43 protein-coding genes and 1 riboswitch (1 of these 44 only partly in view) are annotated in these 57,671 nt (G+C 41.8%); of the genes, 29 read left to right on the top strand and 14 right to left on the bottom strand.

Features of this window, described 5'->3' with window-relative positions; all coding sequences use genetic code 11:
- Together BLU80_RS03080 and rfbD are read left to right on the top strand one after the other, a co-directional pair.
- On the top strand, positions 1-637 hold the 3' portion of the coding sequence (locus tag BLU80_RS03080) for a DegT/DnrJ/EryC1/StrS family aminotransferase (RefSeq protein ID WP_091393213.1). It extends 491 nt beyond the left edge of the window; only the last 637 of its 1,128 coding nucleotides appear in the window; its start codon lies beyond the left edge, outside the window; its stop codon occupies positions 635-637.
- A 12-nt stretch (positions 638-649) separates the two neighbouring features.
- Complete coding sequence (rfbD, locus tag BLU80_RS03085; RefSeq protein ID WP_244518699.1) at positions 650-1,522, top strand: dTDP-4-dehydrorhamnose reductase; 873 nt, start codon at positions 650-652, stop codon at positions 1,520-1,522.
- A 155-nt stretch (positions 1,523-1,677) separates the two neighbouring features.
- Here rfbD and BLU80_RS03090 read toward each other — a convergent pair whose 3' ends face one another.
- Together BLU80_RS03090 and BLU80_RS03095 are read right to left on the bottom strand one after the other, a co-directional pair.
- Entirely contained in the window at positions 1,678-3,936 is a 2,259-nt protein-coding gene (locus BLU80_RS03090) for a Tex family protein (RefSeq protein ID WP_170831125.1), read from the bottom strand.
- Between the two features lie 82 nt (positions 3,937-4,018).
- Entirely contained in the window at positions 4,019-4,573 is a 555-nt protein-coding gene (locus BLU80_RS03095) for a 3'-5' exonuclease (protein WP_091393217.1), read from the bottom strand.
- A gap of 141 nt (positions 4,574-4,714) precedes the next feature.
- On the opposite strand from BLU80_RS03095, the gene BLU80_RS03100 reads away from it, so the two are divergent.
- The 10 genes from BLU80_RS03100 (at position 4,715) to BLU80_RS03145 (ending at position 20,513) form a co-directional block, all read left to right on the top strand.
- Positions 4,715-4,942, top strand: coding sequence for a hypothetical protein (locus tag BLU80_RS03100; RefSeq protein WP_091393221.1), 228 nt, complete (start codon positions 4,715-4,717; stop codon positions 4,940-4,942).
- 110 nt (positions 4,943-5,052) lie between these two features.
- The gene (locus tag BLU80_RS03105; RefSeq protein WP_091393224.1) at positions 5,053-5,988 is read left to right on the top strand and encodes an aspartate carbamoyltransferase catalytic subunit; all 936 of its coding nucleotides are present in this window, start codon (positions 5,053-5,055) and stop codon (positions 5,986-5,988) included.
- Between the two features lie 32 nt (positions 5,989-6,020).
- Entirely contained in the window at positions 6,021-6,491 is a 471-nt protein-coding gene (gene coaD / locus BLU80_RS03110) for a pantetheine-phosphate adenylyltransferase (protein WP_091393229.1), read from the top strand.
- Positions 6,492-6,570: 79 nt separating this feature from the next.
- Positions 6,571-9,585, top strand: a complete 3,015-nt coding sequence (locus tag BLU80_RS03115; protein ID WP_170831126.1) for a sensor histidine kinase — start codon at positions 6,571-6,573, stop codon at positions 9,583-9,585.
- 94 nt (positions 9,586-9,679) lie between these two features.
- The gene (locus BLU80_RS03120) at positions 9,680-10,312 is read left to right on the top strand and encodes a response regulator transcription factor (RefSeq protein WP_091393235.1); all 633 of its coding nucleotides are present in this window, start codon (positions 9,680-9,682) and stop codon (positions 10,310-10,312) included.
- A gap of 132 nt (positions 10,313-10,444) precedes the next feature.
- Positions 10,445-14,230, top strand: coding sequence for a BspA family leucine-rich repeat surface protein (locus tag BLU80_RS03125; RefSeq protein WP_091393238.1), 3,786 nt, complete (start codon positions 10,445-10,447; stop codon positions 14,228-14,230).
- A gap of 543 nt (positions 14,231-14,773) precedes the next feature.
- Positions 14,774-14,972: riboswitch (cobalamin riboswitch) on the top strand.
- Between the two features lie 165 nt (positions 14,973-15,137).
- Positions 15,138-17,264 carry a TonB-dependent receptor plug domain-containing protein gene (locus BLU80_RS03130; protein WP_091393242.1) on the top strand — a complete coding sequence of 709 codons (2,127 nt, stop codon included), beginning with the start codon at positions 15,138-15,140 and terminating at the stop codon, positions 17,262-17,264.
- 1 nt (position 17,265) lies between these two features.
- Entirely contained in the window at positions 17,266-18,390 is a 1,125-nt protein-coding gene (locus BLU80_RS03135; protein ID WP_091393249.1) for a YncE family protein, read from the top strand.
- A gap of 62 nt (positions 18,391-18,452) precedes the next feature.
- Positions 18,453-19,352 carry a hypothetical protein gene (locus tag BLU80_RS03140; RefSeq protein WP_091393252.1) on the top strand — a complete coding sequence of 300 codons (900 nt, stop codon included), beginning with the start codon at positions 18,453-18,455 and terminating at the stop codon, positions 19,350-19,352.
- Positions 19,353-19,391: 39 nt separating this feature from the next.
- Positions 19,392-20,513, top strand: coding sequence for a DUF5074 domain-containing protein (locus tag BLU80_RS03145; RefSeq protein WP_091393257.1), 1,122 nt, complete (start codon positions 19,392-19,394; stop codon positions 20,511-20,513).
- A 155-nt stretch (positions 20,514-20,668) separates the two neighbouring features.
- Here the strand turns inward: BLU80_RS03145 and BLU80_RS03150 are convergent, their stop codons facing one another.
- The 3 genes from BLU80_RS03150 to BLU80_RS03160 form a co-directional block, all read right to left on the bottom strand.
- Positions 20,669-21,706: an NAD(P)-dependent alcohol dehydrogenase gene (locus tag BLU80_RS03150; protein ID WP_091393260.1), complete on the bottom strand. Its 1,038-nt coding sequence runs from the start codon at positions 21,704-21,706 to the stop codon at positions 20,669-20,671.
- A 22-nt stretch (positions 21,707-21,728) separates the two neighbouring features.
- Complete coding sequence (locus BLU80_RS03155) at positions 21,729-23,465, bottom strand: M3 family oligoendopeptidase (RefSeq protein ID WP_091393264.1); 1,737 nt, start codon at positions 23,463-23,465, stop codon at positions 21,729-21,731.
- A 190-nt stretch (positions 23,466-23,655) separates the two neighbouring features.
- On the bottom strand, positions 23,656-24,228 hold the full coding sequence (locus BLU80_RS03160; RefSeq protein ID WP_091393267.1) for a DUF5606 family protein: 573 nt from the start codon (positions 24,226-24,228) through the stop codon (positions 23,656-23,658).
- 296 nt (positions 24,229-24,524) lie between these two features.
- On the opposite strand from BLU80_RS03160, the gene ligA reads away from it, so the two are divergent.
- Positions 24,525-26,627: an NAD-dependent DNA ligase LigA gene (gene ligA / locus BLU80_RS03165; protein WP_091393271.1), complete on the top strand. Its 2,103-nt coding sequence runs from the start codon at positions 24,525-24,527 to the stop codon at positions 26,625-26,627.
- Between the two features lie 23 nt (positions 26,628-26,650).
- Complete coding sequence (locus tag BLU80_RS03170) at positions 26,651-27,355, top strand: Rossmann-fold NAD(P)-binding domain-containing protein (protein WP_091393622.1); 705 nt, start codon at positions 26,651-26,653, stop codon at positions 27,353-27,355.
- Positions 27,356-27,420: 65 nt separating this feature from the next.
- On the opposite strand, the gene BLU80_RS03175 is transcribed toward BLU80_RS03170, so the two are convergent.
- Complete coding sequence (locus BLU80_RS03175) at positions 27,421-28,542, bottom strand: AI-2E family transporter (protein WP_091393276.1); 1,122 nt, start codon at positions 28,540-28,542, stop codon at positions 27,421-27,423.
- 382 nt (positions 28,543-28,924) lie between these two features.
- Here BLU80_RS03175 and eno point away from each other — a divergent pair, with 382 nt between their 5' ends.
- Together eno and BLU80_RS03190 are read left to right on the top strand one after the other, a co-directional pair.
- The gene (eno, locus tag BLU80_RS03185) at positions 28,925-30,199 is read left to right on the top strand and encodes a phosphopyruvate hydratase (RefSeq protein ID WP_091393285.1); all 1,275 of its coding nucleotides are present in this window, start codon (positions 28,925-28,927) and stop codon (positions 30,197-30,199) included.
- Positions 30,200-30,342: 143 nt separating this feature from the next.
- Positions 30,343-33,558 (top strand): hypothetical protein, encoded by a 3,216-nt coding sequence (locus BLU80_RS03190; protein ID WP_091393288.1) that lies wholly within the window; start codon positions 30,343-30,345, stop codon positions 33,556-33,558.
- A 103-nt stretch (positions 33,559-33,661) separates the two neighbouring features.
- On the opposite strand, the gene BLU80_RS03195 is transcribed toward BLU80_RS03190, so the two are convergent.
- Together BLU80_RS03195 and BLU80_RS03200 are read right to left on the bottom strand one after the other, a co-directional pair.
- On the bottom strand, positions 33,662-34,792 hold the full coding sequence (locus BLU80_RS03195) for a S1C family serine protease (protein WP_091393292.1): 1,131 nt from the start codon (positions 34,790-34,792) through the stop codon (positions 33,662-33,664).
- Positions 34,773-35,339 carry an RNA polymerase sigma factor gene (locus BLU80_RS03200; protein ID WP_091393295.1) on the bottom strand — a complete coding sequence of 189 codons (567 nt, stop codon included), beginning with the start codon at positions 35,337-35,339 and terminating at the stop codon, positions 34,773-34,775. The genes BLU80_RS03195 and BLU80_RS03200 overlap by 20 nt, the downstream gene beginning before the upstream one ends.
- 154 nt (positions 35,340-35,493) lie before the next feature.
- Between BLU80_RS03200 and BLU80_RS03205 the strand changes: the two genes are divergently transcribed.
- The 13 genes from BLU80_RS03205 (at position 35,494) to BLU80_RS03265 (ending at position 51,706) form a co-directional block, all read left to right on the top strand.
- Positions 35,494-35,733 (top strand): hypothetical protein, encoded by a 240-nt coding sequence (locus tag BLU80_RS03205; RefSeq protein ID WP_091393299.1) that lies wholly within the window; start codon positions 35,494-35,496, stop codon positions 35,731-35,733.
- A 782-nt stretch (positions 35,734-36,515) separates the two neighbouring features.
- Positions 36,516-37,370, top strand: coding sequence for a prephenate dehydratase (locus tag BLU80_RS03210; protein WP_091393302.1), 855 nt, complete (start codon positions 36,516-36,518; stop codon positions 37,368-37,370).
- Between the two features lie 25 nt (positions 37,371-37,395).
- Entirely contained in the window at positions 37,396-38,565 is a 1,170-nt protein-coding gene (locus BLU80_RS03215; RefSeq protein WP_091393303.1) for a pyridoxal phosphate-dependent aminotransferase, read from the top strand.
- 39 nt (positions 38,566-38,604) lie between these two features.
- Entirely contained in the window at positions 38,605-39,507 is a 903-nt protein-coding gene (locus tag BLU80_RS03220; protein WP_211481733.1) for a prephenate dehydrogenase, read from the top strand.
- 74 nt (positions 39,508-39,581) lie between these two features.
- Positions 39,582-41,276 carry a DEAD/DEAH box helicase gene (locus tag BLU80_RS03225; RefSeq protein WP_091393306.1) on the top strand — a complete coding sequence of 565 codons (1,695 nt, stop codon included), beginning with the start codon at positions 39,582-39,584 and terminating at the stop codon, positions 41,274-41,276.
- A gap of 69 nt (positions 41,277-41,345) precedes the next feature.
- Positions 41,346-42,434, top strand: a complete 1,089-nt coding sequence (locus BLU80_RS03230) for a chorismate mutase (protein WP_091393308.1) — start codon at positions 41,346-41,348, stop codon at positions 42,432-42,434.
- A 30-nt stretch (positions 42,435-42,464) separates the two neighbouring features.
- Positions 42,465-43,589, top strand: coding sequence for a 3-dehydroquinate synthase (gene aroB, locus BLU80_RS03235; RefSeq protein WP_091393310.1), 1,125 nt, complete (start codon positions 42,465-42,467; stop codon positions 43,587-43,589).
- Between the two features lie 13 nt (positions 43,590-43,602).
- Entirely contained in the window at positions 43,603-44,922 is a 1,320-nt protein-coding gene (gene aroA / locus BLU80_RS03240) for a 3-phosphoshikimate 1-carboxyvinyltransferase (RefSeq protein ID WP_091393312.1), read from the top strand.
- Between the two features lie 32 nt (positions 44,923-44,954).
- Entirely contained in the window at positions 44,955-45,581 is a 627-nt protein-coding gene (locus tag BLU80_RS03245; protein ID WP_091393315.1) for an HAD family hydrolase, read from the top strand.
- A 123-nt stretch (positions 45,582-45,704) separates the two neighbouring features.
- Positions 45,705-46,709 (top strand): chorismate synthase, encoded by a 1,005-nt coding sequence (locus BLU80_RS03250; protein WP_091393318.1) that lies wholly within the window; start codon positions 45,705-45,707, stop codon positions 46,707-46,709.
- Between the two features lie 102 nt (positions 46,710-46,811).
- Positions 46,812-48,869: a M13 family metallopeptidase gene (locus BLU80_RS03255; protein ID WP_091393321.1), complete on the top strand. Its 2,058-nt coding sequence runs from the start codon at positions 46,812-46,814 to the stop codon at positions 48,867-48,869.
- 76 nt (positions 48,870-48,945) lie between these two features.
- Positions 48,946-49,929, top strand: coding sequence for a polyprenyl synthetase family protein (locus BLU80_RS03260; RefSeq protein WP_091393324.1), 984 nt, complete (start codon positions 48,946-48,948; stop codon positions 49,927-49,929).
- Between the two features lie 97 nt (positions 49,930-50,026).
- Positions 50,027-51,706, top strand: a complete 1,680-nt coding sequence (locus tag BLU80_RS03265) for an APC family permease (protein ID WP_091393327.1) — start codon at positions 50,027-50,029, stop codon at positions 51,704-51,706.
- A 27-nt stretch (positions 51,707-51,733) separates the two neighbouring features.
- Here BLU80_RS03265 and BLU80_RS03270 read toward each other — a convergent pair whose 3' ends face one another.
- The 6 genes from BLU80_RS03270 to BLU80_RS03295 all read right to left on the bottom strand — a co-directional run bounded on the left by BLU80_RS03270 (position 51,734) and on the right by BLU80_RS03295 (position 57,610).
- The gene (locus BLU80_RS03270; RefSeq protein ID WP_091393329.1) at positions 51,734-51,982 is read right to left on the bottom strand and encodes a PLDc N-terminal domain-containing protein; all 249 of its coding nucleotides are present in this window, start codon (positions 51,980-51,982) and stop codon (positions 51,734-51,736) included.
- Positions 51,983-52,012: 30 nt separating this feature from the next.
- A complete protein-coding gene (gene murB, locus BLU80_RS03275; RefSeq protein ID WP_091393331.1) occupies positions 52,013-53,053 on the bottom strand; it encodes a UDP-N-acetylmuramate dehydrogenase in 1,041 nt (346 codons plus the stop codon).
- Positions 53,054-53,094: 41 nt separating this feature from the next.
- Positions 53,095-55,230 (bottom strand): putative porin, encoded by a 2,136-nt coding sequence (locus BLU80_RS03280; RefSeq protein ID WP_091393334.1) that lies wholly within the window; start codon positions 55,228-55,230, stop codon positions 53,095-53,097.
- 78 nt (positions 55,231-55,308) lie between these two features.
- Positions 55,309-56,598, bottom strand: coding sequence for an NAD(P)/FAD-dependent oxidoreductase (locus BLU80_RS03285; protein ID WP_091393336.1), 1,290 nt, complete (start codon positions 56,596-56,598; stop codon positions 55,309-55,311).
- Between the two features lie 87 nt (positions 56,599-56,685).
- Positions 56,686-57,048 carry a hypothetical protein gene (locus BLU80_RS03290; RefSeq protein ID WP_091393339.1) on the bottom strand — a complete coding sequence of 121 codons (363 nt, stop codon included), beginning with the start codon at positions 57,046-57,048 and terminating at the stop codon, positions 56,686-56,688.
- Positions 57,041-57,610, bottom strand: coding sequence for an RNA polymerase sigma factor (locus tag BLU80_RS03295; RefSeq protein WP_139188071.1), 570 nt, complete (start codon positions 57,608-57,610; stop codon positions 57,041-57,043). The genes BLU80_RS03290 and BLU80_RS03295 overlap by 8 nt, the downstream gene beginning before the upstream one ends.
- Positions 57,611-57,671 lie beyond the last annotated feature (61 nt).

Genomic DNA, 57,671 nt, shown 5'->3' on the forward strand with positions numbered 1-57,671 from the left:
ATGTGACTATACCTTCAGTGATGGGACTGTTAAAAAGACGGGGACAATCGGCGATATTGGTACCACCTCTTTTTTTCCGTCCAAAAATCTGGGTGGTTATGGAGACGGAGGCGCTATTTTTACAGATAATGACGAGCTGGCTAGTAAGATGAGGATTATTGCTTCTCACGGCTCAGCCAAAAGGTACTACCATGAAGTTGTAGGTGTTAATTCAAGATTAGATACTATACAGGCCGCTATTCTAGGTATTAAATTGCCGCTATTAGATGAATATATTGCAGCACGCAATAAAGCCGCTGCTTATTATGACACGGCTTTTGAAGGTCATCCCAATATTAAAATTCCGGCCAGAAGCCATTACTCAAACCATGTCTTTCATCAATATACCCTGATATTGGAAAATGTAGACCGTGACGCCTTGCAATCCTATTTAGCAGAACAGCAGATTCCGGCCATGATTTATTATCCTGTTCCGGGCCATCGTCAGCAAATGTTTGCAGCATTTGATACCAATTATGATTTGCCGGTGACTGATTACCTTACGACAAGGGTGATTTCCTTGCCCATTCATACTGAGCTTGATGAAGAACAACTGGCTCATATCACAAAGCATGTTTTAGCATTCTGTAACCGTTAAACCCGAATTATTTTGAATACAAATGCACCAACAATCCTGGTGACAGGGAAAAACGGACAGCTTGGAAGTGAGCTGATGGGAATTCAGATGTCTTATCCAGGTTATAGGTTTGTTTTTTTAGACAGAAAGGATTTGGATCTTTCAACCTTGGAGGGATTATCCGGATTATTTGAACAATATCAACCTGCATTTTTTGTGAATGCAGGAGCTTATACTGCTGTGGATAAGGCGGAGTCAGATAAAGAACTGGCGATGTCCGTGAATGGTATTGCACCTGGAAAAATTGCCGCCATTTGTAAACAGTTTGGAACGAAGTTGATTCATGTGTCAACAGATTATGTGTTTGACGGAAATGGGGAATATCCTTATCTGCCCGATCATCCAACTAGTCCGGTAAATTATTATGGCCAAAGTAAACTACAGGGGGAGCAAGCAGCGATGGAAGCAAATAATGCTTCCATTATTATCCGCACTGCCTGGGTATATAGTGCCTATGGTAATAATTTTGTAAAAACCATGCTGCGATTAATGAATGAAAGGCCATCGATTGGCGTTGTCAGCGACCAGTTTGGGGCGCCTACTTATGCCAGAGATTTGGCAATTGCCATAATGGATATTATTGAAAAAGGAGCCGGCCATTATGGTATTTATCATTTTAGCAATGAAGGCAAAATTACCTGGTGGGATTTTGCGGTAGCCATTAAGGAGATTGCCGGCTTAAATTGTCAGGTAAATCCAATTTCCACGGCAGATTTTCCTACCCCTGCCAAAAGACCAGCTTATTCTGTATTGGATAAGGATAAACTCAAAAAGGATTATGACGTTCAGCCAAGAGACTGGAAAGCTGCCCTAAAAGAGTGTATGGGTTATCTCGAGCGAATTTAATGATAACAAGTACTGCACCGGACTGGCGCCAGAACTTTGTCTTTATAGACTGGAAAAAAGAAAGGGCCATGAGCCAGTTAAGATTTGAACATTTCAATTTAACTGCCTCATGGCCTTATTTTTATTGGGTCTGACTTTTATAATGCAGCCTGCTGTTATTTACCAAACTTCTTTTTAAGCAGGGATAACGCGTCGCCCATAGCGAGATTAGACAAGTCCTGTTCCGGTTTTTTATTAACCGTACGAGCCTTTTCTCTTGGTTTATTGCCCGAAGCGGGTGCTGAGGAGCTGTTTTCTTCCGCCTGTCTGATGGATAGCCCTATTCTGGAGCGGGCAATATCCACTTCCATTACTTTTACTTTTACCTTGTCGTTTAATTTAACCACCTCGTTAGGGTCTGTAATATACCGGTTGGCCAGTTCGGAAACATGGACCAGGCCATCCTGTTTTACACCGATATCCACAAATACCCCAAAGCGGGTGATATTGGTTACAATACCTGGAACAACCATGCCTACCATGACGTCTTCGATTTTATAAATGCTGGCATATTCAAATTGCTCGATTTCACTACGTGGATCCAATCCCGGTTTTTTTAATTCGCTGAGTACATCTTTTATGGTATGTTCTCCAAAGGACTCAGATATGTATTTTTTGACATCAATTGATGCAATCAGTTTTTCATTGCCCACCAAATCTCCAACAGAAATTTGCAGATCCTTGGCCATGGTCTCTACTAAAGGATAAGACTCAGGATGCACCGCACTCGCATCCAGCGGATTTGTTCCTTTTTTAATTCGCATAAAACCTGCACATTGTTCAAAGGCTTTGCCGCCAAGTCTGGGAACCTCTAAAAGTTGTTTTCTGGTAGAAAATCCGCCAATTTCCGTACGGTGACGGATGATATTTTCTGCAAGAGAGGGGCCGATACCACTCACGTAGCTTAATAAATGTTTGCTGGCTGTATTGAGGTTCACTCCAACGGCATTTACACAACTGACCACCGTTTGGTCCAGTCTTTCTTTAAGCCTGAACTGATTGACGTCATGCTGATACTGACCGACACCAATGCTTTTCGGGTCGATTTTTACTAGTTCGGCCAGAGGGTCCATCAGGCGTCTGCCGATACTAACGGCTCCTCTAATGGTAAGATCCTGTTCAGGAAATTCTTCTCTGGCAATTTCTGAGGCTGAATAAATAGACGCTCCATCCTCATTGACCAGAAATACAGGTAATCCTAAATTAAGGGAACGAATGAATTGGTCCGTTTCTCTGCCCGCTGTTCCATCTCCAATAGCAAAAACCTGGATATCAAATTGCCTGACAAGGGAGCGAATGGTGTTTTCAGCTTCAATTATTCGGTGATTTTTTTCATGCACGTAAATCAAATCTGTTTTGAGCAGATCTCCTTTATCATCTAAAATAACCACTTTGCAACCCGTCCGGTATCCCGGATCAATTGCCAGCATTCTTTTACTGCCTAAAGGAGAAGACAACAACAGTTGCCTTAAGTTTTCGGCAAATACATTGATGGCTTCTTCGTCTGCCTGTTGCTTTAATTGAGTGCGGAACTCCGTTTCCAGGCTGGGCTGCAATAATCTACGATAGGTATCCCGGACGGCCTTTTTGACCTGAAGGCTGGCAGCCGTGCCATTAGGTTTGTAATATTTATCCTCTAATTGCAGCAGTGCAATTTCTTCTGATGGGCTAATGGACATTCTTAAGAAGCCTTCCAGAAAACCACGCAGCACCGCTAGAATTCTATGGGAGGGAATCTTGGATATTAATTCAGAAAACTCAAAATAATCTTTGAACTTGGCACCTTCTGTTTCTTTACCGGAAATAACAGAGCTTTCCAAAACGGCCTCGTTTTCAAATAATCTGCGTACTTCGGCGCGGGTCTCGGCGTCTTCATTAATCATTTCCGAGATAATATCTCGCGCTCCTTGTAAAGCCTGATCGGTTGTTAATATCGTATCATTAAGGTATTTGGAAGCCTCTGCCTCTATATCGAAGTCAGCCTGCTCCAATACACGCAGTCCTAAAGGCTCCAGACCGGCTTCTCTGGCTGCCTGCGCCTTGGTTTTTCGTTTTGGCTTATAAGGGAGGTATATATCCTCAATCTCTGCCAGGGTAGTGGCTTTCGATAATTTATCCTGCAGGGTGTCGGTCATTTTTCCCTGTTCGGTAATGGCGTTTTCAACAAAGGCCTTGCGCTCCGTAAATTCTTTCAAAAATTTGGCCTCATCCTGAATGGACTGGATTTGGACTTCATCGAGTGCACCAGTCTTGTCTTTTCGGTAACGGGCTATAAATGGGATCGTACTGCCTTCTTGCAGCAGTGTCAGGACTGCTTCGACTTGAACGGCGCGTAGATTTAATTTAGACGCTATAGGTTGTGCGAATTCCAGCATATATAATGTGTTTTTTAGCTAATAGGGGAGCGAAAGTAAAAATTTTCTGGTGAAATCCAGTTTTTAAATGGCTTAGACAAAGTTATCCTTGATATTCTTTTTTGATCATAGCTTCTGTTAGTCGCTCTCCGCCATTTTTAAGAATGAGTTCCAGTACCTTAGTAGTAGCCAGGGCGTCACCTCCGGCGCGGTGCCTGTTGTCTAAACAGATATTTAAATCCTCGCAAAGGCTTTCAAGGCCGTGTTTGACTAAATTAGGGAATGCTTTTCTGCTAAGCTCCAGTGTGCATAATACAGGCGCTGCTAAGCTATACCCTGCCTTTTCCAGAAAATATTTTAAATAAGGATAATCAAAGGAGGCATTATGGGCCACAAAAGTGGTTTTTTCCAAAAATTTCAAAATGGTCGGCGCCACCTCTTCAAAAAAAGGTGCGTCAGATACCATTTTATCACTGATCCCAGTCAATTTTGCAACATATTTAGGTATGGGAATCGTGGGGTTGACTAATGTAGAATATTGGTCCACAATATTTTTGCCATCAAATAAGACTATAGCAATTTCTGTTATACCATTCTTACTTGCGGGACTGCCTGTACCTTCTATATCAACGACTGCATACGTTCTTTTACTCTTCATAATCTATTAAGGCTACAATAATAAGTCTTTTTTTATGAAAACAGCCTAACGGATGTAGGTATCAGGGGTTAAGTTATACATATTTTCACGATTTTTTTATTCATGTGTTATTCCTTATCTTTGGATATCAAATTTTTGGCTATGCGAAAAATTCTATATTGCTGTTTGTTCATAGGAGGGTTTATGCTTACTTCCTGTAAGAACCAAATGGCCGAGATCAAGGATTTTAAAGCTGATTTACAGAGTAAACTCTGGCAAACTGTTCTCGATCAGGTTGGAATGGATCAGGGAGATACTTCGGCAGTCCAGCATGCCCTGCCCCTTAATTATTTTTTAAGAGAAGGGTTTGCCGCTAAGTTCGGACTCTAGGCATTCTTTTTTATCCAATAGCTTGTTATATATAAATATATTGTTATATCTGAAATTTTTTTCGGCAAAAAATGCGTGCAAAAAAGAAAAACGCCTAACTTCGTTTTTTAATGGCACTATCTACACAACATCTGTTAGGCATTAAAGATATAACTAAAAAGGATATTGAAATCATCCTTTCAACTGCCCATCAATTTAAAGAAGTTTTACAACGACCCGTTAAGAAAGTACCTTCACTCAGGGATGTTACCATAGTTAATTTATTTTTTGAAAATTCCACGCGCACCAGGATGTCTTTTGAACTGGCTGAAAAAAGGCTTTCTGCTGATACCCTGAATTTTTCTGCCGCTGCATCTTCTGTCAAAAAAGGAGAAACACTACTGGATACCGTCAATAATATATTGAGTATGAAAGTAGATATGGTGGTGATGCGCCATAGTGCCAGCGGAGCTCCTCATTTTTTGGCCAAGCATATCAATGCAGCTATTGTGAATGCCGGGGATGGTATCAATGAACATCCTACGCAGGCATTGTTGGATGCGCTGTCTATGAAAGAAAAGTTTGGTAAACTTGAAGGGCTGAAGGTAGCTATTATCGGGGACGTTATGCACAGCCGGGTGGCTTTGAGTAATATTTACCTGTTAAAAAAGATGGGAGCAGAAGTCATGGTGGCAGGACCGCCGACTTTAATCCCGAAATATATGGCACAGGCCTTAGATGTAAGGGTTGAATATAGTGTTAAAAAAGCGTTGGCCTGGTGCGATGTCGCTAATGTTTTAAGAATCCAGCTTGAAAGACAAAACCAGCCGTTGTTCTCTTCCTTAAGGGAGTATAATCTGGCTTATGGAGTCAACAGAAAACTATTGGAGTCTTTAGATAAAGAAATCGTAATTATGCATCCTGGACCGATTAATAGAGGAGTAGAACTGGATAGTGATGTTGCGGATGGTCCTTTTTCAATTATATTAAATCAGGTTGAAAATGGTGTCGCTGTTCGCATGGCCGCACTTTATCTGTATTCAGGAAAAGATATTTCTGAATCCTGATTGGTTTGCTCTCACAACAAAGCCCAAATTAAATGAAAAGAATTGCCTTGTTTCCAGGAACTTTTGATCCAATGACCTTGGGCCATGTGGACATTATAAACCGCTCCCTCGATCTATTTGATAAAATTGTTATTGGTATCGGAACCAATATCAATAAAAAACCCATGTATTCTGAACAGCAAAGGGTAGATTGGATTAGAGAAATATATAAGGATGAGCCTAGGGTAGAAGCAAAGATTTACGAAGGACTTACTGTAAATTTTTGCAAGGAGGTGGAAGCGAAATATATTATCCGTGGAATCAGGTTTGTGAGTGATTTTGAATATGAGAAGACGATTGCGGATATGAACCGAAGCCTTGACAGTAAAATTGAAACTATATTTTTGACCTGTTTACCAAAGTATTCTTCTGTGGCCTCTACTTTAGTCAGAGATGTTATCCGAAATGGTGGGGATGCTTCCATGTTTTTACCTGAAGTTATTCGAAGAAGTATCGGACAGTAAAAGTAGGTCTGAATAGTCTTTTAGTAATCAATATAATATGTCAGTAGTTTATTGCTGGCATGTTCAGCTGTGTAACCTTATGAAAAGACCACTGACGCTATTAATTTTTATTTGTTGTATTTTAACAATTAAAGCACAGCCTGGACAGCTTGTGCTTCATTCCATTGATTTACCAGCCAGATTTGAGCAGCAAATAATCATTAGCCTGGAACAGGATAAATTAGGGATGTTATGGTTTGTTACCAACGAAGGCCTATTCCGTTTTGATGGTAACGAGGTCGTTCACCTTGGGCCGGAAACAAAACCTGGTATTCCCCACAGTAATATTAAAGCCTTGTTTGCAGATTCTAATGGTAATCTGTGGGTGGGCGCTCAGGATGGGGTTACGCGTTTGAACCTTAAATCCTGGCATACCACAGAACTCAAATTTCCTGCAGGGACAGACGCATTAAGCAGGTATATCCGAACCATGGCGGAAGACAATAATGGAACTGTTTATGCAGGCAGCCAAAATGGAAAGGTGTATAAAATCCAGAAAGATAGCCTGGTCTGCATTTTCGATATGAACACTGCTTTTAAGGATTTATATGATTTGCCCAATATAACCTTCATTAAGCAGACCGGGGGCCATCAGTTATGGTTTGGTACCTCGGTCGGGAAGATGGTGCGGTTGGATATTTTGAAAGACGGGAAGTATGGCCCCCCAAAATTCTATGGGCAGGATTTATTCAAAAAAGAACAAATTGTGGCTGCCAGTTTTGGACCAAAAGGTAATTGTATCATATCGGTTCCTAACCTGGGCTTGTTTTATTTGGAAGCTTTTACCGGCGAAATCAGAAAAATAAAGGGTCCTTACGGAGAACTAGGTGCACATGGGCAGGTATTTATGGTTCCACTGGATAGTGTACGGACCATTCTGATGACCAATACACCAGGTATCGGGAAGGAGAAACTCTTCATTTATGATTTTTCAAAAAATGATTTTAGTGTTCAGGATTTACATTATCCCAGGTTTTTAGAAGAAAATCATATTGTCTGGTTAAGTCATACCGGTTCCAAAATATTACTTTCTCTTAATGATTATCTGCTTGAACTGGCTCCTTCTACCAGTCCATTTGAGACCTTAATGGCAGAACCAAAATCTTTAAATAGTATAAGAGCTATATACAAACCAACTAGTGGTCCGCTTTTAGTGGGCTCCTATAAAGATGGTTTTGTGAAATACAATGAACAGACAGGCGATAAGGAGGTGATCGCCAGGAAATATGTTTATAGCATTTTGCCTTGGAATAAGGACTCGGTAGTACTAAGTACGGAAGGGGATGGGTTATTCTGGTATGAGATAGCAAAAAATAAGCTGACACCCATAGATTTTGAATCAGATCAGATTCAAGGAAAGCCAATGGGCAAGTTCCTGACTTTTTTAACCCGTCATGACAGCAATCATTTTTTGGTAGGAACCTATGAAAGACTGTATATGGTAAATCCCTATCAGCATACCGCACGGTCCATCAGGGAAGATAGACTGCTTAAAACCAAGGTATTGAATATATTGAAAAGGAAATCAGATTACCTGATAGGCACAGAACATAATATTCTGAAATGGAATTATAAGACGGATTCAATTGCTGTTTTTTCCCGGCACGGTCAATATGAAAATCAGGCCAGTCTTTCGGTCTATGGCATGCTTGAGGTGGATCATAATATTTGGGCTGCGACAAGCGGGACCGGTATTATTATTTTTGATCAGAATGGGAAAGCTATTGATACCCTGACAAAAAAAGACGGACTGGCGGCAAATATCGTGTTTACCCTGGCTGCGACAGATAAATACGTGCTGGCGGGTACAAAAAACGGGTTAAGTATCATTGATAAGCAGCGTCATCATATTACTAATTACTCTACAATCGATCAATTGCCTGCCAATGAATTTAATAGCGCCGCTATATATCAGGGCTCGGGTAAGGTGTATTTAGGTACCATTGACGGAGTGGTCCGTTTTAAAATGGATCAATTAAAAGGGGAGTTGTTTAAAAATAAAATAAAGGACTTATATATTACAGATCTGGTTATCACAGATAAAAAGGGACATTCTTTTTATGATTATACTTTGCCGTATCAAAAGATAAAAACAGATATTAAAATCCCTGCCGGAACCTCTTATTTTTCTATTGGATTTGGCAGTATGTATCAATCGATGAAATATCTGGATTACTATTACCGTTTGGATAAGGAACAACAGTGGATTTCTGTGGGCAACGGCGGCAAGATATCCTTTATAGGAATGCCTCCGGGTAAATATCAGTTGGAAATGGTTGCAAAACTGCCCGATGGCCATTGGAGCAATAATCTGCTAAGTTTACCTATAATCGTAGAACCAGCCTTTTATCAGACAATCTGGTTTAAATTATTAATGGGAATCCTGGTAATGGCTTTGATTTGGTTGTTGATTAAGTATAGGGAAAAACAGGCCGAAAAGGAAAGATCGCTCCGACTTAAAATCGCAGGAGATTTGCATGATGAAATAGGAAGTACCCTGGCCGGAATGTCCATGCAGGCTGAAATGTTATTAAATGGCCATCGTCAACATCAGGATACTTATTTGAAAAGCATTGCGGATAATGGAAGAGCGGCCGTACAGACCATGGGGGATATCGTCTGGTCTATTGATCCTAGAAACGATGATAGTCTGAGCCTGTTTCAAAGGATAGAAAGATATGGTAATAAAGTTTTGGGAGAAACTGACATTACCATTCAATTTGAAAGCCATGGGGTTAATGAGAAGCAATTTATACCCCAAAAAATAAGGCAAAATGCGATGCTGATCTTTAAGGAGGCAATAACTAACATTATTAAACATTCTAAGGCTACCAGGGTTGTTGTTGTATTTAGCGCATATGATAATGGCTTTAAATTATCTATAGAAGATAATGGAAAAGGTATGGCCAGCATTAGTGTTGAAGATAATCACTTTCCAAGTGTGGGGCATGGGTTGCGCAATATGGAGATGCGCGCTGAATTAATGGGGGCCGAACTCTTTTTTCCTGCAATTAGCAAAGGATTTAAAATTTTATTGATCTGCAAGGGCGAATGAAATTAAGCGATAAACCCCCCTTTTGGGTAGGTGTTTTCTTGAAAAATTATGCGTATTTTGCTTTTGCTTCTACAATATTTAGAACACAAAACAAATGACCCAACTAGCGATTATAGAAGATAATATTAATATCAGAGGAGTATTAAAAGATTATTTTACAGCGGAACCAGGTTTTGAGGTAGTCTTTTGCTGTGGCAGTTTTGAAGATTTTTGCGAAGATTGGCAAAAAAATGAGGGGCGAATAGATGTTGTTATATGTGACATTGGTTTACCAGGTAAATCCGGAATTGACGCCGTGTGGTATATTAAAAACAGGAGTGAGAAGACGCACGTATTAATGCTGACGGTATTTGAGCAAAAAGAAAAAATATTTCAGTCTCTATGTGCGGGTGCATCCGGCTATATGCTTAAAAGCACGCCTTTGTCAGAAATCAAAGCAGCTATAGGTGATATACTAAATGGAGGGGCAGCCATGTCTCCAAAGATTGCCATGCAGGTGATCAGTTATTTTAATAAAAGAAAGCAGGGAGGAAGTATCGAAAATGAAAAACTGACCGCCCGGGAAATTGAGATCTTATCTTTTTTGGAGCAGGGCCTTTCCAATAAATCGATAGCGGATCAAATGAATCTTTCTATAGATACCGTAAAGTTCCATATTAAGAATATTTATTTAAAATTGCAGGTCACGAGCAGAGCGGAACTTATTGCCAAATACAGACAATTCTAGATTTTGTTAGTTTAAAAAAGGTTGAAACAGTTGAATGCCATTTAATTGCATAAAATCTACCCGCGTGGGTGGGTCTTATTGTTTTAGCAATGATTTTCTTTGTGCATTCAATCATTATTTTAACCTATTGTCATGAAAAGACTTTTACTCCTATTTGCTTTTGTTCATGTGATGTGTTTGCTTTATGCGGCCGATCCGCTGACTGAAAACAATAATCGTTATGCTGCAGGGCCTATTACAGATGGTTTTATTACTCAATGGGTCACCACAAAGGATGCACAACAAATCATTATACCAATAACCCCTTTGCTGGCCAGTCAATATAATTATGACGTAAACTGGGGAGATGGCAGCAACTCTACAGGTCAAACGGGTGATGCGACCCATACATACACTTCAAAAGGGACTTATACGGTAACTATTAAAGGCGAATTTCCAGGCATCCAATTTAATAGTAATTCAAGCCCTGCAAGTAATGACTCCCTTATTCATGCCGTATTACAATGGGGTAATGGTACCTGGGAAGGGATGGATGCAGCTTTTATGAATTGCGTTAATCTAGTAACCGTGCCCAATGCGGACGGTCCCATTTTTGCGCCTAATGCTACTTTATATTGTATGTTTTTAAATTGTTATTCTTTTAATGGTGATTTGGATAAATGGGATGTAAGTAATGTAAGGGAGACGGCCAATATGTTTCAAAATGCGACCTCTTTTAATGGAAATATATCGACCTGGGATGTTCATAATGTTACCAATATGCAATATATGTTTTCTAATGCAAATCATTTTAATGGTGATTTATCTTCCTGGAATGTCGCGAATGTTCAATATTTCCAGTCAATGTTTGCATACGCGACTGCTTTTAATGGGGATCTTAGTACGTGGAATACAGGCAGTGCCACAACGATGCAGCAAATGTTTGGCAATGCCATTGCCTTTAATGCTGATATAAGTCATTGGGATGTGTCTAGTGTTACTGAAATGGAATTAATGTTTAACGGAGCCAGAAATTTTAATCAAAATCTATCTGCCTGGGATGTGTCAAAAGTTGTGGATATGTCTAATATGTTTACTAGTGCGGTGTCATTTAACGGTGATATTGCTGCCTGGGATGTTCATTCCGTAAAAACCACTTCTGGGATGTTTCAGAATGCGGCTGCTTTCAATAGAGATCTGCCCAATTGGGATCTGTCCAGTGATACGACTATGGAATTAATGTTTTATCAGGCCACTTCTTTCAACGGTAATATCAGCAATTGGAAAGTGAATAATGTAAAATCAATGTCCAATACCTTTGGTTTTGCTACCTCTTTTAATCAATCTATCGACGGATGGAACGTTTCAAATGTGGAAAACATGTCTCTTATGTTTTTTGGCGCTTTGAAGTTTAATCAGGATTTAAATAACTGGAATGTCTCCAAAGTAACCAATATGTATGAGATGTTTAGAAATGCAACTGCATTTAACGGAGATATTTCTTTATGGGATGTTTCCAGCGTTACCGATATGTCCGCCATGTTTAGTTTGACCGGTTTTAATAGGGATATTACTAATTGGAATACCCAGGCCGTTCAGACTTTAAGTCAAATGTTCATGGACAACAGCTCCTTTAATCAGGATATTTCGGGCTGGAATGTTGCCAGCGTAATGGTCATGGCGGATGCTTTTAACGGAGCTACGTCTTTTAATCAGAATCTGGGCAGCTGGGATATTGAAAAAGTAACATCGATGAACCAACTATTTGATAATAGTGGTCTTTCTACGGCTAATTATGAGGCTACGCTAAACGGTTGGGCGTTGCAGGATGTTAAGTCAGATGTTTCCCTGGGAGCAACTGGCATAAAATATTGCGATAATACGGGGCATGATGAGCTCACTGATACCCATAGCTGGACTATTAATGGAGATCGGCAAGTTTGCCTGGTCCCAGCTGTTCCGGATGCAGACGGAATTGTCTATGTAGATAGTACTGCTGCAGCAAATGGGGATGGGAGCAATTGGAAAAAAGCGCTCAGGTATTTAAGTAACGCAACAGAATCGGCCAGAGAGAATACCGCCATAAAGGAAGTGCATATTGCCAAAGGAACTTATTATCCCACTGGTCAACAAAACGCTAAATACCAGGATAGCACTTTTATCATTAGCAGATCGAATTTAAAATTATTAGGAGGATATCCTAATGGAGGAGGTGTCCGTAATACAGAGACGAATGGTACTATATTAAGTGGCGATATTGGTGTGCAGGAAGATTATACGGACAATGTGGGTTGTGTCTTAAGCATACAAAATATTCCGGAAACGGATAGCTTATTAGTAGATGGTTTAACCATTGCAAATGGAAATATTACACCTGCTAATTTTAAGGAGGATTACTCCAGAATTGCCAGCGGGGTCACTATTCTTAATTCATTTGCCAACACTGTTTTGAATCATTGTAAAATTGTGGATAATCATAGTGTTTTCTGTTCCGGGATTGCGGTAATTTCCTATAGCGAGCAAGGTGATGGGGATAATTTGAAATTAGCCGATCCTCAAATCTTAAATTGCCTCATTCAGCATAATAAGGTAATACTGGATGCGGATCAGGCTAATTATGGATATGAATACGGTTCGTCTTTCTGGAATGCCAATGCAAAGCCTTATGTTTACAATTGTTCATTTTTGGAAAATCAAGGCTTTATTGGCGGTGCGAATTTTAGTTATTACAATGGTGCACCTCTTTTTAATAAGTGTAGGTTCACCGGTAATACTGCTTATGGAATATCTGTCTCAGTCAGCCTTTACAATTCATCCCCTAAATTTATTAACTGCCTGATTAATAACAATATCGTATTGGGATTAAGTGAACTGTTGGGTGAGGAAGATGAAGATGCGTATAAAATTTATGATAATGCGATAGTAGCCAATTTAATGTATTCAAATTCCAGCCTTGTAAATTGCACAGTTGTTAATAATAAAAGTGCAGTAACACCTGTAACGGATGCGGGACTGATATTTAATTCCATGCAATCAAATGTAAATATTACCAATAGTGTCTTCTGGGGAAATCAGAATCATACCATAACGGATTCTCTAACGAATTTGCCTTCTGCGGTGTCTTATAGCCTAATAGAAGGCGTGGCGGCTGACGCCTCAAATCACTTGCTCGACGGGACCGTTAATCAGGCAGTATTTACTGATTCTGCAAATGGGGATTATAGTTTAGTGGCCGGTAGTGAGGTCATTGATGCAGGGTTCAATGATTCCTTAAAAATATTGCTGGGAACGCATCTTGATGGCATGACTGATGGAGGCACTGATCTGGCTTCCAATCAACGGATCTTAAATGACGTTATCGATTTAGGAGCATTTGAGCTGTTAGGGGGAAATTTACCGGTAAATGCCAGTGATTTAAGCGGACAGGTCGATGCCAGCGGGCAGGTAATATTAAACTGGACTACCTACACCGAATCCAACAATAAAGGCTTTCGGATTCAAAAATCTATGGATGGAATTAATTTTCAGGATCTGGATTTTGTGGCCAGTCAGGCTTATAATGGTGTCAGCAGCAGCGCCTTAGATTATAGTTTTCGCGCAGGGCTGTTAGACGGGACTGCGTATTACCGTTTTGTTCAGGAAGATCAAAATGGGACAAAAAAGAGTTCTAATGTAATTCGCTTAATAAATAACCTTCTTGAATTTAAGGTCCAGGCTTATCCCAATCCCGTCCAAAATACATTACAGGTAAAAATTATTGGAAAAAGGTCTGCAAATGCGGGGTTAACCTTATTGAATTTTGCCGGTAAGGTATTGCGTAGGCAGCCCGTTACGGGGGCACAAACTAAGATCGATATGCAAGGTCTGGCGGCTGGTATTTATTTGCTGAGGTATAAGGATAATGCAAATACTACAGTAATAAAAGTGATTAAACAATAATCCGGTGTTTAAATAGGGGGATATGTATAACTAATTGTTAATCAGTAAATTGATTTTGAGCCGGTGATTATCCAGCTTCATTAAAGATATTGAAGGATACTGTTTTATCCGGTTTTGGCGAAAAACCACCCTTTTGGGTAGGACTGAAAAATGGAATTTTACCGTTCTTTATGCATCCATGGAAATGGATGGATCACTCAAAATCAGTGTTGGACAGTTATTTATCAGTATGTTAGGATTATTTATGTTTCCGACTAGGGATCACCTATATAATCAGAGTTATCCATTAGCTGATCTTTAACTGATTGTAAATCACTGAAATAATAAGTTATTTGCGATGTTAAGTTGATATTGCCAAAACGCATAAACTGTATGAGATTTGCGATAAATGAGGGATTTTCGTGGGGTCGCAACCAAATTTGCCTTTCTTTTCAGGAAGGTATAGTGTCAGTGTTCAGGGTGAGAACTTTAAGGGTAGTTCTTGCCCTGATTTGATTTGGGGCTAACTGTTATGAAATATAAAATCTTTTTAGTAAATTCTTGTACCTTTGCCGCCGATACGGTTTTTGCTTCGGCAAAATTAAAAGGGAAGTTGGTGCAATCCCAACGCTATCCCCGTAGCTGTAAACTTTCTTACAATGCGTGATTGTAAGTTTCTGAAAAGTGTCACTGCCAGATAATAATTGGTGGGAAGACCCAGAGCAAAGTGAGCCAGAAGACCTGCCTGATCAATTTTAATAGCTAAAAACAGACTTTCGGGTGAAAGGTCTTCAGCGCATGTTATTGCTTAGGACAGACTGTCTGTTGGTTCTCTCAACATAGTCTGTGTGTTCAGGTGATTTCAGTCCTGCTGTTTTCCTGCTTCCTATTTTTAAGGAACCCCGGTGTCTGCTATCGTTTGATAACAATGATAAATGATAATTTGGGCAGCATACGTAAAATTTCTTCATTCCTTGCAGGATGGATCGGGTTATGTATATTCATATTGTTGTCTGGTGTCTTAACCGCCCAATCCTCCATTCATTCATTACCAACCCGGAATAAAAACACCGAGAGACCGGTTGCTGATACCTCCCTGCCTTTCAATGATTCGGCAAATATATTGCAGGATGTAAATCTGTATACCACCATTTTACCGGCTGTTATTAGCTGCATAGATCCCATTCAGGTAATTACCCGTAAATACCCGGTCTGGCAGGACGGTTTAAGCGTATCTGATATGGTACGATATTTTTCAGGGGTACAGTTAAAGGATTATGGCGGTGTCGGAGGACTTAAAACGGTCGATGTCCGCAGTCTGGGTACCAGACATACGGCGGTTTTAATGGATGGCTTACCTCTTGAAAATGCACAAAATGGCCAGGTTGATTTAGGAAAATATGGATTGAATGATTTAAGCAGTATCTCCATTTACAAAAATCAAAATAGTCAGATATTCCAGCCGGCAACGGCCTTTGCAAGCAGTAATGCCATTTATTTGGAATCCAGGATGGAGTCCCTGGATAGTCTACGGCCGCAAAAAGGAAGTCTTAGTATGGGTACAGGTTCTTTTGGATTATATAATGGGTCCTTTTATGGTGCTAAAAGGTTATCGAATCTGTTTCAGATAGAAGCAAGTGTGGATGCCATGACTACCAAAGGAGATTATCCTTATACGTATACCAATGGCGTATATGATACGACCCTTAAAAGAAATAATGGAGATGTAAAACGTTTCAATGGCAAATTGAGTTTGTATGGGCATTTTGAGGATAGCAGCGCTTTATCCGTGATTGTGTATGGATTCAGAAGACAGATGGGACTGCCTGGTGCCATTGTCAGCAATAAATTTACCAATAAGGAAAGGCAGGACGAATCGGACTTTTATGGACAAACATCCTATTTTAAGCCGGTAGGAACAAAGGATAAAATTAAAGTACAGTTTAAATACAATTATAACTATCTAAAGTACAGCAACCCGGAAATTAATAAACTTTACCTGGTAAATGGCGATACAATTAAAGGAGTGCTTGCCAATCATTACAGGCAATCTTCTTATTTTTTCTCAGCGGCTAATCTTTATCAGATATTACCTGGCTGGGATCTGGACCTATCCGCTGACGTGCATTATGATCATTTAAGGATGGATCTCAATGGCCTGGAAAACCCATACAGATGGACCTATTATGGTGCTATTGCCAGTTATGTGACCATTAGCAGGGTTCAATTAGCAGGTAATCTTCTATATACAAATGTTCGGGACCATCAGCAGATAAATGACGGGATAATAGGAAAACAAAAATTATCTCCTGCTTTCAGCGCCAGCTGGCAACCTTTTGAGGGGCTGCCCGTTAAATTCAGGTCTTTTTTTAAAAAGTCCTTTCAGATGCCGACTTTTAATGATTTATATCTGACCCAGTATAATCAGACAGAGCTGCGCCCTGAAAATAGTGAACAGTATAGTCTTGGAATTTCCTATTACAAAGGCTGGTCGGGCCTTTTTAAAAATCTTCAATTGGAACTGGATGGGTATTATAATGAAGTCAAAGACAAGATAGTGGCGATTCCTACAACAAGCTTATTTCGGTGGCAAATGGTAAATCTGGGGCTGGCTAAAATTAAAGGCCTTGAATTTACAGCAAAATCAACGTTTGAACTCAACGGGTGGCTGTTGCTTTCTACCCTTGAATATACTTATCAGGATGCCAGAGATTATACAAAGCCAGGTTCCGTAACCTATAAAAATGAATTGCCTTATATACCCAGGCATAGCGGCTCTTTTATTTTATCCATCTTAAAAGACAGGTTCGGGATGAATTATAGTTTTATTTATGACGGTGAAAGGTACAGTGAACGTTTTAATAGCCTGGTAAGTTATGTGCCCGCCTGGTACACCCACGATGTTTCCTTTAATTATCGCCTGCCAATAAAGGGGCCTCTGACATCGGCTCTATTATTATCAGTAGATAATGTTTTTAATCAGCATTATGATGTAATTGAAAATTATCCAATGCCGGGTAGAAATTTTAAAATAGGTGTTCAATTTGATTTTTAATATGAAACTTCTAAAACCTTATATCCTCTTTTGCACCTTTGGAATCCTGGTTATGCTAATGGCCGGATGCCGTAAAGAGGTGGGAGTGATTGCGCCTGAAACAACGCAATTAATGAACCCGGGTGAATATGGGTCCGGTATGGATTTCTATTTACTCAATGAAGGGAATATGGGCAGCAATCATTGTAGCCTGGATTTTTTCAATCATTCAGCGGGAACCTATGCACTGAATATCTATGAAAGTGTAAATCCAAGTGTTACATTAGGTTTGGGGGATGTTGGTAATGATATTGAAATTTATGGAGGAAAGCTATATGTTGTTGTAAACGGTTCCGGCAAAGTTGAAGTATTGGAGAAAGGGTCAGCGGTAAAATTATGTCAGATCGAAGTCCCTAATTGCAGGAGTCTGGCATTTTGGAACTCAAAAGTTTTTGTTACTTCCTATAACGGATTTGTGGGTGTTGTTGACACGTCCGTATTACAAAACGGGGCTGGGAGCGTTCAGCTAGACAAGCAAATAGCGGTGGGACGTGAGCCTGAAGGCTTAGCCGTGGCTGCTAATCAGTTGTATGTTGCCAACAGCGGCGGATACAGCCCTCCGCTCTATGACCATACGGTATCGGTGATCGATTTAAATACCCTAAGCGTCTCTAAGACAATTGACTTAGGCATTAACCTGAATGATGTGCAGGCAGATAATTACGGGCATGTCGTAGTGAGCGCCAGAGGAAACTATGCGGAGGTTGCTCCCAGCTTTTATGTACTGGACGCGTCAACGGGTGAGGTATTAAAACATGAACAGATACCTGTCGGCAACTTTGCCATAAGCGATAGTATCCTGTATTATTTTACATCATCCTATCAGGCAAACAATCAGAAGGTAAGCTATAAGCGCTACAATCTTAAAACGCTGTCGGCTATAGCTGGAAGCTTTCTGACGAGTAATCTTTCCGAAAAAATACAATTTCCGTATGCCCTGAAAGTTGATCCTAAAGGTAATAGGATTCTGATTTCAGATGCCGGAGATTATACCTCTCCCGGTACTTTGTATTGGGTAGATATGGAAGGTAATGTGCTTTGGCAGGTTCAAACCGGTGAAATTCCCGGTCATATTGCCTTTTTGTAATTGCTGGCTTTAAGGGGCAGCATAAACGGATGAAAAATAGAAATAATAAAAAACAATAGTAAATGAAAAAGATGAAATGGAGTATCAAAGTAGCCACTGTGGCAGTTTGTATTTGTACGCTGGCTGTAAGCTCCTGTAGTAAGTCAGATAGTGTGAGTGATACTGAAGACGAGCAGTTAATAAGGCCGGTTACAGATTCCAGTAGCGCCTATGTGGATACGGTATTTAGTTTTACACCTGCTCCCGGGCAGTTTGTAAATACGGATTATGCAGATATTAACACGGTTAGTAAGATTACAGAGAATAAAACCATTTCTCTTGGGGCCTGGGGCGGTCAGATTGTGTTAGGTTTTGACCATACAGTCATCAATAATGAAGGAAACGATCTGCTTATTTTGGGCAATGCGGCGGCTACCTCAGCCGAACCCGGTATCGTCTGGGTGAGTTATGACGCCAACCGGAACGGATTACCCGATGATACCTGGTACGAATTGAAGGGGAGTGCTTATGGTGCTGAGGGTTACGAAAGGAATTACAAAGTGACTTATTTCAATCCGGGCGACGGAAATACAACCTCCGATATTATGTGGGTAGATAACCATAATGATACCGGGTATGTGAAATTAAATGTCTATCACAAACAGTCTTATTTCCCGGCCTGGATAACGGCCTCTAGCTATACTTTGGAAGGAAGTAAGTTGCCGGATACCAATATCGATATGAGCAACCCTACCTATATCAAAAGTCTGCCTTTTGAATTCGGTTACGTTGATAATATTGCCACGGCAGCGGGCGGCGATTCCCTGGATATCAGCAACGCCATTGATGCAGACGGTAATGCCATCGCTTTAAAGGGAATAGACTTTATAAAAATTCAGACAGGGATAATGAAGGATATGGGCTGGTTAGGCGAACTCTCCACTGAAGTGACAAGTGTGGCGGACGCGTCCCTGTTAAAATAAATCTTTAAAAATTTTATTACTTTAATCAATTAGAAAAAAATGAAACAATTATTCACTCTAAAAACAAAAAGCCCAAATCGATTTAAGCTTTCTCCCGTGCTTTGGGCTTGCTTAATGGTCATTGTTTTAATGACTGCTTGTAGTAAAAATGATGACAATTCAGTAACTACACCCACCGGCCCTTACGCCAACGGATTTTTCATTTTAAATGAAGGATGGTATGGCCATGAAAACGGGAGTGTTAATTTCTATCAGTATGGTGCAGATACCCTACAGCTCAGCGCCTTTGCTGCGGCCAATAATGGAAACAGCCCTACCACAAGTACAGCGACTTTAGAGGACGGCGCGATCATCGGAAATGACCTGTTTTTGATCTCTACCGCTGGCGGTCCTATTACAGTGGCAGATGCTGCCACGCTGCAACAAGTCGGACAGATCACCATGGATGGGTCGAGTTTCAGGGCAATTGCTGCTATAGATGCGAATACGGCTGTGGTAAGTAGTGGCTCTGATATATATACCATTGATTTAAATTCACTTACCATTAATACCACCCCGGTTTATGCAGGGAATTACATTAAAAAATTATTGAAAGTGGGAGATTATCTTCTGGCCAGCAGTAATAACGGCGTGGATATCATTAAAATAAGTGATTGGAGTCTGGTAAAGCATTTTGACGGACCAACGGAAGGTTATGTAACCACTAAAGATGGTACGGTGTATGGTGCAGGTGGCAAACTTTTGGTAAGTGTGAACGCTGCTAGTCAGGATACTACCCAGATCGCACTCAATCAAGCCATTTGGGTGGATGATTATGCTTATCATGCGCCAAGCCTGGTTGCATCTTCTAAAGAGAATGCCATTTTTTATATCGCAAAACCTACAAGTGGTTATTCCGGCAATGAAATCTATAAATACACCAAAGGAGACGCCGGGTCATTAAATGCACCTTTTATTACTTTACCAACAGGTGAGACCTTTTATTCTACCGGACTCGGCTATGACAAGCAAAACAATCAGATCGTAACCTGGTCCATTACCGGTTATAGCGAAACAGATAGTAATTTCTTACGTTTTTATGATGCGACAACCGGAGATTTGGTCAAATCCATTGAATATAAACATATTTACTTCCCAGGGAACATTGTATTTTATAATTAAGCAGGTTTGGGCTAGTAGCTTTAATTGATAAGTCAGGCCACTATCTATACATACAAGAGCCATTTTGGAGGTCGATCCAAAATGGCTCTTGTATGTATCAGCCTGATTGAAAATCTATTTTTCCTTATCAGAGTAATTGTTTAGGTTGTCTTTCGTCAGAGCGTGGCCATGTCGATAACGAACCGGTAACGCACATCACTGTTCAGTACCCTTTGGTAGGCTTCATTGACATAACTGATGTTAATGACTTCAACGTCAGAGGTAATTTGGTGCTCGGCACAAAAATCCAGCATTTCCTGAGTTTCGGGAATGCCGCCGATAGAAGATCCCGTGATAGCCCTGTTGAACGGTAACCCTTTTAACTGGAGTCCTCCCGGAGGTAATCCCACGCAGATATGCACGCCATTGTCTTTTAGTAAAGACATGTAAAAATCATAATCATGAGGCGCGGATACCGTGTCAATGATATAATCAAAATAGCGTTTCAGCGGCTGAACCTGCTCTACCTCCTTGGTATTGCAGAACTTATGGGCACCCAGTCTTTGAGCGTCCTGTTTTTTACTTTCGGATCTGCTCAGCAGGGTAACTTCCGCACCCAGGGCAACTAAAAATTTAACGGCCATATGCCCCAGACCTCCCAGTCCCAAAACGGCAACCTTGTGTCCTTTGCCAATATTCCATTTTTTGATAGGAGAATAGGTGGTAATGCCGGCACATAAAAGGGGGGCAACGCCTTTAAGATCTAATTTTTCAGAAACACGAACGACAAAATCCTTGTTACAGACTATTTTGTTGGAATAGCCACCGTACGTAGGTGTCTTTTTGTCTCTTTCCACCGAATTGTAGGTCCATACAGTTTCTCCTTTCTCGCAAAATTGTTCGTGTCCGCTTTTGCAACTAGGGCATTCGTGGCAGCTGTCTACCATACAACCAATACCGACTAGATCGCCTGCTTTAAAATTCACGGCATGCGAACCTACCCGGACAATTCGCCCGACAATTTCATGGCCTGGCACCATAGGGAAAATGCCAGGACGCCATTCACTTCTGACCTGATGAATATCAGAGTGACAGATGCCGCAGTATAATATGTCTATTTCCACGTCATCCGCTCCAACCTCTCTGCGCTCAAAATCCCAGGGACCAAGTGGGTCCTTTTCATTTTGAGCAGCGTATCCTTTTACTGGTATCATAACTTTATATTTTTATCATTTGCTAATTTTCGAGAAGCGCTTGCATTTGTTCATGAACAAAGTCCATCAGTTTTTTAATATGAGCAGGTGAAAGATCGAATTTCAAACCAGCCGCTTCATATAACTCTGGTAAGGTCCTTGTGCCGCCAAGGCTGAGTGCCTTTATATAATTATCCAAAGCCTCTTGATGATTTTGTTGGTATTGCATCCACATGCCTATGGCCCCTAACTGTGCAATCCCATATTCTATATAATAGAACGGGACCTCAAAAAGATGGAGCTGACGCTGCCAGCTGCAGGCCCGGAACTGCTCCAGACCTTCCTGATTGACAACTGAAGAAGATAACTCATTTAAGATGCTCAGCCAGCTTGCTTCCCGTTGCTCAAGCGTATGTTGCGGGTTTTCATAAACCCAATGCTGAAATTTATCAATAATGGCAATCCATGGAAAAATCGTTATGACTCTTTCTAACTGATGGATTTTAGCCCGGCGTAGCTCTTCTTTATCTTTAAAAAATACATCCCAGTGGTCCATACTGAGTAACTCCATTGACATAGAAGCTACTTCGGCAATTTCCATTGGATACTCCTTAAAAGCACTGAGCGCCAAAGGGTGCGCTAAAAATGAATGAATCGCATGACCGCCTTCATGTACAATAGTGGTGACATCACTCATCTGCCCGGCTGCATTCATAAATATAAAGGGTGCCCCGCTTTCAGCCAGCGGACAATTGTACCCTCCGGGCGCTTTACCTTTTCTGCTTTCTAAGTCAAAATGTTTTAATTCATCCATTTTGCGCAGACAACCCGCAAAAAATGGATTTAGTTGTTCAAAACAGGCTTCTGTTTTTGCCAACAAATCTTTGCCATTGGTAAAAGGACGTAAAGGCTCTGTATTGGCCGGTTCGGCTTCCAGATCCCAGGGCCTTAAATCATCTAACCCCAGTTTCTGCTTTTTGTAATGATTGATTTGATCCACTAATGGTAAAACATGCAACTTAACGGCTTCATGGAACTGAAAACAATCTTCTTTGGTATAATCAAAACGGCCCAGTTCTGCAAATTTGTAATCCCGATAGTTTTCAAAACCGGCATTGACGGCTACCTGTTGTCTTTTTTGTATCAGCTCAGAATATAAATGATTAAACGCATCCTTATCCTGAAGCCTTCTGTTCTGGACTTTCATATAAACATCGCGTCTGAGGTTTCGCTCAGGGCTTTCCAGAAATTTAGCAGCTTGCTGAAGCGTAAATTCCTTGCCATCGACTTCCACGGTCATTTTACCGGCAATGGCGCCATATTGTTGTTGTAAAACACTGAGCTCGGCCTGGATGGGAATGTTCTGGGGGCGGAAAAGTTCGATACTTCTACGTACGCTTCTTAAATAGGTATGATATAAGGCAGGCTCCAGTTCTTCCACAAAGGGGGAGTCAATTAATTTTCTGTTGAGTTTGTCTGAATAGGGCTGGAGTCTGGGCTGAATCTCCATACAAAAATAGGTAAATGCGTCTTCCAGTGCCTTATCTGTTGTATCACAAGTCATTTTAATCTGGCGCCAACAAGCGTCTTCACTGATAACAGCCTCTAATTCACTGAGATCCTTTAACCACTGTTCCAAATCAGATTTACTGTTGATGGAACGTTCCGATAATTCTTTAAAGAAGGGTTCCAGGGTTTCCCAGGTGGTCACTGTAAAATCCTTTGGGACAAATTCTCTGGGCAATTTCTGAATATCAGCAGTAGGTGTCGTATTTGCCATATATTTTAATCTGTTTTAATGTTGTCAAAATAAAAATAAATCTAATTGGGAATCAATTTGTTAATGAATCCCCTCTAGCTTCGTTTGTGTCAAAAATACCACAAAAAAAGCGCAAGCAAATGGTTTTAACCTTTTGCTTACGCTTGCTAGCATATTGTTTAAAACTGCTTTGGCCATTTTGGCCGCCGCATTATTCTTTATCTGCTTTTTTCTTTGGAGCCGCCTTTTTCTTAGGCTTTGCTTCTTCTGTTGGCTTGGCATCCGCTGCGGCAGTTTGCTTTTTAGCAGCCGCTTTTTTAGGGGCCTTGGCCTTTTTTTCTACGGCCGGCTGTTCAGCCGGAGCCTGTTGCGCTTCCAGCTCATCATCCACCTCTTGGTTTGCAGAGGACTCCAGGCTTACACTATTGTCTACCAGAATATTGTACCATCTCACCATTTTTTTCATATCGCTGGTATATACTCTTTCAAAATCCATATCTGGATATACATCCGTAAAATAAGCTTTTACTGCAGCAATGTCTTTATAATCGGGAATCGGTTTTCCGGCAGCCTGCATGGCTCTGAAAACTTCGATCAGGTTCACATTTTCGCGGATTGTATAAACCTCAATGCTTTCCAAATGGGAAAAGTGGTGGCTTCTGGAAGAGGCAAATTTTGTGGTTTTGTCCTCTAAGGAACGTACGATAGCACCATCTGCCTTACTACCGATCAATTCAAAAAGACCACCTAGTCCAGTGACGGAAATAATTTTGTTGTATTCCATTTGATAGTTTGATTTAAGGCTGCGAAAATACTTAAGTGAGCCTAGACAGCCAAATTTGAAAGAATTTTGGACCAATTTTGCTTTAACTAATTGATAATTAGGTGTATTTTTCTTTTGAATATCCCTGTTAGTTGTTTTTTAGAACCTCCGGTTCACCAAAGACGGTCCCGGGCCGTGATACAATAACCCAATAGCGAATTAACCAGGAACTGAGCCCTGATTGGCAATTTTTAATTAACATTGCCACTGAAAACACTCCAAAAACACTCATATAAGTAAGTAAAGCCCCATAATATATGTACAATTCATCGCAGATTCAATCCTTTCAATTCAACAGCAATAAGTTCCTACAGGATACCCAAAAAATTACGCGGGAACATTTGGATGAGTTACGTAAGGTGTTGCGGTTTCATGAATACAGATATTATGTGGAGGATAACCCGCTTATTTCTGATCAGGAGTATGATTTTTTGTATAAGAAGCTGGAAGCCTATGAAAAGGAGCACCCTAAGGAAATCACCCCGGATTCACCTACCCAGCGCGTAGGGGCTAATCTGACGGGGCAGTTTGCCACGATCAGACATCTGGTTCCTATGCTTTCTTTAGAGAATTCCTATAATGCGGATGATCTGGGGGACTGGGATAAAAAGGTTCGTGAAGCTGCAGGTGGGAAGTTGATCAAGTATTCTGTAGAACCTAAATTTGATGGAGCGAGTATTTCTTTATTATACGAGGATGATCAATTAATCCGGGCCGTCACCAGAGGTGATGGTATTGAAGGAGAGGATGTGACCGCCAATATCCGTCAGATAAGATCCATCCCCTTAAGCGCGCCTTTTTCTTCTTTTGGTATACAACAGGTAGAAATAAGAGGAGAAGTGATGATGAGTAAAAGCTCCTTTCAAAAGTTTAATGAAAAGCAGATGGAGGCCGGCTTGCAAGTACTGGCCAATCCACGCAATGCTGCCAGCGGCAGTCTTCGTCTTAAAGATCCGGCAGCTGTCAGAAACAGGGGGCTGGATGCATTTTTGTATCATATCAGTAATATAGTGCTGCTGAAAGGTACGCAGCCTTCCGCTTTATTAGATACCCATACAGGCAATCTGGAGTTACTCTGGCAATGCGGGCTTAGATCACCCATTAAAGAAAGCGAATGTTTTAATAAGATGGAAGAGGTGATCGCGCACGTGGGTGATTTTGAACAGCTGCGAGATACGTTACCCTATGAGATTGATGGAATGGTTATTAAGGTGAACAGTATTGGTCTGCAGGAAGAATTAGGCATGACCTCTCATCATCCAAGATGGGCTATGGCCTATAAGTTTAAGGCGAGGCAGGCCACTTCTATCATTCAAACAGTTGAATTCCAAGTGGGAAGGACGGGGGCCATTACGCCGGTCGCTAAAATTGATCCTGTTTTTTTAGCCGGGGTCACGATCAGTTCCATTTCTTTATTTAATGAAGATATTATCCGGGAAAAAGACCTGCGGATTGGAGATCAGGTGCTTGTAGAAAGGGCAGGAGATGTTATTCCCAATATCGTGAAGCCTTTAACCGAACTTAGAAAAGGGACGGAAACCCCCATATTGTTCCCGCAAAATTGCCCTGTTTGCCACTCTAAACTTCATAAACCGGAAGCAGAGAGTGTCTGGCGTTGTATTAATCCCAACTGCGAAGCGCAGGTGGTTGAAAAAATGATTCATTTTGTCAGTAAGGATGCCATGGATATTCGTTCCTTTGGGGAGTCCAACGTGCGTAAATTTTATAATGCAGAGATTTTAAAAGATATTCCGGGGATTTATCACTTAGATTTTGGTCGCATCGGTCAACTGGAAGGTTTTGGAGAGAAATCATTGGACAAACTGCAGGCGGCTATTGAAAAAAGTAAAACCCAGCCCTTATACAGACTTATTTTTGGCCTGGGTATTCGCTTTGTCGGAGAGACTACTGCAAAGATTTTGGCTAAGAAGGTAGAAAATCTATGGGACTTGAAAGATTTTTCATTGGAAGCATTCATGGAGCTCGAAGATATCGGACCCAAGGTTGCCGGCAGTATCTATGAATTTTTTGAGGCACCGGAAAGCCATGAGCTTTTAAAAAAATTAGAAGATGCGGGACTCAATTTTCAGGGTCAGAAAACGGGCTTGGCGCAACAAGGAGACCAGCCTTTTGAGGGGCTAACTTTTTTGTTTACTGGGACGCTGGAGCATTTAAAAAGAAATGATGCAGAACAAATGGTCGAAGCAAAAGGCGGAAAAATATTAAGTGGTGTATCCTCTAAATTGAATTATCTGGTGGCCGGTGCAGCGGCAGGCAGCAAACTCGAAAAAGCTAAAAAATTAAACACCGTTAATATTATTTCTGAACAGGAATTTTTAAACATGGTGGGCGGGCGTTAATGCCCGCTTTTAAAGCGGCGATTATGGATAAGAATATTTATGAAAATAAGTTAGGACATCAGCCTATCCGTGCCATTATTACCGGAGCTACCGGTATGGTAGGGGAAGGCGTCTTAAATACCTGTTTGGAAAACAGTGACGTGGAGGCCGTTTTGGTAGTGAGTAGAAGGCCAACAGGTATCTCTCATCCTAAATTAAAAGAAATTATTCATCAGGATTTTTTTGATTGTTCAGGTATTGCCGGTCAGTTGGACGGGTATAACGCCTGTTTTTTTTGTTTGGGGGTGACCTCCCTGGGTAAGACTGAAGCAGCCTACCATAAGCTGACTTATGAATTAACCCTACAGTTTGCCAAAACCCTATGTCTGATCAATAAGAATATGACTTTTTGTTATATTTCCGGAAAAGGGACGGACAGGTCTGCAAAAAGTGCCATTATGTGGTCGCGGGTGAAAGGAATAACAGAAAGGGACCTGGACCGCTTACCGTTTTCCAAGGTCTTTTGCTTTCGTCCAAGCATAATCATTCCGACGCCTGGCAATCGCCATACTTTAAAAATCTATCATTATTTTAGCTGGTTATTCCCCTTGCTTAGCAAATGCTTTCCTGCTTCTTTTTGTACGCTAAAGGAGTTGAGTCAGGCCATGGTGAATGCTGTAAATCTTCCCATCGACAGAGCTATTTATGAAGTAGCGGATATTCATGAAGCTGCTACGCCGGATCATTGAGCCCGCTTTAGCGGTCATAAACGTACCTCCATTACCTTAAATAAAGCTGGATTGTGATTCGTTGTCTATTGATCGGACTCTTTTTTGTCCGATTGTCTTTTTTCGCTATTTGGAATAGCTCCTGTAGCTTTTGCCGTATCATTATTCTTGGGCAATAATTGCTTTTTCTTCCCGGAACTGCCTGAACCGTATTCAAATTTATAAATCTGACAAAGTAATAAGAAGTAGGCAATCATTAAAGGCCCGAAGATAAGTCCCATCAATCCAAAAATTTGCAGTCCCAGGATAACGCCAAAAACAGTAATCAAGGGGTGTACATCTCCGAATTTTTTCATTAAGGCAAACCGCAAGACGTTGTCACTATTGGATACAATAATACCACAATAGGCTAATAATCCTATACCCATGCCAATTTCCCCATTGGCCATTGTAATAATACAAATAGGAACCCAGACAATCATTGTTCCTACCACCGGTATTATGGATGCGGCACCTGTCAGCAATCCCCAGAAAATAAATTCTTTAATCCCAAAGATCCAATAGCCCAAAATGGCTAAAAGTGCCTGACAAAGGGCCAGGACAGGAATACCTATTGCATTGGATACCACCATGTTTTTGGTTTCCTGCCAAAGTGTGGATTTGTTTTGTTCATTGAGTGGCAAAAAAGATTCAATTTTCTTCTCCATTTTACGACCACCCATCAGCATAAAATAAAAAATGAAAAAAGCAACGGCTAAATTTGAAACAACTGAAGCTGTGGCATTTAGAATTTTAGGAATATAAGCTGCCAGCTTTTTGAAGTTTTCTAAAATTGCTTGATTAGATACGTCTAATGAAGGGAAATGGCTTTTGACTAAATCTACCGTGTGGGTTAATTTGTCTGTTATGGTAGGGGCTTGGTCAATTGCCTGATTGATTCTCGGAATCAGTACTTTGATGATGGAAAATATTGGAAACACAACCAAAATAATACTTCCCAGGATTAATACAAGCGCGGCCGCCCATTTTTTCCAGTGTTTTTGCTCAATCAGCTTATAATACCAGCTTCTATATAGAACATATAAGGTAATTGCCCCAAAAAATCCAGGCAGAAAATATTTAAGCTGTACAATGATTTCTATTCCAATAAAAGTTATCAGAATCAAAAGCACGACCTGTTTTATCAGATTGGTACTTATTTTTTCCATATGTAACGGGTTGTGTAAATTTTTATAAGGGTTTTATAGAATCCTGCAGACTCAAACAAATGATTTTCAATTCATTTGTTCTAGGTAAAATTAGTATTATTCAGGCAGAAAACAGTAGAAAAATAAGGGATTATTGCAAGCCGTTCAGGGGGCATATTGGGAGAGAATCTGTGAATATTTCCAAAACGGGTCTGAAAATTTTCAATTTATTTCAATTTTCCAAGCAATTATGGATCAGGAATCTAGTAATAATGGCTGAATTTCAAGGGAGTTATAACTAACAATCGTATGTGAAATTTTATTTATTTATTTTTCTGTCTAGCAAAAAAATAATAACATTGCGCAGTAAAATTCTTTTCAATACTTGTAAAAATTTAATGATATGAGCTTTATAGCCGATATTCATGCAAGACAGATTCTAGATAGCCGTGGAAATCCAACGGTAGAAGTGGATGTATTAACTGAAAATGGTATTTTGGGCCGTGCTGCCGTTCCTTCCGGAGCTTCCACAGGCATCCATGAAGCCGTTGAACTGCGCGATGGCGATAAAAGTGTTTATGTGGGTAAAGGCGTATTAAAAGCAGTTGCAAATGTCAACGATATTATCGCTGAACAACTGGTTGGATGGAGTGTATCCGATCAGGTAGGTGTTGATAAGAAATTACTTGAAATTGATGGTACTGACAATAAAGGTAAATTAGGTGCAAATGCAATTCTGGCCGTTTCTCTGGCCGTTGCAAAAGCTGCTGCTCAGGAAGCAGGCCTGCCTTTATACCGCTACATTGGCGGAGTGAATGCAACCGTATTACCAGTACCTTTGATGAACATTTTAAATGGTGGTGTTCATGCAGATAATAAAATTGACTATCAGGAATATATGATTGTCCCTCATGGCGCCTCTTCCTTTAGTGAAGCGCTGCGTTGGGGTACTGAAATCTTCCATGAGTTGAAATCCGTTCTGAAAAAGAAAGGTTATAGCACCAATGTTGGGGATGAAGGCGGCTTTGCTCCGGATATCCAAAGCAACGAAGAAGCGATTGAAACCGTATTAGAAGCTATTAAAGCGGCAGGGTATAAACCAGGTGAAGATGTTTCCATTGCACTGGACGCTGCTAGTAGCGAAATGTATAAAGACGGTAAATATAAATTCTACAAGAGCACAGGTAAGGAATTAACCGCAGATGAAATGGTTGCTTACTGGGTAGAATGGGTCAACAAATATCCTATCGTTTCCATTGAAGATGGTATGGCTGAAGAAGATTGGGATGGTTGGAAAAAACTGACCGAAGCCCTGGGTGATAAAATTCAGCTGGTTGGAGATGATTTGTTTGTTACCAACAGCAAAATCTTAAAACGTGGTATCGATAATCATATTGCCAACAGCATTCTGATTAAAGTTAACCAGATCGGTACCTTAACTGAAACCATTCAGGCAGTACAAATGGCTCAGCATGCAGGTTATACTACCGTTATGAGTCACAGAAGTGGTGAGACGGAAGACACAACCATTGCTGATTTAGCGGTAGCCTTGAATTGCGGTCAGATCAAAACAGGATCTGCCAGCCGTACAGATCGTATCGCTAAATACAATCAACTGATTCGTATTGAAGAGCAGTTGGATACCGATGGTATTTTTCCAGACCTGTTTAATAAATAGTTCTAACAAAATATTTATTTAATATCTTTAAACCCGGTGAAGAATCATTTAAATGATCTCTTTACCGGGTTTTTGTTTGGGGTAACTCACTTTGAAGCCCATATTGCAATCAAAAGGTATAAATGCGCAAAAGGCAACTAGCAATGAGCAAAAGGCGGCCGCATGACAAAGGGGGCGTAAATTGTCGACAACTACTTTTGGGTATAGGCATTGTCCTGTCCATTTTATTGTTGAGCATAGGCGCGTCCCGGGCTCAACAATTTGGAGGAAACCCGCCTTCTTTAAAATGGCGACAGCTAAAAAATGATTCCATCAATATTATTTTTCCAAAATGCCAGGATACCACTGCATTAAAAATAGCTGCCCAGATTAATTATTTACGTCATTATCCGGGTTATAGCCTGGGTCCCAGAATGGAAAATCCGCCCATCCTGATACAGACTGAGACGGCTAATAGTAATGGTTATGTAGGGATGGGGCCATATAGAAGTGAGTTTTATCTCAGTTCCCCGATGGATGTATTGAATCTGGGTAGCTTAGACTGGGCCAGTACACTGGCTTTACATGAGTATCGCCATATCATGCAATATGATAATATCAATATAGGGCTGACAAGAGTCGTGGACTTTGCACTGGGGGATAATGCCAGGTCACTTTTCAGTGATATGGCGGTTCCCAACTGGTTCTTTGAAGGAGATGCGGTATATAGTGAAACCCTTCATAGTACACAGGGGCGAGGAAGGCTGCCCAGATTTATGAATATATATCCTGTTTTAAAAAAAGACGGCAAAAACTATAATTATCAGAAATTAAGAAACGGTTCCTATAAAGATCTTATTCCCGGCCATTATAATTTGGGTTATATACTGGTAGCCTTTGGTTATCAGAAATACGGGGATGATTTCTGGGGGCGGGTTATCAGGGACGCGGCCAGGTATAAAGGTCTGTTTTATCCATTTCAAAAAGCCATCCAAAGACAATCGGGTATTTCATTTAAAAGGTTTCGTGAACAGGCGCTGAGCGCTTATCAGCAGGCTTTTGATTTGTTGGACTGGAAAACAATGGCTTCCGGTAAAATGGCAATTCCATTGCCTAAGGCCAAACAAACAAATGACGATACGCGGATTACACCCATAAATGAGATCAGGACTAATGAAGTAGTGGATTATATGTATCCTTACCCGTTTAAAACTAGGCTAAATGACGGACAGGATGCGGAAGGAGTCGTCGCCCTTAAAACGCCGTCTACTTCCCTAAGTCATTTTGTCTTACTTCAAAACGGTACGGAAAAGAAGGTAGGAGAGGCGCCCATTTCCCGGGACGGGTATTTTGGCTATAATGATCAGTATCTTATTTATACCCGCTTTCAGGTGGATCCGAGATGGAGTTATAAGGAGTACAGTGATCTGGAAATTTTGGATGTTTTGACCGGCCAAAGGCATAGGATTACGCATAAGTCCCGATATTTTACGCCGGATATTACCCTTAGAAAAGATTCCTCACGGGAAGTGACTAAGGCGCACCCAGAACAGCCGCCAACCGGGATGCTAATAGCTGCCAGCAGACTTACCACTGATGAGAAATCATCCATTGACCTGTTAGATGCCAGGGGGCAACTGAAGCAAAGGTGGACGGCGCCAAAGGGAGTGATCTATAATTATCCGAAATTTTTTCATCTGAATCTTACGCCATATGTAATTCAGCAGGAGAACCGGCAAGGTGATTCGGGTTTAAATACTGGCGATGCTGAAGGAAATACCGGGATATTATTTATGATTCGCCAGCCTGATGGCCGGATGGGCATTGGATATGACCGCATTTCATCTGAATCTAGCACTCAAGAGTCAAATCTGGCTGTAAAATTTTTAGTGCCTTTAAAAGATCAGTTATTGGCCTATCCTGTTGTCAGTAATGGTAACCTTTTTTATTCAAGCGTTGAGCCCACAAAGGATAATCCGTATACGGAATTATGGCAACTGGATTTAAGTGGTGTAGCTAGTGATAATGTCACCTCGAAACTGGCGGAACCAATATTGGTAAAAAAGTTTGTCAGGGACGGGGCGCAGGGATTTATCCGTAAAAATAAAGCAGCGGTCATAAGCCTTCAGACGGCCATGGGTTATCGCCTTTTTACTTCAGCGCTACCGCTGGATAAAGATTCTTTGGCCATAAGGGATAAGCCTTCTTTCCTGGGATTTAAAGGCTATCTGCCTTTAAAGGACAAGGCTCATTCTGAGGTATTCTCGGCATTATGGGCTGGACCATCTCAGGCAAAGACAGGGGCGGACACTTTAAATATGGATCAAAAGCATACACTTTTAGAAAATGAAATCAGTCTGTCTAAATGGCAGCAGTCTATTAAAAAGTATCCCTTGCTTAGTCATCCGTTTCATTTTCATAGTCTGCAGCCATCTGTGGAAGATCCTGTTTATGCATTGAAATTATTAGGACAAAATACCTTAAATACTCTTCAGACGACATTGTCTTATAATTATAATCGTGTAACAGAAATAAATGCTGTCGGCGCTGATATGAGTCTGGGCTTATGGTATCTGGAGCCATTTATGCAAATGGATTATAGCTGGAATCACCAGGCAGCCGATAGTAAGGGCAATTATTACGGATACCAGGAACTTACCAGTCAGCTGGGGGTGCAGTTACCCCTGAATTTTACGGGTGGCCGCTGGTCGCGCAGCCTTTATGTATCTACTGCGCTTAGTCAGAGCGACCTATACTGGTCTGATCCTGCGCCTAAGGCAGGGGCTGCCTTAACCCAGATCAGGTATTTATTTTCCCGGGTGCAGTATTCGGTGAATGCCCGGCAGTCCAGTCGTCAGTTTTATCCCAGATGGGGACTCTATACTTACAGTGAATTAAACAGTCCTTTGGACGGGAAGGGACCTAAGCAGTGGATGACCAGTTCTACCATTTATTTACCCGGAATATTACCGACCCATAGCTTTAGGTGGAATCTGGCTTATCAAAACAGGGATACAGTAGGTGCATATGGATATAGTAGCAGGTTTCCATTTTCAAGAGGGTATACCAGACCCTCTTTTGCGACCATGTGGAAATTTGGATTGGACTATGACCTTCCTATTTGTTATCCTGATTTCGGGTTCGCTTCCATGGCCTATTTCTCCAGAATCAGGGCGAACGTTTATTTTGATCAGAGTTATGGTTTTGATAATCAGAAATACAGAACGAGTTACGGTTCCGTCGGTGGGGCTGTTTATGCAGATATGAATCTTGGTAATCAATATCCGATTACCATTGGTCTGCGCTATAATTATCTGCTTCATAAAAACTATCCTCTGAAAAACAATTGGGAATTTATACTACCCATTCATATCTTTTAATTAGGGGCCACTTTAGGCAGAAGAATAAAAAAAGAGCACTTCACGTCGAAGTGCTCTTTTATCGAATCTTACTTGTTTAATATGTTTCGTTGAAAACCTAATCTTAGTTGTATGCCTTAACATTAAAAACATACTGACGTAAAGCCGTGAGTTGTTGTTCTCTGTTTACACCTTTTAGATTATGATTGCTTTTTAATGCGGATACGTTGACGGCACTGGTATCTTTTTCCTGCCAGCTTTGCAGTGCCTGAACGATCTCCTGGGATTTGATGGCAAAAGTGACACCTTGTGCATTGGCTTCCCGGGTACTTAAAATGCCGATAATATCTCCGTATTTATTAAATACCGGTCCCCCGGAATTTCCTGGATTGGCCAGTAAGGAGATCTGTACAGTAGCAGTATCACCATCAAACCCGGATAAAGCACTTAAATAACCTTTATTATAGGTAATATCATTACGAGGGTAGCCTAAGGTGAAAACATCCGCCCCAAGACTTACATTCGTACTTTTCAGGTCGTACGGAAGCGTTTTGAAAGGCTGATAATCACTGTCAGTAATTTTGAGAATCGCCAAATCCTTGACATGATCCACATATACGATGGAAGTTTTAAATTCCTGGCCCTGATCATTGGCTACAACAGCGCTGCTGCCTTTTAATACGTGGGCATTCGTCAGTAATAAGCCTTTGCCATCAATTAAAAAGGCGGAGCCGCCACTTTTAACAACGGCACCTTCCGGAAGTTTGGTCGCTTCTTTGATTTGGCTATATTGGTAATCCTGGGTCTTTTTCAGTTGCTCAATATCTCGGCTAAGCAGTTCCACCGTTTGACGGCTTGCAGTGCCAAAAGTGGAAATAACACCACTGATAATAAGGGCGGTAAGGCCAGCGATGCAGGCGGCAATAGCGGTCGTTTTCTTATACCGATGCCATAATTGGACAATTTTGCCTTTGGAAATCTTCTTTTGATCTTCCGCGATAGACCCTTTTTCCAGTAAATGATCATGGGTGCTGCTCAAACTGGTCATTAGTTTTTTTCTTTCTGCAAACTGAGCCATTTTGTCCATGAATATCTTGTGACTAACAACCATATGATCCAATTCCGGATTTTCCAGTCGCATCTGTTCAAAATAGGCCTTTTCCTCGGGGAGCATCTCATCATTGAAGTACCTTTCCAGGCTTTCTATTAATAATTGTTCACTCATGGTCTCTTTATTATTTTGAATACTGCGCAAAAAATAGCTTTTTTAAGCGCATTAAACATTTATATTTCTGTGTCTTGGCGTTATCTGAATTCGTATAGCCAAATATTTCAACTAAATCCGCCATGGATTTTTTCTGTATATAAAATGCTTCTAACAGACTCTTGCAGGGTTCTCCAAGTTTTGCAAAGGCAGATTCCATAATCTGAAACTCTTCATCCTTCTTTTCTGCCATTTCCAGGTCCTCTTCTACAGCAATGACCGGTTCCAGTATACTGAGGTCAGTATTGCTTACAAACAGGCCATGGTGTTTTAATTTCTTGAGCCACAGTCTTTTAGAAATCGCATACAAATAAGTTTTCAACTGACAGGTCAGTTTGAAATCACTTTTGCATGCTTTTTCATATAATATGACCATCGCCTCCTGAAAGACATCCCTTGCATCGTCGTAAGAGCCATTATTATTGAGTACCAGTGCCTGAATCAGGCTAAAATTACCGGCATAAATGGTTTGGATGGCTTTTGTGTCATTTTCAACCAATCCTCGTAATAATTGCTGTTCTTTCTGATCTGAATTCACCCAGGTCTTCTTTTAATGCTTAATAGTGCCTAAAAGTAACCCAATTTCAAAGGGAAAAATAATTTTTTAGAAAAAATAAAATTCATGGGTTACCTTTTTCTGATTCGGGTATTAATAACTGAAAATTCAAAACAAAAATTAAATTAAAAACAAGATGAAAAAGTTATTATTTGTTGCTGTTTTAGGTTTAGGTTTATCTTTTGCTGCTTGCGGTGGTGCAAACTCTGATGCTGCTGCTAGCGCTGATTCTTTAGCAAATGCTACTACAGAAACTATCGATTCTACAGCTAACGCTGCAGTTGATTCTGTAAACGCTACTGCTGATTCTGCAAAAGCTTCAGTTGATACTGCTGCTGCTGCTGTTAAAGATGCTGCTGACGCTGCTACTAAATAATTATATTTAGTAAAATCTGTCTAACACAGTAATAAAAGTAAAAAGGAGTTGATCCTCATGTCTTTATGGCAAAAATTAACTCCTTTTTTCTTTTAGGTATTTGCCGGAATTATTCGTTCGGGCTATTATCAAGACGAATTTGACTTCTTAAAGACTTATTATATAGTATTTTTAGATTTTTTCTGAAAATATTTAAGATTTTTCATATGGCAAGCAATCGTTAGAGGCCGTCCTTATTCTTAGGGAGGGCTTTTTTGTATACAGGCTTTTCGAGGGCCCGAAAATTATAGCCTGGCATCCTTCAAGAAACATTGAGCATTACTTGATTTTAGCAGACCTCTTAAAACAGCTCCGAAACCGAGAGATGAGAGGGTGCCAATCGTTTACTGATAACCATAAAGCCAGTCATCGCAAAGGGGAAAAGGGAAATATTCGGGGTTATTCAAAGTAGTTCTGGAGGACGCTGAACCTGTTGAACATCAGAAAACTAACACATGATCTGTTAATTTCAAAAAAAATTTTGTGGGTAATAATTATGTACGTAACTTTGACCCCGTTAATAAATAAAAAAAAAGTATATAAAAAATACTTAATAACTATTCGGAGACAATAAAACACCATGGCACAGTCCTTTAATTTTTATTTTGAGTTTTTTAGCTTCTTTTATTTTAAAAAGAAGTAGGGCTGGTGTTGTATAACGTTAATCATCTTAAACATAAATAACCCATCCCGATCATTTAGGTGTCGGGATTTTTGTTTTAACAGCATTATTTTAATCAACTATGGAATCTCGTAAAGGTAATACTGCTCCCAAAAAAATAGCTATTCAGGGCTATGAGGGATGTTTTCATCAGGAGGCTGCTCAATATTATTATGGTAAACAGGTTGAAGTGATTCCCTGTGACAGTTTCCGGGATGTCGTCAAAGTTGCTTCTGATAAAAAAATAAGCGACGGCGGCATTATGGCCATTGAAAACACCATTGCCGGTAGTATTTTACCCAATTATAATCTTTTGCAGAAAAGCAAACTGAAAATTGTTGGAGAGGTTTATCTTTTGATCAGGCAAAACCTCATGGTCAGCATTGGCGTACCACTGGAAGACATTAAAGAAGTCCATTCTCATCCAATGGCCATTCAGCAATGTTTTAAATTTTTGGATGAGTATAACTGGAAATTGGTGGAAACAGAGGACACCGCACTGAGTGCCCGTAAGCTCAGTAAAAGCAAAAGCCCGCATGTGGCTGTCATTGCCAGTAAGCTGGCTGCCGAAATCTATGATTTAGAGCTTATTGCCCCTAATATTCATACACTTAAAAACAACTATACCCGTTTTTTAATCCTCAACAGGGAAGAAGATGTGGTAGATATTCCGGATGCCAATAAAGCTTCCATTTATTTCCATACTGATAATTCTAAGGGGAGCCTGGCCAAAGTGCTCAACAAGATCAATGAAGTGGATATAAACCTAAGCAAATTACAGAGTTTCCCTATACCTGGTAGCGACTGGAAATATAGCTTTCACGCAGATATGGAGTTTGATTCCAGAGATAAATTTGAACTGGCGCTGGATTTAATCCGGCCTTTGACCGAGGAACTGCGCATTAACGGGATATACAGAAAAGGCAAAACAATATAAGACGCATCAAGCGATAATAAATTTTATGAGTCAGGTAGCAGTAGCAGACAGATTACAGGGAATTCAGGAGTATTATTTCTCTAAGAAGTTAAGAGAAATAGATGAACTCAATAAGGCGGGAAAGCAGATTATTAATCTGGGTATCGGAAGTCCCGATTTACCTCCGGATCCTACTGTTATTCAGGAACTTTATGAACAGGCGTTAAAGCCCAATGTTCATGGTTACCAGTCTTATAAAGGAGCTGCGGGGCTTAGAGAAGCCATCAGCCAATGGTACAGCAAATGGTATGGCGTTCAGGTGGATCCCAATAAGGAGGTGTTACCACTGATGGGATCTAAAGAAGGCATTATGCATATCTGCATGACTTATTTGAATCCGGGCGACGAGGTCCTGGTACCCAATCCGGGGTATCCGACCTATGCCAGCAATGTCGCCCTTACCGGTGCCAAAGCCGTCACCTATTCTCTTACAGAAAGTAAAGGGTGGGAGCCTGATTTTGATCAGCTGGAACAGCTTGATTTTTCAAAGATTAAGCTCATGTTCGTCAACTATCCGGGCATGCCCACCGGCAAAGCGGCCAGTAAGGAGTTATTTGAAAAGTTGGTAGATTTTGCAAGAAAACATCAGATTCTTTTAATTCATGATAATCCATATAGCTTTATTTTAAATGATCATCCCATTAGCTTATTAAGCGTACCTGGTGCACTGGATGTGGCTATTGAATTGAATTCACTGAGCAAATCCCATAATATGGCCGGATGGCGTATAGGTATGCTGCTCGGCTCCGAACAGCGTATCCTGGAGATCTTAAGATTTAAAAGTAACATGGACAGTGGTATGTTTCTGCCTTTACAACTTGCAGGAGCAAAAGCTTTGACATTGGATAAGGATTTTCATGATCAGGTCAATCAGATATATAAGGAAAGAAGGCTGAAAGTTGAAGAACTTTTAGCATTACTGAACTGCAGCTATGACAAAAGCCAGGTTGGTCTATTTATGTGGGCTAAGATTCCTGCAAAATATAAAGACGGGTATGAACTGGCAGATGCAGTGCTGTACGGTGCTGATGTATTTATTACTCCTGGCGGAATATTTGGTTCTGAAGGAGATGGATTTATCCGTATCAGTTTATGTGGAGATGTCAGCCGTTTTGATGAGGCGATTTCCAGAGTAAAAAAGATGAAACATTCTTAAGAAAAAAGGGCCGTCATTTATTAAAAGGCCTAGCAAAAAATGGAACAGAAAAACTTGACAACAACTATAATCGGACTTGGCCTTATCGGAGGTACCATGGCCTGGGCTTTAAGAGATCAAGGTCTCTCAGGGCATATTATAGGTGTGGATAATAATGAGGAGCACAGCAGAAGAGCGCTTGAATTAGGGATTATTGATGAACTGTTAACCCTGGAAGAGGCTGTGAAGGCGGCAGATTTAATTATCCTGGCCATACCGGTTACGGCCGCGGCCAAACTCTTGCCAGAGTTATTAAACATGGTTGATCATCAGGTGATTACGGATGTGGGATCTACCAAAAGAGGACTGGTCCTGGCGGCCGAAGGTCATCCCAGACGCGGTCGGTATGTACCTGCCCACCCAATGTGGGGAACGGAATTCAGTGGCCCGGATGCAGCTTCCAGAAATGTGTTGGAAGGCGTTGTTAATATTATCTGCGACCCGGCAGACAGTGATAAGGATGCATTAAGCCTGGTGGAGTATTTACTTACCTCACTTGGCATGCGAATCGTTTATATGGACAGTTTAAGTCATGATACCCATCTGGCATATGTGTCTCATATCTCTCATATCTCTAGTTTTGCTTTGGCAAACACCGTTTTGGAAAAAGAAAAGGAAGAGGACACGATCTTCAATCTGGCCAGTTCCGGATTTGAAAGCACCGTCCGCCTGGCAAAAAGCAACAGCGCCACCTGGGTACCGGTCTTTAAGCAAAATAAAGAGAATGTACTGGATGTATTGAATGAATATATTTCTCAGCTTCGCAAGTTTAAAGCTTCTTTGGAAAAAGAAAACTGGTCGTATTTAAATGAACTTATTGAGTCTTCAAATAAAATCAGAAAGGTGCTGGACAAAAAGCAAGGAGAAAAACAAGAACAAAAAAAAGTTACTCCGAATAAATAAGGAGTGACAACAATTAAAAAGCGTAAACACGGTGCTGGTTTCAGTGAAGGAACGGCGCCAATTAAATACATATAATGATTACATTTGAACAACTGGGACTGGATGATCGTTTGGTAAAGGCTACCAGCGAATTAGGATACATCCACCCAACACCCATTCAGGAACAGGCAATACCTGTACTTTTGAGTGGAACTAAGGACCTGATTGGTTTGGCACAAACCGGAACAGGTAAGACAGCAGCATTTTCCTTACCGCTGCTAAGTATATTAAAGGAGGATAAAAAATATCCACAGGCACTAATCGTGTGTCCTACCCGTGAACTCTGTTTGCAGATTGTGAAAGAGATTGTAGGGTTTAAAAAATTCATGAAAGAGATAAATGTAGTTGCTGTTTATGGAGGAGCTTCCATCAGCCTGCAGATCCGGGACATTAAAAGAGGCGTGCAGGTTATTGTAGCCACTCCCGGAAGACTCATTGACCTGATTGAAAGAAAGGCCGTGAATTTAGAAAAGATCCAATATGTGGTACTGGATGAAGCGGATGAAATGCTGAATATGGGATTCCAGGATGACATTGAGTTTATCTTAAACAACACGCCAATCAGAGAAAGTACCTGGTTATTTAGTGCAACAATGCCACCGGCTATCCGTAAGGTGTCCAAAAAGTATATGGATAATCCGGTTGAGATTACAGTAGGTAAAGCCAATACGGTAAACACCAATATTGATCATCAGTATTATGTAACTTCTGCGCAGCACAGATATGAGACCTTAAAAAGGTTGATTGATTTTAATCCGGGTATTTACGGGATTATTTTTACCCGTACCAAAGCGGATGCGCAAAATATTGCAGAGAAACTGACCCGTGAAGGTTATGATATTGACGCCTTGCATGGTGACCTTACACAGCCTCAGCGTGACCGTGTCATGAAGCAGTTCAGAGACAGAAGCCTGCAATTATTAATTGCTACGGACGTAGCCGCACGAGGAATAGACGTTAAAGAAATTACCCATGTCATTAACTATGAACTGCCAGATGACGTGGAAGTATATACGCATAGAAGTGGTCGTACGGGCAGGGCCGGTTCAACCGGTATCTGTATCAGTATTATTCACTCCAGGGAATCTTACCGCCTCAAACAGATTCAAAAGATAGTTCAGGCTCCGTTTAATAAAATGGAAATTCCTTCCGGTAAGGATGTTTGTCGTAAACAGTTCTTCTATTTTATGGATAAACTGCTAAAAGCCGATGTATCTCACGGAGATTATGAATCCTATGTTCCGATGCTGGAAGAAAGATTTGCGGATATATCCAAGGAAGAAGTGCTGAAAAGAGTGGCTGCTCTTGAATTTGACAGGTTCCTGCAATATTATGAAAATGCGGGTGACTTAAATGTCAGACAAGGAGAAAACAGAGCAGACCGCAGAGACCGTCAGATGGGTAGAGAGCGTTCGGACCATTCAGATCGCGGCGAACGGGGAGCCAGAAACGGCAAAAGAGATAACCGCGATTTTCAGGGAGAAACAGCCAGATTGTTTATTAATATAGGTACCAAGGACGGTTTTTATAAAGCCAGCTTCCTGCAGTTTATTCTGGATATGAGTGATCTGAGAAAAGAAGTCCTGGGCCGCATTGACATGAAAGAAATGAACTCCTGGGTGGAAATTGATAAGAAAGCCGCTAATCAGATGATTCGCTCTTTGGATGGTAAAAAATTCAAAGGTCGTAAAATCAGGATGAATGATGCGGATTCAGGCGGACGCAGATAACGCTATGCGTAGAGAAAAATTAGACACAAACTTTGAAAAATAACATTAATCATCATTAATCATTGTAAAATGGAAACAGCAAACATTGCAGCACAAAAAGAGAAAGTTATGCAGGTGCTGAAAAAACGCCCACTGATTATTTCTGGGCCATGCAGTGCAGAGACTGAAGAACAGGTGATGGCTACGGCCCTTGGCCTGAAAGCTACCGGTAAAGTAGATGTATTAAGAGCTGGTATCTGGAAACCAAGAACACGTCCCGGAAGTTTTGAAGGGATCGGTACAAAGGGCTTGCCTTGGCTGCAGGCTGCTAAAGATGCCACTGGTTTATTAACCGCTGTAGAAGTCGCCACTCCAAAACAAGCAGAAGACGCCTTACATTTTGGTGTTGATATTTTATGGCTGGGAGCCAGAACTACGGTTAACCCATTCAGCGTTCAGGACTTGGCCGATGCGCTTCGTGGTGTTGATGTACCTGTATTGATTAAAAACCCCATTAATCCGGATCTGGAACTTTGGACAGGTGCCGTTGAAAGAATTGACCGCGCCGGTATTAAAGATATAGGACTGATTCACCGCGGGTTCGCTTCATATGGTAATAGTGAATATCGCAATGCGCCTATGTGGCACCTTGCTATTGAAATGAAACGTCGTTATCCTGAACTGTTGTTCATCAATGACCCGTCTCATATCTGTGGTCGTCGTGATAATCTGGTGGCTGTGGCTCAGGAAGCCATCGATCTGGATTATGATGGTTTGATTATTGAATCTCATATTGATCCGGATAAAGCCTGGAGTGATGCCAAGCAGCAGGTGACACCGGAAAGACTGGGTGCCATGCTGGATGAGATTGTATGGCGCAAGGAAACGGTACATGCTCCTGATCATCAGACGCTGGAAAAATATCGTCAGCAGATCAATCATTTAGATGATGAAATGATCCAGTTAATCGGTCAAAGAATGAAAATTGCCGATCAGATCGGAAAATATAAAAAAGAAAACGGTATTACCATTCTTCAGACTAACCGCTGGAATGAAATTCTGGAAAAGGCTGTACTGAAGGGTGAGAAAAAAGGTCTTAGCAAAGAGTTTATTACCAAATATTTTGATGCCATCCATATGGAAAGCATTGCGCATCAAAATAAAGTGATGAACGATTAGTCAGGATACACTCCAACTGTAATTGCTGTAATGTTTTCAAAGAAAGCCTCGCTGCGGCCTGTCATAAAGGCCGCAGCAGCGCTATATGCTGAACGTTATAAAAAGAAAAAGCCCTTGAAAAAGACAATTAAATACAGTTCCGGAACCACTGTCTTTCATTTTGACAGCAGTCTGGATCAGCTGGATAAGTTAGCAGATAAAAATGCTGCTTTTATTATTACAGATGATAATCTCTATCATTATTATCAGAAAAAATTAAAAGGCTGGAAGGTCTTACTTATTAAGGCAGGAGAAGCCTATAAAAATATGGATGCGGTCCAACAGCTCATCGGCCAGCTGATTGAGGCCGGAGCAGACCGTAAATCCACCATTATAGGAATGGGAGGCGGTGTGGTTACAGACATCGCGGGATTTGTCGCTTCTATATATTTAAGGGGTGTTGATTTTGGGTTTATCCCCACTTCTGTCCTGGCCATGGTGGACGCCTCCATTGGAGGTAAAAATGGCGTGGATGTCGGTATATTTAAGAACATGGCCGGCATAATACGGCAGCCCAGATTTTTGCTATATGATTATAGTTTGCTGAAAACACTGCCTAATGAAGAGTGGGTAGGAGGTTTTGCAGAAATTATTAAACATGCCTGTATTAAAGATGCTGCCATGTTTAAATTGCTGGAACAGCATAGCCTGAAAGATTTTAAAAAGACCCCTGACTTGTTAAGCCAGCTGATTGCCCGCAATGTGCTGATTAAAGCTAAAGTTGTTCAGCTGGACGAAACCGAACAAGGGGACAGAAAATTGCTCAATTACGGCCATACCCTAGGTCATGCCATTGAAAATACCTACCAGTTACCACATGGCAGTGCCGTTTCTATTGGTATGGTGGTGGCCGCCTATTTGTCAAAAGCTGTATTAGATTTTAATCAATCCGAAAGAATTATAAAATTGGTACAGGCCTATGGCCTGCCTGCTTATTATGATTATGATCCTCAGGACGCGCTGGCAAAAATGCGTTCCGATAAAAAAAGGGTTAAAGATCAAATCCATTTTGTTTTACTGGAAAAGATTGGCAAAGCTGTCCATCAACCGCTCACCATGGAGCAAATTGCACCGGTCGTGGAATTAATGGGAGCTAAGGGTCAATCAAATAAATAATTATTATTCCGCAATGACTTTTGAAAATATAGAAATCTCATATAGCGTCAGGGTTCATCCGGGCAATGTGTCCGGACAGATCACTGCTCCGGCCTCTAAAAGTTCCATGCAGCGAGCTGCTGCGGCGGCACTGGTAAGTGGCGGTAAATCCATTATAGAAAATCCCGGCATCTCCAATGATGATCAGGCGTCGGTAGGTGTTATCGAAGCACTGGGTGCGACGGTTCGTGCCACCGCTACAGGTGCTTTAGAGGTGGATGCGACGGTACTGACCACAGACGCAGATCAAGAAATTAAGGTTCATTTTGGCGAAAGCGGACTTGGTATCAGAATGTTTACTTCCATTGCTGCACTACGCAGCGGCCTGACCCGTATTGAAGGGCAGGGGAGTCTGACCAGCCGGCCTATGGACTTTTTTGATCAAACCTTACCACAGTTGGGCGTATCCATAAAAAGTAACCAGGGGAAATTACCGCTGGAAATAAAGGGTCCCCTGGTGCCCCAAAATATCACGATTGACGGTTCCTTAAGTTCTCAGTTTTTAACCGGACTCTTATTAGCCTATAGTGCTGCTGATGCAAGGGACGTGACCATAACGGTCAGTAATTTAAAAAGCAGGCCTTATGTTGATCTGACTTTGAAGGTTATGGCAGATTTTGGCCTTAAGCTTCCTCAAAATAATAATTACGAAAGTTTTTATTTTGGTAAACAAGAGAAGCCAACCAACCAGGCCACCACCACCTACCAGGTCGAAGGTGACTGGAGCGGAGGCGCTTTTTTACTCGTGGCCGGGGCTATTAAAGGCCCGATAACGGTCAAAGGGCTGGACCCCGTATCCACGCAGGCAGATAAAGCTATTTTGCAGGCATTGCAGCAGAGCGGTTGTCAGCTGTCTGTGGAACAAAATCAGATTCAGATTGGCCCTGCCACCGGTCCTTTAAAAGCATTTCAGTTTGATGCCACGGATTGTCCGGATCTGTTCCCGCCGCTGGTAGCGCTGGCTGCTTATTGTGAAGGGAAATCAGTCATCCAGGGGGTTACCAGGTTAGCCCATAAGGAAAGCAACAGAGCGCTTACTTTGCAGGAGGAATTTGCAAAACTGGGCGTGCAGGTATTATTGCAGGATGATTTAATGATTATTGAAGGCGGAGGTATTATTAATGGTAATACCGCTACCCATTCCAGACATGATCACCGCATTGCCATGGCAGCTGCTGTAGCGGCTTTGGGGGCAGATGGTCCGGTTGAGATTCAGGAGGCCGCGGCTGTTAAAAAATCTTATCCTAATTTTTACCAGCATCTAGCAAACTTAGGTGTAACTTTAAGTTATTAATAGACAGCTTTTTGTATTAAAAATTATTCAATATGTCTCAACAGGAAAAATCATCCGCGAAAATCAGGGCTATTTTTACAGATATTGGTGGTGTTTTACTCAATAATGGTTGGGACAGAACCAAAAGAGCGCTGGCGGTGAAAACCTTTGGTTTGGACGCTGAAGAACTGAATGAACGTCATCATTTGACCTTTGATACCTATGAATCCGGTAAAATCACTTTGGATGAGTACCTGAACCGGATTGTGTTTTATACACCCAGAGATTTTACCCGGGAGGAATTTAAAGCTTTTATGTTCGCCCAAAGTGAGGCGATTCCCGAAATGATTGAACTGATCAGTGACTTGAAAAAAAAGCATGACCTGCATATTGTGGTGGTCAGTAATGAAGGTAGGGAACTTAATGATCACAGAATCCGGCATTTTGGGCTGGATAAATTCGTGGATGCTTTTATCTCTTCCAGCTTTGTACATATCCGTAAACCGGATGAGGATATTTTTAAATTAGCGTTGGATATAGCCCAGATGCGTCCTGAGCAGGTCGTATTTATAGACGACAGGCCGATGTTCGTTCAAGTGGCCTCTCTTTTGGGTATTAAAGGAATTGTACATAAGGACTATAACAGCACTAAGGCTATGCTGGCGTCTTTACTGAACTAGCCTGTGGCCCAGGTTAAAAAACAACTGCGCCGGATATAGCAGTAGCCAGCAGGAGCCGTTAGGCGTCAATCACTAAACGATAAGCCAGGTTGTCTGACAGGGCAATATTTAAAATATTATATTATGAATGGATTTGGCAGATTATTTAGATTAACCATATTTGGAGAATCCCATGGAGCCAGCGTTGGTATTAATATTGATGGCGTACCGGCAGGATTGCCACTGACAGTGGAGGATTTTATTGCGGATATGGAAAGGCGCAAAGGGGGCAAACAAAAAGGCGCTACCCCCAGACAGGAAGCGGACCTGCCTATTTTTAAAAGTGGTATTTTCAACGACTTTGCCACAGGAGCGCCCATAACGATACTTTTTGAAAACAATAATACCCGTTCTGAAGATTACCAGAAACACCGTTCACATCCAAGACCCGGTCATGCCGATTTTGTAGCACATGAGAAATTTGGCGGGTTTGAAGATTTCAGGGGGGGAGGCAGTTTTAGCGCCAGACTTACGGCAGGCATTGTAGCTGCCGGCGTCATTGCCAAGAAAATCATGGCGCCTAAGGACATTCGCATTGAGGCCAGGGTAACCGAGATTGGAGGCAATAAAGATATTGAGGCAGGACTGCAACAGGCTATTGAGAAAAAAGACAGCGTAGGGGCTATTATTGAATGTCGGGTAAGCGGCCTTCCCATTGGACTGGGGGAACCCTTCTTTGACAGTATGGAGTCCGCATTAGCGCATGCCGCCATGGCGATACCGGCCGTAAGGGGAGTGGAATTCGGGACCGGATTTGCTGCAGCTGCCATGTATGGGCTGGAGCATAATGATGCCATAGTAGATACCAAAGGGACGACCAGCACCAATCACGCCGGCGGCGTAGTCGGCGGGATCAGCAATGGAAATGAACTGGTGTACAGAATTGCGGTAAAACCCACCTCATCTACCCCGCAGACGCAAAACACCTTAAACTGGGACACCGGAGAAATATCTGAATTTTCGGTCAAAGGCAGACATGATTTATGTGTAGGCTTAAGAGCTCCGGTTATTCTGGAGGCGATGACAGCCATTGTATTAGTCGATTTTTTGATGCTGGCGGGAAAGGTTGACCGCATCTGGAATGCATAAAAACTAACGATAAGTTGTTTTATTGATTTGTGTTCGGTGCAAAATGTTTATTTTTAGGCTCAAATGGTTAAAAATAGACTCAACTAAACCCGATAAATCAAGATGCTTCTTTCATCCAGAAAAATATTAATGGGCACAGCCGCTATTATAGGCTGTGCCATTTTTGCTTCCTGCCATTCAGATAACCAGCAAAATACGGATATCCTATCTGAACATATTGATACGACTGTCCGGCCTCAGGACGATTTCTTTGACTTTGCAAACGGAGGCTGGATCAGGAAAAATCCGATTCCGGCTGCCTATAAAAGCTGGGGCATCGGCAACGAGGTAGAGCTGGATCTGTATCAGCGGCTGAAAAAAATAAATGAAGACGCCGCGAGTAAACAAACGAATACAGACCAGGCGGGCGGCAAGATCAGCCAGAAAATCGCTGCTTTCTATAAAAGCGGCATGGACAGTGTCTCTCTTGCCAGGCAAAGCATTGCTATTCTCACCCCTGAACTGTCGATGATAGATTCCATCAAAAACCTGGAGGACCTGATTAAGACCAGTGGGCGGTTATCAGCCGAAGGCGTCTCCAATTTACTGGGTAACTATATCAGTCAGGATGATAAAAACAGCAGTAAGATGGTGGTGCAGTTTGTCCAGGGAGGCCTGGGACTGCCCAACAGGGATTATTATTTAAAAGAGGATGCCCGGACGGTCAAAATAAGGGCTGCCTATTTAATCCATATCGCACAGATGTTTGTGCTGGCAGGAATGGATAAGCAGGAGGCGGCCGCCACGGCCCAGGAAATTTTTAATATTGAAAAACAACTGGCCACTGCCAGTAAGCCTCTGGAAGCGCTTCGCGATCCTTATGCCAATTACCATAAGTTTGAGCTAAGTGCTTTAGATAAGCTGCAGGCTCCTTTTAACTTTTCCAGCTATTTACAGGTGCAGGGCATTCAGGTGGATTCAGTCGTTGTGGGGCAGCCGGCATTCTATAAGGCATTAGGAGGCCTGTTGACCACGGTGCCGCTTCCGCAATGGAAACTTTATCTTAAATGGCATTTACTGCATCATTTAGGTCAATTTGTAAATACTGATTTTGAAAAGGAAAACTTTGAATTTTATGGCAAAACCATGAGTGGCCTCAAAGATATGAAGCCCAGATGGCGCAGGGTATTGGAAGTCGAGGAGAACTGCATGGGAGAAGCCCTGGGGCAACTGTTTGTCAAAGCTTATTTTCCTGAGAAGGCAAAACAGCGCTACACGCACCTGGTTGAAGATATCAGAGCAGCGCTCAAAGACCGGATCGAACAACTGGACTGGATGAGCAGTGCCACCAAACAAAAAGCCTTATATAAACTCAGTAAGATCACGGCTAAAGTAGGCTATCCGGATAAATGGAAGGACTTTTCAGCCATGGAGATTAAGCAACAGCCATATGTTTTAAATATTATATCGGCCTCCAGATGGTGGCATCAATATGAGGTGAATAAACTGGGCAAACCGGTTGACCGTTCTGAGTGGGATATGACGCCTCAGACCTATAACGCTTATTACAATCCAGCCAATAATGAAATTGTTTTACCTGCCGGCATATTTACCGTACCGGGCAAAAATGATGATCAATTGGATGACGCCATCGTTTACGGATATGCGGGTGCTTCTACCATTGGCCATGAGATTACACATGGGTTTGATGATCAGGGCAGGCTCTATGATGCAAACGGCAATTTAAGCGACTGGTGGACAGCCGAGGATGCTGCTAACTTTAAAAAACGGGCGGCAGTAATGGTCAAACAGTTTAATGGTTATATTCCGGTGGATAGCCTGCATATAAACGGGGAGGCCACCCTTGGCGAGAATATCGCTGACCTGGGAGGGATCCTGCTCGGCTGGGAAGCATTTAAAAAGACGCCGGAATATACATCCGGCAAAAAAATAGACGGCTTTACGCCTGCACAGCGTTTTTTCATGGGCTATGCACTTGGCTGGCTCTATACCATCCGGCCGGAGGCGCTGGCTCAAGGGGTGCTTACAGATGTGCATTCGCCCGCAAAGTTCAGGGTTAACGGACCCTTTGCAGATGTAGATGCATTTTATGAGGCCTGGAATGTAAAGCCTGGTGACAGCATGTATATCGCTCCTGAAAACAGGGTGCGGATCTGGTAATTATTTTGCCATTCCGTTACAAATCCGGTATTTTGCAGGGGTATTCAATCTGAAACACTAAAAATCTGATTATCAAGTGCATTCATTTAAGGAATTAATAGATTTATTTTGTGAGCGGTTTAATCAGCCGCAGTTCCCGACGGCGCCTGCCGGCTTATATGAACCGGCAAGTTATTTTTTGGGCATTGGCGGTAAAAGAATCCGTCCGGCGGCCTGTCTGATGGGTAATGAACTATTCGGAGATATTAAGGAAGATTGTTGGCAAATTGCCACCGCCATTGAGCTGTTCCATAATTTTACCCTGATGCATGATGATATTATGGACAAGGCTGCTTTAAGAAGGGGCCAGACAACAGTGCATGTCCGTAATGGGGAAAACACCGCCATTCTAAGCGGCGATGTCATGCTGGTGCAGGCATATCACTGCCTGGAGGATATCTCTGTCGAATACCAATCCTGGATACTGAAGCTCTTTAATCAAACCGCAAGAGAGGTATGTGAAGGGCAGCAATATGATATGGACTATGAAGCGGTGAAGGAGGTGTCTTTGGAGGATTATATTCAAATGATTAAACTCAAAACTTCGGTTTTATTGGCCGCAAGTCTTAAAATGGGCGCTATCGTCGCCGGTGCTACTGTTCACAATTGCGACAGAGTGTATAGTTTTGGTAAAAACCTGGGAATTGCGTTTCAATTGCAGGATGATTATCTGGATTGTTTCGGTGACCCTGAGAAGTTTGGTAAACAGGTGGGTGGTGATATATTAAGAAACAAAAAGACCTGCTTATTAATTAAAGCAAAGGAACTGGCCGGCGGCCCGCAGAAGCAAGCACTGGAAGATCTACTTGCTTTTCAACCTGAGACAGAGGCGCAGCAAGAGGAAAAAGTAAAGGGTGTCCTTGATATTTACCGCAAAACCGGTGTACAGGAAGTAACCAGGGCCTTAATTGAGCAGTATGCCCAAAAAGCAATGAACCACCTGGATCAGGTGGTCGTAGTCAGTACAAGAAAACAGCCGCTGCAACAACTGGCCGAATATCTTTTACAAAGGGATTATTAATTGGATGGCTAGGTCGGGAGGGTGGCGATAACCGCGATGGCCAGAGACTGCGGCTGCGGTCCGGGTTCTATAAGTATAAATAACTAAATTAAGATCAATGAGTAACGCGCTATTTAGGAAAAAGTCGATTGATGCTATTCAAAAGGAATATGACAGAGGGCAGGAAGACGGCCAGCCCATGAACCTTAAAAAAGTGCTTACTGTAAGGGATCTGACATTTATGGGTGTAGCTGCGGTCATTGGTGCGGGTATCTTCTCAACGATTGGCAAGGCCGCCTTTGAAGGGGGCCCGGGTGTTATTTTCCTTTTTCTCATTACTGCCGTTACTTGTGGTTTTACTGCCCTTTGCTATGCGGAATTTGCTTCACGGGTGCCGGTGTCTGGATCGGCTTATACTTATTCCTATGTTACTTTTGGAGAATTGATTGCCTGGGTAATAGGCTGGGCGCTAATTTTGGAATATGCCATCGGAAATATCGTCGTGGCCATTTCCTGGAGTGCCTATTTTAATAATTTACTAATCGGGATGCATATTCACCTGCCGGATTGGTTGACCATTGGGTATCAGACCGCTAAGATTAAATATGACAGTGCGGTGGCGGCAGGTCTGCCACTAGGTGATTTGGTGTATACCAACGCACCCAGTGTGGGTCCTTTGAAGTTTATCATTAATCTGCCCGCCTTCCTTATTGTAGTGATTATCACCATTCTTGCCTATATCGGTATTTCGGAGAGTAAGAAAAGTGCCAATTTTATGGTAGGCCTGAAACTGGTTTTACTGGCCTTTATCGTAATTTTTGGTTTTTACCTGATTATAGCGGATGGGACATCAGATAACTGGTCTCCGTTTTTGCCTAATGGAATGGATGGGGTTTTACGTGGAGTGTCTTCGGTATTTTTCGCCTATATAGGTTTTGATGCGATTTCCACGACAGCAGAAGAATGCAAGAACCCCAGGCGTGACATGCCTAAAGGGATGCTGTATTCGCTGCTTATCTGTACCGTTATTTATATATTAGTGGCACTTGTTATCACGGGGCTGGTAAATTATAAGGAATTTGAAGGCGTAGCTGATCCTTTAGCCTATGTCTTCAATAAAATTAATATGCCGAAAGTCGGGCTGATTATCGCTGTGAGTGCGGTGGCAGCCTCCACCAGTGTACTACTGGTATTTCAGATCGGACAGCCCAGAATCTGGATGAGTATGAGCCGGGACGGCCTACTGCCTAAAAGATTTGCTCAGGTTAGCAAGCGGTTTAAAACACCCGCCTTTGCTACCTTAATAACAGGCCTGTTGGTAGGGATCCCCACCTTATTTATTGATGATCTATTGATGACGGATCTGACCAGCATCGGCACTTTATTCGCATTCGTACTGGTCTGCAGCGGGGTGCTGGTGTTGCCCAAAGTAAACAAGGCCAGGGATCAGTTTAAATTGCCGTATATCAATGCGCGTTATATTGTTCCCGTGTTGGTGGCGGTTTTTATTTATTTTTTCAAGGACAGATTATCAGCAGCCTGTGCCAATTTGTCTACAGAATCTTATGAAGAGATTCTGTTTATTTTGTTTATCGTGGTGGCCATCATTGCTGCTGTGCTGAGTTTTATCAAAGGCTATTCATTAATACCTGTTCTGGGCACACTTTGTTGCCTGTACTTAATGATTACCATTCCTGCCAAGAGCTGGCTGGTATTTTTTGGCTGGATGGCTGTCGGTCTAATTGTGTACTTTATTTATGGTTATCGTCATAGCAGGCTGATTGGTAAAAAAGGTTAAAAGCCCGAAGGAGCAACCAGAAAATCCTTACCGGGTAGCTTTGTCCTGTCCGATGAACAAATAGAGTAGCGGCCCCAGCATGGGCAGGATAATAATTAGAATAATCCATACTTTTTTCAGGTTGCCACTATAGGTTTTAGGCAAAATATCTTTCAGGCAGTAAGCCATAAAGGCCAAAGGAATCACGCCGAAAAATATAATCAGTGGCACAATGGAACGTGGCTGCGGCTGGCTGGTGGCCACCTGACAGATCTGTTGAATAGAGACAAAAGACATGAGAATACGGATATGGTTTCTGAATGATTGTTATATAATATTGACTTCCCTTTCCAGGGTAATTCCAAACTTTTCTTTTACACTGCGGATGATCTTTTCGGATAAGGCCAGAATGTCTTTGCCGGAAGCATGGCCGTAATTTACAAGCACCAGTGCTTGTTTATGGTGCACGCCGGCGTCACCATCGCGGTATCCTTTCCATCCACAGGCTTCAATTAAAAAGCCGGCAGCTACTTTAATGGACGGCGAAGTTTTGGGCGCTTCCTGAGAAAGCGGATATCCGGGTAAATTAGGATGGTTCAATTTCAGGTGCTCAAAATGACTGACATCAATGGTTGGGTTTTTAAAGAAACTTCCCGCATTGCCAATCACTGTAGGATCCGGTAACTTACTTTGTCGTATGCGGATAACGGCGTTTGAGACATCCCGGATGGAGGGCATACTGGTGGCAGGGTTGATGCCTGCATGCGCTAACTCTTCTTTAATGGCACCATATTCCAGGTGCAGCACCGGCTCTTTTAATAACCGGAAAGTTACGCTTAAGATAATATACTGTCCTTTCAAAGCGGTTTTGAAGATACTTTCCCGATAACCAAACTTACAATCAGCTTTCGTAAAGGTTTGGATGGTCTGGTCCTCCATCCGCATAGCCTCCAGTTCAAAGAAATAATCTTTGATTTCAACGCCGTAAGCACCAATATTTTGCATAGGGGAAGCTCCTGCAAGACCAGGAATCAGGCTGAGGTTTTCAAGCCCGGCATATCCGTGTTCCACACAGTACAAGACAAATGGATGCCAGGGTTCGCCGGCTGCCACCTGAACATAATAATAATCAGCATCCTGTTTTAACAGATGAATCCCTTTCAGGTTATTTTTTAAAAGCAGACCCTGGAAAGCCTGGGTGAATAAAATATTACTGCCCCCTCCTAATATATATTTAGGCAACCCTTGGTTGTCTTTCAACAGGGCGCTCAACTGCTCAATCCGATCAAATGCAGCAAATTTCGGAGCGTCCACACTAATCCCAAATGTATTCAGGGACTTGATATTATAATTTTCCTGTATTTGCATAAATGAGGAATCTAATATAGAAGCATCTTTTGTGCTTTGAATTAATTAATAAAATACCACCATACACCCATTCTCAGCCATAGGGCCTGACCAGGCATATTGGAACTGACATAATTATAATGGTTGAATCCAAAGGAGCCGCCGCTGTAATTGAAGGTATTCAGGTTAGATAGTTCGCCAAAGAATCTGAAGCGCTTAATCCGGAAATTAACGTAAAAGGAAATGTCAGGCCTGTTGTTAATCCGGTTTTCATCCTGATAGTAAAATTGTCCTGTAAACGGAGAATAGCTATCGGCCTTGTATGGCGATACATAACGTACGTCAATACCTGTTGCCAGATACAGATTGTTATAAAAATGACCTTCAAATGCGATGCGGTTTCTTAAGATCATCAGTGGCAGATTCACCGGTGCTTCTCCGAGTCTTTGCTGTACATCCGCATCTAAATACCAGTGGAAGAATTTCCCGAGTCGGGTATGTTTTTGAGCGCCTACCTGTAAAACATTGAACAGTCCACTGAATTGCGCTGCCGTGAACACGTCTTTGAAATAGGTGTAATTGGAAACAAAATAATAGTTCCCCGTCAGGCTCAGCCCAAAAGAGGGGAGGTAATACCTGGCGTAGGCCCTGGAAATATTTTCTTTATTGAGGTCGCTGACGCCGATTACCGGAAAATCTGAGTGCGCATGATAGCTGACTTTAGCCGTATCGGTGGTAAAGGAGCCTTCGCTGCCGATATTATAAATAAAAGAAGGCGTCCGGTTTACGTTCATAAATCCCAGTTCCAAACCACCGAGTTTGTCCCCGAAATCTCTTCTGAGGCTTCCCTGTACATTATAATCTCCGGCGTAGTTGCCGGCAAGGTATAGATTGCCCGCTAACTGAATATCCCATTTGTCATTTTTAGAACGGTTGCGATATTCCGTACCGACAAAAATATTATTATAATTGATTTTGTAATTTTCTCCCAGCCTTCCGTTTAATATCTGAAAATCACCATGGAGTTTTAAAAATTGATTTTTATTCTTTTTGTCCGGGTAGGTATAAATGGCAAACTGGTTGGTTAAGTCTTTCCATTTGTCTTCAAATAGTATCGTATCTGTGGGGACAATAAAATTATAATAATTCAGATAATCATCAGAGGTCGGGTTATAATCGTGATAGTTATATCCATGGGTGGAGTAGGATACGGAGTGTTCCAGCCGCAGTCTGGGATAAAACTGATAATACGTCACCGTATCCTGTACCACGGAATCCTTCTGCCCAAAATCAAATGACTGTCGCAGGTATAAGGAAATGTCTGTAAAAGTATTACCGGTGACAACGGTTGCATTGAACGGATTACTGGTGGAGGTATTACTGTTACCGAGTTTGACGCCGGCCTGAAAAGGATCACCCAGGGAGAGGTCCTTGAGTTGTTCGGGATCGACCAGGCCGCCGTTGGTAGCCGCCTTCAGGTTATTACGGATAAATATCAGGTTGGCAGAATATCTTTTATTGGTGCTTTTGACAGAAACGTTCGCTCTTAAATTACTATTGGCATTGTTCTGGTTTTTAAAGGCACCCGGGGCATTCAGCAGCCGGTATTCAAAGGTGAAATTGACATTCCGGTTTCTGTTTTGAGTATGCAACAGGTCAATGTATTGTTCCCCTTTGCCCCCCAGCATATACCCCAGTTCGGAATAAGGACGGGTAGAGGTAAAATACCGGGTGTTCTTTAGCGTGAACTTTGCATAATCCATGCTGTGTATCCCTTCGTCCCAACCGGGTTGCATATAAGGACTGAACAGTAAGGACTGCGCCGGAGAACCGATATTGCCAAGGTCGTTGGCGCTATAGGGCAGCTGCAATCTGCTTTTGAAATCACTGATCGAGCTATCCATATGATGGTCCAGGGTAGAATCAAAATACCGGTAGCTGATCGTAATGGAATCTTCAAACTTGTCCCTCATTTTAAGAGAGTCGCTGCCAGTCTGATTGGGCGCGATGGGGCGTCCCTGGTTATCGGTCTGATAGGTCTGTGTCTGCGAATCGTCCGTAACCTGGGCCAGCACCCGGGTCTGCCCCATAAGGGTCAGCAAAATAATGGCCAGTACACATCCTGTCCACCTTTTTTTAACCAATAGTTTTCGGGTGGAAAAATAAGTTAAGAAAATCCTTTGTATGTTTTTCTGCATGAATCAGTGTTCAAATCTTTTGTGAGACTGCGGGCTTTTATATTCAGCTTTTCAATGTTATTACTCCATGACTTTTCCTTAGACAGATAGTTCATCATACTCTTGTCCCAGCCAGGTTTGTTTTTTGGAGGGCAATAGGATTATTCTTAAGGTGGAATCATTGGTAAAATAACTGATCATCCAGTTGAAAAATACCAGCAATTTATTGCGAACGCCCAAAATTAACATCAGATGCAAAAACATCCATATCAGCCAGGCTAATCTTCCGTGAAAGTGTAATTTAGGGAAATCAACAACGGCTTTTCGTTTTCCGATGGTGGCCATCGTGCCCGGGCTTTTATAGGTAAAGGCAGCCGGTTGTTTGCCTCTGGACAGGGCCTTAAAGTTGCGAGCCAGATTTTCAGCCTGCTTATTAGCCACATGTGCGAGCTGCGCATGGCCTTTTGGCCACCGGGTGGTCTCCATATAGGAAATGTCTCCCACGGCGTACACGTCCGGTAAGTCCTTGACCTGATGAAATTCATTGACGATGAGTCTGTTACCTCTTGTGATGCATTCTTTGGGAATGCCGGCAGGCACATTGCCAATAACGCCGGCGGCCCAGATGAGGGTTTTGCTGCGAATCTGGGTACCATTTTCCAGATAGACAATATCACCGTCGTAATCCGTAACATGTATATCTGTCTGAATATGAATACCCATCTGTTCCAGATAACGCCTGGAGTTTTTCTGGGACTGCTCACTCATGGACGAAAGCGTGCTGGAGCTGCCTTCTATCAGATTGATTTTCAGATTGCTAAAATCTATAAGCGGATAATCTTTAGGCAGCACTTTAGATTTCATTTCGGCCAGCGCGCCGGCAAGTTCAACTCCTGTGGGACCCCCTCCGACAATGGTGATATTATTATAAGCTTCTTTATCTTCAGCGGTTCGGGCAGATAAGGAAGCCTCGAAGTTCAACAGGATCTTATTGCGCAGTGCAATCGCCTGATTGGTGGACTTCATCGGGAAGGCATTTTGTTCAATATTTTTATTGCCAAAATAATTGTTCGTACAGCCGGTGGCAATCACCAGATAATCATAATCATAGATATTGTTTCTGGTAAAGACTTTTTTGGCCTTTGTGTCAATCTGGCGAATCATGCCCACTCTGACATTCACATTGCGTTTGCCCTGAAAAATACGTCTTAAAGGGAAAGAAATGGCGGTTGCCTCCAGGCGGGCGGAAGCGACCTGATAGAAAAGGGGCTGGAACTGATGAAAATTATGAATATCAATAATGGTGATCTGGTAATCCGAATTATGCAGTTTTCGGGCTAACTTGAGACCGGCAAAGCCGGCACCTATAATAACTAATTTTTTCTGCATATATATTTACATTAATTACCTTTAAAATAGAATCTCTTTAAAGCTGCAATTTACCCTATAAGTGGCAATTAATGTATAACAGATCCGCTAAATTTGTCCCATTCTCATCCTGAGCACTACAAAAGCCATGATAATGACTGAAATAATGATAATTATGGCTACAATAAACCAAAATAAGTGATTGGTTTCCAATGATTTTTTGTGTCGTCTGCTCCCGGTTTTAGATGTAAGCGCTTTGTTGATCCGGTGGGTCTGCCTGTAGACTTCCCTGGCCCCCTGAAATTTATTCAGCCCCTCGATCGCATCCTTGAAAAACGGATCCTCTGCCCGGGTTTCCTGATCCCCTTGAGCGCCCTGTCCGCTATCCATAGCAGCGTCCAATTGCTCCTGGAGCCATTTTTCCAGCTCTTTATTGCTGGCAGAGGGTGATATTTTTTTGGGATCAGCCATTAGGCGGAAGATTTTTTAATAGATAGTTCTTAAGGTTTCTTTTACCATTCTGGATATAACTTTTAACCTGATCACCATTATAACCGGTAATAAGGGCAATTTGCTGGTAGGAGTGGTTTTCCAGATAATACAGTGAGATACAGGTTTTCTGTTCGTGGCCCAGCATCTCAAGGGCCGATTGCATCTGATCCAGTAATAACTCCCGATTTTCCAACTGTTCTAACTGGTTATCTGCGTGTATTTCCACGAGTTCCTCCTTTAACTGTTCAACCCTGCTATGCTTCTGGCCTCTTAAATGCATTAAACAGTGATTTTTCGCCACTGTATAGAGCCAGTTCTTAAAATTAGTGATTTTATGTCGGCTAACGGTTTGTAAAACATGAAAAAATATCTGTTGCGTAGCATCTTTAGCCTGTTCACTATCGCCTAAATACTTCATGGTAACCCCCAAAACTAAAACCGTATAACGCTGAAGTAAGATTCCAAGCCAATAATTATCCTGACTCTGCATATATTTGCTGAGTAAAAGGTCATCATTGTATTTTTGATGGTGGTGACTCAAAAGGGAATCGTTTTTTTTAAAAGATGCATTTTAAACGAAAATTCCATAAAATGCCTTAAAA

Origin of the sequence: Arachidicoccus rhizosphaerae, from assembly GCF_900107765.1 — a bacterium.
GTDB lineage: Bacteria > Bacteroidota > Bacteroidia > Chitinophagales > Chitinophagaceae > Arachidicoccus > Arachidicoccus rhizosphaerae.

Excerpts from the sequence above, each read along its gene's own strand:
- BLU80_RS03290 (WP_091393339.1), bottom strand. The coding sequence starts at position 57,048 with ATGGCTGATCCCAAAAAAATATCACCCTCTGCCAGCAATAAAGAGCTG.
- BLU80_RS03125 (WP_091393238.1), top strand. The coding sequence starts at position 10,445 with ATGAAAAGACTTTTACTCCTATTTGCTTTTGTTCATGTGATGTGTTTG.
- BLU80_RS03155 (WP_091393264.1), bottom strand. The coding sequence starts at position 23,465 with ATGGCAAATACGACACCTACTGCTGATATTCAGAAATTGCCCAGAGAA.
- BLU80_RS03150 (WP_091393260.1), bottom strand. The coding sequence starts at position 21,706 with ATGATACCAGTAAAAGGATACGCTGCTCAAAATGAAAAGGACCCACTT.
- BLU80_RS03090 (WP_170831125.1), bottom strand. The coding sequence starts at position 3,936 with ATGCTGGAATTCGCACAACCTATAGCGTCTAAATTAAATCTACGCGCC.
- BLU80_RS03175 (WP_091393276.1), bottom strand. The coding sequence starts at position 28,542 with ATGGAAAAAATAAGTACCAATCTGATAAAACAGGTCGTGCTTTTGATT.
- aroB (WP_091393310.1), top strand. The coding sequence starts at position 42,465 with ATGTTTTCAAAGAAAGCCTCGCTGCGGCCTGTCATAAAGGCCGCAGCA.
- BLU80_RS03255 (WP_091393321.1), top strand. The coding sequence starts at position 46,812 with ATGCTTCTTTCATCCAGAAAAATATTAATGGGCACAGCCGCTATTATA.
- BLU80_RS03285 (WP_091393336.1), bottom strand. The coding sequence starts at position 56,598 with ATGCAGAAAAAATTAGTTATTATAGGTGCCGGCTTTGCCGGTCTCAAG.
- BLU80_RS03140 (WP_091393252.1), top strand. The coding sequence starts at position 18,453 with ATGAAAAAGATGAAATGGAGTATCAAAGTAGCCACTGTGGCAGTTTGT.
- BLU80_RS03115 (WP_170831126.1), top strand. The coding sequence starts at position 6,571 with ATGAAAAGACCACTGACGCTATTAATTTTTATTTGTTGTATTTTAACA.
- BLU80_RS03120 (WP_091393235.1), top strand. The coding sequence starts at position 9,680 with ATGACCCAACTAGCGATTATAGAAGATAATATTAATATCAGAGGAGTA.
- aroA (WP_091393312.1), top strand. The coding sequence starts at position 43,603 with ATGACTTTTGAAAATATAGAAATCTCATATAGCGTCAGGGTTCATCCG.
- BLU80_RS03225 (WP_091393306.1), top strand. The coding sequence starts at position 39,582 with ATGATTACATTTGAACAACTGGGACTGGATGATCGTTTGGTAAAGGCT.
- BLU80_RS03145 (WP_091393257.1), top strand. The coding sequence starts at position 19,392 with ATGAAACAATTATTCACTCTAAAAACAAAAAGCCCAAATCGATTTAAG.
- BLU80_RS03130 (WP_091393242.1), top strand. The coding sequence starts at position 15,138 with ATGATAAATGATAATTTGGGCAGCATACGTAAAATTTCTTCATTCCTT.
- BLU80_RS03160 (WP_091393267.1), bottom strand. The coding sequence starts at position 24,228 with ATGGAATACAACAAAATTATTTCCGTCACTGGACTAGGTGGTCTTTTT.
- BLU80_RS03230 (WP_091393308.1), top strand. The coding sequence starts at position 41,346 with ATGGAAACAGCAAACATTGCAGCACAAAAAGAGAAAGTTATGCAGGTG.
- BLU80_RS03210 (WP_091393302.1), top strand. The coding sequence starts at position 36,516 with ATGGAATCTCGTAAAGGTAATACTGCTCCCAAAAAAATAGCTATTCAG.
- BLU80_RS03205 (WP_091393299.1), top strand. The coding sequence starts at position 35,494 with ATGAAAAAGTTATTATTTGTTGCTGTTTTAGGTTTAGGTTTATCTTTT.
- eno (WP_091393285.1), top strand. The coding sequence starts at position 28,925 with ATGAGCTTTATAGCCGATATTCATGCAAGACAGATTCTAGATAGCCGT.
- BLU80_RS03215 (WP_091393303.1), top strand. The coding sequence starts at position 37,396 with ATGAGTCAGGTAGCAGTAGCAGACAGATTACAGGGAATTCAGGAGTAT.
- BLU80_RS03265 (WP_091393327.1), top strand. The coding sequence starts at position 50,027 with ATGAGTAACGCGCTATTTAGGAAAAAGTCGATTGATGCTATTCAAAAG.
- BLU80_RS03280 (WP_091393334.1), bottom strand. The coding sequence starts at position 55,230 with ATGCAGAAAAACATACAAAGGATTTTCTTAACTTATTTTTCCACCCGA.
- BLU80_RS03105 (WP_091393224.1), top strand. The coding sequence starts at position 5,053 with ATGGCACTATCTACACAACATCTGTTAGGCATTAAAGATATAACTAAA.
- BLU80_RS03270 (WP_091393329.1), bottom strand. The coding sequence starts at position 51,982 with ATGTCTTTTGTCTCTATTCAACAGATCTGTCAGGTGGCCACCAGCCAG.
- BLU80_RS03250 (WP_091393318.1), top strand. The coding sequence starts at position 45,705 with ATGAATGGATTTGGCAGATTATTTAGATTAACCATATTTGGAGAATCC.
- BLU80_RS03220 (WP_211481733.1), top strand. The coding sequence starts at position 38,605 with ATGGAACAGAAAAACTTGACAACAACTATAATCGGACTTGGCCTTATC.
- BLU80_RS03190 (WP_091393288.1), top strand. The coding sequence starts at position 30,343 with ATGAGCAAAAGGCGGCCGCATGACAAAGGGGGCGTAAATTGTCGACAA.
- BLU80_RS03100 (WP_091393221.1), top strand. The coding sequence starts at position 4,715 with ATGCGAAAAATTCTATATTGCTGTTTGTTCATAGGAGGGTTTATGCTT.
- BLU80_RS03170 (WP_091393622.1), top strand. The coding sequence starts at position 26,651 with ATGGATAAGAATATTTATGAAAATAAGTTAGGACATCAGCCTATCCGT.
- BLU80_RS03095 (WP_091393217.1), bottom strand. The coding sequence starts at position 4,573 with ATGAAGAGTAAAAGAACGTATGCAGTCGTTGATATAGAAGGTACAGGC.
- BLU80_RS03135 (WP_091393249.1), top strand. The coding sequence starts at position 17,266 with ATGAAACTTCTAAAACCTTATATCCTCTTTTGCACCTTTGGAATCCTG.
- BLU80_RS03245 (WP_091393315.1), top strand. The coding sequence starts at position 44,955 with ATGTCTCAACAGGAAAAATCATCCGCGAAAATCAGGGCTATTTTTACA.
- ligA (WP_091393271.1), top strand. The coding sequence starts at position 24,525 with ATGTACAATTCATCGCAGATTCAATCCTTTCAATTCAACAGCAATAAG.
- coaD (WP_091393229.1), top strand. The coding sequence starts at position 6,021 with ATGAAAAGAATTGCCTTGTTTCCAGGAACTTTTGATCCAATGACCTTG.
- murB (WP_091393331.1), bottom strand. The coding sequence starts at position 53,053 with ATGCAAATACAGGAAAATTATAATATCAAGTCCCTGAATACATTTGGG.